The sequence below is a fragment of the Maritimimonas sp. 2205BS37-2 genome, assembly GCF_056591755.1.
The window spans coordinates 461371-519041 of the sequence record NZ_JBWQOI010000001.1 but is presented as its reverse complement, the minus strand read 5'-3'; the positions used below and the strand labels follow the sequence as shown (position 1 = coordinate 519041).

Sequence of the window (57671 nt, the reverse complement as noted above, 5' to 3'; positions counted from 1 at the left end):
ATATGTTTCTGCCTCAAGTGTTACTTCTCCCCCTTCTAGCGTCTTTACTCTTTTTTCTAAGATCATTTTTAACAAATGACTTGTTAATTTTTCTTTATCGGTAATAACAGCATTTTCTAATTTTCTAGATACCAATGTTAAATCAGCATTATAATTTCTATCAGCAAAAGCTTCTACTTTAAATTTTAGTCCATTCGTGCTTGCCATTTTTTGGATTACTGAATTATAAGGAACATAAATTGATGCATTGGGGGCAGTATTTTTTACAGCTTTAATTATGGCCTCGGCATGCGAATCATCAATTGCCGCAATATTATACAAGGCTCCATGCGCCTTAACATGGTTTAAATCTGTATTCTTTTCTTGGCATACGGTAAGAACCAATTGAATTTGTTCTTCGATACATTCTTGAAGCTTTTTTAATGGCATTTCTAGGCGTATTCTGCCAAAATTAGCCATGTCTGGAAATGATGGATGCGCACCTATCTTTACTTGGTGTGCTAAAGCCATATCTACTACTTTTCTTACAGTCCGTTTACTTCCTGCATGTCCACCACAAGCTATGGAACAGGAAGATATATAAGGCATTAAATCTGATTCATTGTTTAAGCCTTCTCCTAAGTCACAATTAATGTCTATAAGCTGCATTAGAATAAGTTGAATACTTTAAAAACACTCTTTAACCCTAAAAATATTGCTATTCCTAAAATAATTAGACCAATAATATTTTGTCTCAAATTATTTTTATGACTTCCTAAAACAGATTCTTTATTCATAATCCAAAGTAAAAATCCGGCAATAACCGGTAGTAAAATCCCGTTTGCTACTTGCGCAAATTTGATTACCTCAATTGATTTAAATCCTGTTGAAGAGAATAGCACTCCCAAGATTAAAATAAACATCCAAACTGCTCTAATTTTTTTTGATTTTAACCCGGCTTCCCAGCCTAAGCACCCTTTAGCAACATAGGCGGCGGCTAAAGGAGCTGTAATTGCACTTGTTATACCAGCCGCGAATAACCCTATTGATAAAAAGTATTTTGCGAAATTACCAAAAAGAGGTTCTAAACCTTTCGCCAGATCAGCAGCATTACTTACCGTGGTAGATTGTATTGCAGCGGCCGAAATAATAATAGCCATAGAAACCATACCTCCAAGTACAACGGCCAAAATTGTATCTTTTCTTGCCAAATGCAAATCACTTTTATCTTTCCATTTCTCTTTTACCAATGAGGCATGGAGAAACAAGTTATACGGAACAACTGTTGTGCCTATTAAACCAATAATGGTAAGAATACTATCCTTAGGAAAAGAGGGTACCAAAAGCCCTTTAAAAACCGATGAAATATCTGGTTTAGTTAATATGGCAGTAATTATGAAGGCAATACTCATTAAAATTACCAGAGAAACCATTGCTTTTTCGAGTACTTTATAGTTACCTATGTATAGTAATATGAAGGCAATAAGACCTATTAAAAGGCTAATATAATTAATAGAGAGCACTCCTAATTCTAAAGTATAATGTCCAAAAACAGTTTCTAAACCGAGTACTCCACCACTAATGTTACCAGCTTCATATGCTGCATTTCCAATCACTATTGCAGAAAGAATTAGTAGTACAGAAAGTCCTCTTAAAATTGGGTGTTTAATCTCTTTTCTAATAATTTCTGAAAGTCCTTTTTGAGCAATGATCCCCAATCGTGCAGACATTTCTTGTAAAACAATAGTGGCAATTACAGATAATACCATTGCCCATAGTAGTGCGTGACCAAAATTAACACCAGCGAGAGTGCATAAGGTTACTGTACCCGGGCCGATAAATGCAGCTGCGACTAAAGGACCTGGACCAATATTTTTAAAGAATTTTTTAATCATTGGTAGTTGAATTTAAAGCGTAAATGGCAAAACTTCCTAACCAATGTCCTCCCTCATAGCTATCACCTACAATATTAGGTAATGAATAATTTATATGTTCGTTAGCCACATTCTTAAGATGTTTTAACTCGGGTAAACCTTTAGCTATTTCATTTAAGCTCCATGCTCTTGAAAAATTTACACCATCTAAATGAACAAGCTTACCATCTGTTCTATCTGACACCTTTCCTGTTTCTAAATTGAAATTTTCATCTTTCAACTGTGGTAAAAATTTAGTCAACCAATTACCAAATTCTTCTTTACTCAGAATTCTTTTCATTATAGCAGCTTCTTCAAGACATGGTGATAAAAAATCAAATCCACTTGGCTCCCAGTTTATCGGACAACCTTCATCATTAAGATAAAAATCTTTTGCTCTCTGTTCAATACTGTTTTTTAATTCTTGATTACCCAATGTAATTGCGTAATCATAGGCAAAGGAAAGTCCGAACGCTGTATTCGGGTGTTCACCTACTCTAATCGGATAATTTAGTTTTGGTAAAAACTCAAGATATTTTTCAACAATCAGATCTGTTAGTGGTTGAAGATTCTTTTCCAACTCTTTAGCTAAGGGATCATTCCAAGTATGTAGTTCTTCTGCCAATTTTAATAGCCAAGCCCAACCATATGTGCGTTCATAAGATTTATTATGTTTACCATGAAAATAGGCTACTTCTTGTACAATCTTGTCTTTAGAAATATTATTGAGCAATTTTTCTCTAATTGTCTTTGCATTTTCTAGGTTTGGAAATTGTTTTAGTAATGAAACTAAGCTCCAATGACCATGAACTGCAGAGTGCCAGTCAAAACATCCATAGAAAGTTGGATGCAGTTTTTTAGGTGGTAATAAATCTTCACTTCCTCCAATAGTTTGATTTAGTTTATTAGGATATTCCGTATTAATACAGTGTAATGGTAATTGAGCCAATCGATTCGCTTCAACAACATTTAACACTGGAGTTTCCACTAGTAGTTTAGTGCTAGATACTACACTCTTGTCTTCTTTTTTTTCTGAAGTATTACACCCTATTAAGACAATAAGGGATATCATTAAGATTTTTTTCACGAAGTAACTTTTATAGTTCACGTGACAAATTAGAGAATCTCCCTTTAATAACAAAAAATATTAATCTTCATCTCTGGCTACAATCTGTATCGCATGCACTGATGGTTTCACAAAAATATGCTTCTGGTTATCTTCTTGAAGCTTAAGTTTTTCTGTAATATGAACCAAATAGTTAGAAAGTTTCTCTAATACAGGATGTTGATCATTGGTGTTAATTTCTATTATTTTACCATTTCTAAGTTCAATAATGTAGTTATATCTAGGTGTGTCTGTGGGTTGTGACTGTTGCTCCCAATTTTCATTAACAGCAAGAATAAGGCTTCGATTTAGTATCCTATGCAATTCTATGCGTTCATCTTTTTCTAAAAAACCTTTAAAGTCTCCTGTAAATTCTTTTGTATATATTCTACCTTGATAAAAAACGTTACCACCTCGATTTATCTCTAATGAAAACGAAGGGCATGTGCCAAAACATGTAGATCCATGAAAAGTGATCTTCTTATAATCTACATAATTCATTTGGTCTTTACGATTGTAAAAAACAAACTCTTTTCTTTTAAAAAAAGGAGCATAATCTAGTTTGTAATGTATCTCTTGATCGAGATCTAACTTTTCATCTAAGGGATAAATAACTAACTTATCTTTTGATAAAGATTTTATTTTAAATGTTATTTTTTCCTCTCTGGATTCTGTACCCCCAACCATATACTTTTCTTTAAATGTAATCGTCTTAGTTCCAAGATCATAAAACATGGCATGTTTTTTCCCTCCAAGATTATAAACTACAGTATCACTCTGAAACTTTAAATAATCTAGATTCTTATTAATCCATTCTGTTTTAGTAAGTAACGAAATACTGCTCTTTGATTGACTAAAAGAAACAATAAACGAAGCTAGAAATAGTATTCTAATTAAGGATTTCATCTTAAAAGTTAATTATAGGGGTACTCAAAAGTAACAAAAAATACTTATTCATTGAAATTAGTTAATGATAATCAAAGCGTTAAATTAATTTAACCAACCTTCACGATCTAGGCTTCTATATTGAATTGCTTCAGAAATATGACTTGATTCAATATTGCATGCACTGTCTAAATCGGCTATAGTTCGTGCTACTTTAATTATACAATTTAATTATAAGTAGTTCAATATTCATTATCTTTATGAAAACAAATTTATATGAAGGCGGTGGTTTACGCAAGGGTTTCGTCAACGGATGAAACACAGTCTTATGAAAGGCAGTTAGATGATTTAAATCGATGGGCAGAGTATCTGCAACTTAGAATTGTAAAAACGTTTGCCGAGAAAATTTCAGGTTTTCAAAAAGGTCTTGATGAAAGGATGGAATTCAATAATATGCTTGATTATATCGAAAAGAAAAAGATCAAACACATTATGGTTTCTGAACTGAGTCGATTATCCCGGAGAAATAATGACGTTGTTAATTTTATATATGATTGTACTCAAAAAGGAATTTCCATTCACATTCAAAAGGAGGGTTTATCAACTTTAAAGCCTGACGGAACTGAAACTCCTGTAGTTAAATTACTTACTGGAATACTATCTAATTTGGCTGAAGAAGAGTCTAAAACACTTTCATACAGAATAAAATCAGGGAAACAATTTTCAGCTTCAAAAGGTGGTGGCTTCAACCAAAAAATATATGGCTATGACAAAGGAGAAGATGGAAAACCAATTATTAATGAAGAACAAGCTGTATTAGTCAGAAAAATGTTTGAAATGCTTCTCAATGGTGAAGGTATAAGAACCATTGCTAATTATTTGAACGAAAATTTTGATACAAAAGAGTGGAAAACTGCTTCAGTTCATTCAATAGTTAGAAATTCATTCTATTGTGGAAAAAGGAAGTACAATGATTTGATTATTGAAGTGCCGGCAATTGTGAGTGAAGAAACATTTAATCAGGCGCAAGAATTTATAAATAAAAGAAAAAGATTTGTTGGAGGGGTTGGAACAAATGTAAATCCTTTTGCTTCATTTATTAAGTGTCAATGTGGTGCAACAATGAATCAGATAGTGCTTAAATCAAAAAATATTAACTTGTATAGATGCGCAAATAAATGCGGTGTAAAATCGGTTAATCGCCCATACTTGATAAAAGAAGTAAAAAAGATAGTTGAGGAGAATGCTAAATTAACTCAGGATGAAGTTGTCAGAGGTCAACTAAAAGATAGGATTAAAGGGGATTATGCAAACATATCGGTATATGAAAGAGAGATTCGTTCAACTAAACTTAAGTCTGATAAAAATTATGAAAGATTATTGGCAGGTACAACAGATGAAAAGAAATATGATGAATTTGAAAGGAAATTTCAGAGGAAAATAGAAAAGCTAACTTCGGATATAAATATTTTAAAAGAATCTATCAGAGCTACTGAAACAGCTTTAAAAGGAGAGATATTTCACTATAGCGATAATCTAAGTGTATTCAAAAAACAACTATTAAAAAAAATAGAGTGGATTGAAATTAAAGATGAAATCGCTGTTGTAAAGATAAAGGGATGGGCAAAAGCTGTAATAACATTGAAAAGAGGTACCGAGTTATTTTTATATAATCGGAATAAAACTTCATTTTATAATAAGAAATAGTAATAGGTTTATAATCTTTTATCATAATTAGGAAATCTACGGAGCTAAATCAGAATATGAATAATCTAATAACTTATTTCTAAGGTAATTTTTCCAATTATCAATCAAACTTAATCCCTCCAAATCTTCTTTTTTAAATGAAGAAGCAAAATTTTTACTTTCAATTGTTGTATCAGTCAAAAATGAAATATAAGCATCAAATACATGAATGGTTTTACTTAATCTTTCAATCACAGTTTGTAGATCAAAATATTCAGAATGATTATTCTTAATCACCTCGATTAAAGTAAGATAATACTGTTTTTGCCTGAATGTTTGATTAGTATAAGTTTTCTTTTCGTTTCTTAAAAAATCAAATCCATCAATTTCTAAAATCCAAATAGAGCTCATGGCTCCTATTAGCATATCACAAAGAACCTGATACTTATCTTCATAAAACTTACGATAACTTTTATGGACAAGGCTAGGATTCTTTATATAACCAATCATGTATTTAAAATATCTGGCGATAGCGGTACAATGAGCGTCAAATTCAAGCGTTTTCAAGTCAATTTCTGAAATATTTTCATTTATATACGAAGTTGCCTCATCAAAAGAATCAATACCGATAGAATCCTTCAAAAAATCCACATGCCCAAAAATAATATGAGAGAAACTTTTATTAAATAAGAAACCCATTGCATGGCGGAGTAGATTTAAGGAATAATAATATCTTGTATTATCTATTGGTTTGTTTTTATTTAGAGCTTCTTCATCATTCAAATTGAGTAACTCTTTTATTTCTAAAAAGTAGTTTTCTTTTTTCCAGCCATTTGCGACTTCCTTATTTGGATCTCCAATATCAAGGAATAATTTTGGGTGAGAAAGCATTCTATTAAATAGATCTGCCAGAACATTCATAACACCCTTAGTTATTCCTATAAAATACTTTTCTTCCTCCTTTTTTAAAATTACATTTAAGTTAGATGAATCTATAAAATCTATAATAACGCCGTTAAATGGTCTAATAAACTTTTTACTTTTAATATAGTGATCTAAGTATTCATAGCAGTTTTCTTTAAAATTAACATGAATACCAGTTTGATTGATTAATCTGCCTCCAATCGACTTAGTAGCTTCATTAAATAAATGATTTTGCATTAACCAATTTGTATTCTTATTTGACCAACTTATTAATTTCCCTTCCCTATTATCCCCAATATACATACCTGTTTCATCATGAACAACACTAGTAAAGGGAGTTAATAGCTCAATCCGATTATTCCTATAAGTAACTAAATTTGTCTCTTTTAGACTGTTGATAATATTGACAAAATTGCGATCTTCATTTGTAAAATGACTACTCCAATTAGGAAATAAACCAGTTATGAATAATTTATAATTTTCAACTTCTTTCCTTAAAGAAGTGATAAAATCATTCTCGCTTGGCACTTCAATAAATTCTTTTTTGGAAGCGATCATGTTGGACACTATGACAAATGTTGAAGGTTTAATTTTTTTTGATACCAATGGAATTTTGATACTAATTTCTTCTACCTCATCCTTATCATATTCATGAAAATAAAAACCTGGTATTTTTTTCCCTTCAACCTCTGTAACTCCTACCGAAAGAAACTTATGATATGTGTAACTTCGACCATCTGATAGTAAATCAAATCTTTTATTAAATCTCTTACATAAGTGATACCAAATAATATTTAAAAAATTATAAATTGAATTTCCTTTTTGAGAGATTGCTAAAGTCCAATAATGAATATTGGGATCGAATGTTTCAGCAAAAGGTTGTCCATTGTATTTAACAATAGACATATCCCCACATATAATAAGGCTTGGAAAATACGATGGTAAATCTAATGGGTGTATCTTTGAATTAGCAGAATAATTCCGAATCGCATTTCTTAATCCTTCAATAGTTTTATATCCACCATAACTATAGATAACTCGAAGTGGTAGCAAGGTGTCACTATATAAGTAGGTGTTTAAAAGATTCAAATTATTTAATTCACTACCTTCTAGAACAGGGTCTTTTATGCCTGTAATAGCGCGAAATGAGTCTTTTAAAATACTTGCCCGAAAGTTATCATATTTACCTATTGGTTTTTTAAATTCATCGTAAACTAAGTTTATTGCAGAAATATGATTATCAAAAGCATCTTTAATCTTTTGTGGGTTAAGAGTTTTCTTAACTTCTATGATCATTATAACATTTTCAATCTTATGAATAAATTTATCAGTCCTTGGAATTTGCTTCCCTTCTCCGATTGTCAGCATACGGTCAATCTCATTACTAAATATGCCATTAATATCTTGAACAAAGCCTTTAGATACATGTAGGTTTAATCCGTCGAATAGGGCATTTTTCAATAATTCTTGAGTTAAACCCTCATACATATCCCCAATTGTTGGGTTGTGAGGTATATCCTTAAAATGTTCAATTTCTTTAATCCCTTTAAATTGTAATTTAACCAGTAAATCCTCAACAGTTTTTAACATAGTTTCAAGTTGCTACAATTAAAATTTGCTTTGAATCAAATTTAACTTATTTTAGAGCAAGTCGAGTAAATTCTAATATGAAAAATGGTGCGTAAAAAAGATAAACGATATAACGACTACTTCGATAACTATACAGAAAAATATAAAGGGACTTTTATATTAGGTTTAGTTTATATCGTGATTGGAGTTATTGTTTACTTCATCTATGAATGGTTTTTCAAATAAGAAAGGGTAACAAATTAATGCTACCCTTAAATCAACTCTGAATTATTCAATTGACTTTCTTAAATTCAAAATCAAATTCTCTTGGGTACTTTATGAAATCTGGAACTTCTCCATTAATTTCAAGAACTTGAGAAAATTTTCCATCTACAAATAATGCTATGACCTCTTCATTTGGATCATTACAAAGCTCCTTTCTCTTTTCAAATACTCTTCCTTTTGAATCAATACCCCACTCTATAGCGTCTGAATAAAACTTTGGATTACGAGGACAATAGCCTATGTGGCTTATTATAGTCTTCTTAGTTTTATACATTGTCTTACAATGTGGACATTTGAAAACCTCAATTTTTTCAGGCTTATCACTAATTTTGACACTTTCAAAACCCTTAAAAAGAATGTGATTCTTGATTTTACTATTTAAAATCATATAACAATATAAAATAGTTAGACCTGATAATACTTAAATACACGTGACTATCATAACGCGATGAAATAGAAAAACAAGATCGATTCTTCCTATTTCAGGTTTACAGTAAAAAGTTTTTGGATTAACAGATAACCGATGCATGATTACCATAACTCTTTAACGAAAAACTCCTGAGAAAATTGCAAAAAAAAGGGACTACGAAATTAATCGTAGTCCCTTCAAACTAACTATTTATTATGAACAAATGATTTTACTTATTCTTTGTTGCTACAGGCGATCTAAAGCCACGCATTGGCATGTCCAGATCGACTTCAAACTCCTCTTTAGGGAGTAATTCACCTGTCTGTGCACATTTCAACATATTCCTTTTCTGATAGTTCTTCATGACGAAGCTTATGTAGTTACCATCAGTTGTTTTTTTTTGTTTAAAACGTTTCTTTTGCTCCTCAACCCAGTCTAGAGATATGGTATTGAAGAATTTCTCTTGTGTGTCTTCTGAATATTCAACCTTATCTTTCTTTGGTTTCGGTGGAATTGGACGTTTGATTTTTCCTTTCAATTTCTCCATCCTATCCTGTTTTTTTATTTGCTTGGCTAAAGCTATCGAGATTGCTCGATCTCTTTTCTTGCCCTCATTGAATAAGGCCCTTACAGCCTCTATTGTGGAGTTATAAGCTTTACCGTTATTACTAAATACCTTCATATAGTTATATTTTACTGATTATTCCTGTGAGTACGAGGATGACCTAGGAAGACTTATATATAATATTAAATATCATGTCAGATCAACTGTCCGTAAGGGGTCTGTTTGATAGGAAAAGGAGGAGGAAAAAAGATAATGTCATTACAACCTCTCTCCTAACCTACCACTTTGGCACCAACGTTTAAGGTTTACCTTAAATCTTTAGCTGAATGAAGAAGAAATATTCTTTATAATCCCTTTGACAATACGGATTTCAAGTTTATACGTTTTAGTACCCTAAATGTTTGATTAGGTATTATCTTACTTAACAAAACTTATTACGGTCAAGTCATTTTTAATTACATCCTCTTCCGAAATTTCCTCTCTAGTTGAGAGGTTTTTATAATACTTCCCGTCAATCTTGAATATTATACTATCCAAATCACCTGATGTCGGTTTATCCTTGTGTACTCTGACAGAATCCGTCCCTGTTCTTTTTTGTAATTCACGTCTCAATCTTAGATGTGTCTTTAAACGTTGGTTAGAATCGGGTAAACTCATGTCATGTATATAGTCTTCTGAGTTGAAATACTTCTCCAACTGCTTCCTAAGTTTTTTATTTATTTCTTCTTCTACAGTCCCTTTGCGAGGTCTACCTCGTTTTCCTTTTACTCTCATAAATTTTATCTTTAATTACCGAATTTTTCTTATTGAATGTCTCTATATCACTCGATGAAGAACATAGAGAAATTCAATTTGGTTTCCAGCGGTTTTGCAAAGGGGAACGCCGTAAAATCCTCTCTCTTAATGTTTTTATTTGTACCCTTTTGAGAAACATTTGATTAAAAAATAAAGAGAGAGAAAATAGGAACTCCTCTCCCTTCCTGCCTTATACGACCCTCTATATCAAAAGGTGGCTATTTTCGTATGATTTCTTCCGCTTTTTCTCTGACTGAATGAACTGAATAGCCTCTCAACAGAATACGCTCATTGTCCACAGCACTTTTTACCAAATGCTTATTCATACTTAAATGACTGCAAGCCTCTTCTAAACTCATCGTGAATCTTCTTTCTTTCTTCTCTAGCCTTACCTTCATTTTTTCTTGATCTAAACTGCTGTATTAATTGCTACTGCTAATTCTCCTAATGAACTTTCTCTAATTACAGCAATGTCAGGCGTTGCAATTGTTACGGTGTAGAAATTGCTGTTTTGTGCACCTACATAAGCACGCTCAACTCCGCTCAACTTTAATCCTTGATCCATTCCGAAGAGTTCATACAAGCCTGTCGATCTGTCTCTAGCAATTGCTATCACACGAGAGTTACCTAAATCCTCTAATGTCTTTCTATCTTTAGCATCTTTTGAATAAACAGTAAAAGCGATTGAATGAATGTACCATGTATTTCCATCCTCTTTCACTTCTGCTGTTACGTTTGGAATAACCGAGTAATCTGTTCCCTCGAATATATGTTGAGTTGCTCCAGTTTTGAGTTCAATATTGGTTAATCCGCCTTGATTATTGTTTGTATCATCAGCCTCTCGGTTTGATGATAATAAAGTTGCCGCTTTATCAAAATCAGCATAATTTACCAAAATTAGGTCCTTATCGACTCCTACTGAGGCGGTTATTGAATCGCAATCAAGTCCGATACCTGATGTGATTAATGAATTGCAATCTGCCATGTTCTATAAATGTTTTTAATTAATTGATTCCTCTTATAGAGAGGAATCATCTTTAGTATCTTTTTATCATTTCATAATTGACCTCTCCTGTATCAATGTTGATGACCGAACTAGCCATCAGCTCATAATGCATGGTCGAGATCAATTCTGTTTTTAACCCTAGCTTCACAATTTCACTTATCTTTTCTGCGAACTCTTTCAAGAGCAATTGCCTTGTATTTTGACAATATGTAGTACAAGCATTCCTAATCCTTGATGTTACCTTACTGTTCATTAAGAACTCATCGTTTAGGATGAAATTTTCAAGCATTAGACTACCTCTACCGTATTGGTTTATTTTATTTAGCTTATTTATTATTTCAGAATTTAAAGCTTCTAGACCGCTTGTTATCTTTTTATCAGCCTCCTTTACAAACATATCAAGCACCCTAGCTTTTTCGAGATTTGGAAACTGTTCGATCATTTTTTCAATATCTTCTTTGTACTTCATGAGAAGTAGATCTTCTTGCTCCACTCCTTTCTCTAAAATTCCAACCACTTCTTGTGGATTAATTTCATTATTGATATTCAGTTTGTAGCTTTCCTGGAATTTTAAAATATTATCTAGAATTAATTGAGCTTCTAAATTCAGTTGCTCTCTCTGTTTTTCATCTATATATAATACCTCGTATCGTCTACTCTCTGGTGATGTTGCTTTCATATTTTCTTTTTTATTTATTTAGATTCCGCTTCTTACATATTTATTTTCCAAGTAGATATCATTGATTTGTAAAACAAAAAAGAGTGGCTAATTAAAGCCACTCTCAAACCAAAGTCTAACTAAAAAAATGAAATATGAAAAACGAATTATATGTTTTAATATTCTTCTTTTAATGCATCGTAATTATCCTCATCATTGACGTATTCATTATAAATTTTTACAATCTTTTTGTACTCATCTCTAGTTAGTTTTCCGTTAAATTTTTCCTTGCAGTTTAAATAAGATGGAATTGCATTATTTCCATTTGATAGGACAATTCCACGTAAACGGCGTATATAATTTTTGACATCATATTTTAATCCATTCAAGTAGTCCAATCTTAACGGTAAATAATGATCTCCTCGTTCGGTTAAATCATATACACCGAAGCTACTTTCATAACGACTTCTATGAACTTCAATTAATCCTTTTTGCTCTAACTTCTTTATTATTGGCGGTTGATTACCTTGTTTAATTCCACATGCTTTAGTAATCTGCTTTGATGAAACTTTCGTGATTGAATCAAGAATTACAAATCTTGAAATTGATAAGTAAACAGCCAAATCATTAAAGAAAAGTTCAGGGTCTAAAATTGTTTTATATGGTACTCTAATAAATATGTGTTGATCGAACAGCTCTTGACGCTCTTTTCTTAGTTTCGTCAATAATTCATCGCTAAACTCTTTTTTCTTTCTTGATTGAATTCTTCTTATTCGTTTGGTTAGTTTTTGAATGTCGTCTTTATACCTATCCGAATCAATTATGCCATCTTCACCGTATATATGTTGGAACAGATATGACATTTTCCATTCCTCTTCTTCATCGAATTTTTTATTGTAATCTAAAGTTTGATACATAGCTATTTGCTTTTTCAGTTGCCGTTGAGCATTCTGATTCATTAATTAGTACCTTTTGTACTATGTTATACTGGAGCATCAATTTGAAATGATGTCTTTTCATTTTTCCATTCCCGATTGACTGCATGCAATCTTTCATGTTCTCATATCTCACTCCATTAAAAATATAGTAGTGTGATTTCGTTTTATTCATTTTTTCAGTGTTTTAAATAATTAGTCTATTTGTTCAATTGTGTACAGATTATCATTTAACTAAGTACAGATTATCATTTAACTGGTACAGATTATCATTTAACTGGTACAGATTATCATTTAACCTTTATATTAGGTATTATTAATAGTTATTATTAGAGAGGAGAATAGAAGGTGTAACTTCGTTCCACTCTGTTGCTTTTTTAATGCTTTATGAGAAACTTTGATTTAATCCTCAATCGAACATTTTCATAAAGTCTAATTTTATAATGGATAGATCGCTTAGGCGACGATTAGGAGATTTTCAATTAAACGATTTTCAAAAAAATAAATTGTGAAATGTCATTGGGCGTGAATTCGTAGATTTTAAGTATCTTTTTCATAGAGATATATACTTATATAACTTTTTGATAAAAGTCTCTTGAATCCGTGGATTCACATTTAAAAAACGGCAACCATCGCTTGACTCAAATTGGATGGCTGCCTTCACATAGAAAACTATTTTAGAATTGGAATCTGTAAGACTTGTTTAACTCCTTCTTCATAAAGTTTTTCTCTATGAAGAGTTTGCAAGACTTCAATAGTCTGCTTATTCCAAGTCCGATTACCTTTCTGCGTCAGAGTAATATTATAATAATCATTAACAAAAGTTCCTAAGTCTGGAATTACTTTGCGATTGGCAGTATAGACACCTAAAAGTGCTTTTGCTTTTTTCTCTACTCGTCTTTTATTGATTAGTATTTTCGATGCCATTTTTAAATGATTTTTTTATTAACTGTTTATCGCGTCTTCCCTCATTAACACTAGACTTACAATTAAAGGGCTTAATTTCTAACGCTTTATAAAAAATGATTTTTAGCTGTTTTTTCGTAGAAAAATAGAAGAAAAAACTACTAATATAAATTAGTAGATGTAATGGCTTTTTATTCTAATTCAATAGTCTTATATCAAAACATAATTATCATCCTTAAAAACTACGGATTCATCGTTTATTTTGATGGTTTACTTCCTTTCTTAGGTTTAGATTTTTTAGAGAGGATTGATTCTTTACTTCTTCTCATAACCCGAACGATTTTATCCTTTAATTTAACCTTGAAAATTTTGTTCGTGATTTTCTTGTTTTCATCTTCAAAAGAACATTCATAGATGAAAATAACTCTACCGTTTTTAATGAGTTCGCGGTTTGTTTCTTTTCCTAGTTCAGTTAATGTTTTGATTTTCTTGTCAAGTAATTTTTCAGCTTCTTTGCTCATAATTTCTAATTTTAATTATACTCTCTCATAAAGTTAAATTGAACTAAAACTGAAACCAAGCTAAAGGTGGAGAAAAGGCAATCAACAATTGCCTTTCATTTAGAATTAAGCTACTAATAATCGCTTTGCTTCTACTCTTTTTACCGTGATAAAAGCCTTTCCTGTAAGTTTAGATACTTTATTAATTGATAGACCATCTTTTAATAGTGATACCACATCCTTATGACGCTTCAAGTATTTTTCATCATTCATAGTAGCACCAAGTTTTCTACCCTTGTAAACTCCTTTTGCTTTGGCTATTGCTATACCTTGTCGCTGACGTTCTTTAATGGCTTCTATTTCTAATCCTGCAACTGAACCTAGTAGGTCAATTATCATTTTAGCTATTCCATTCATAGTACCATCTTCATTAAGTAAATACATTCCAATATTTTCTGCATAGATTTGAATTTTTCTTTCTATGAACCAGTTCAATTGTTTCTGCATTTGAGTAACATTTCTACCTAAACGGTCAACTGAATGAATATGTACGCAATTGATTTTACCTGCTTCAACATCTTTAATTAATCTTTTGCCTGCTGGTCTTTCATGAAAAGGAATTAATCCTGAAACCTTATCTTCATAAAGAATAAGGTCTGATGTATTTTCTTTTTGTCTACCAGTGTTTTGATTGAGTGTCGATACTCTAATATACTTTGCTGTTTTTCCTTCTTGTCTCATCTGGTCTGTAGTTTTATTTTTAATCTTCTCAATGATTCTAATTTCTCATTGTATTCTGCTAGCTTCTGAATATTGGTTGTGCCAGAAATACTCAATGTAAGTAGCCATATTTTACTATCAATTAATCTTCTCAAAGTAATATCTTCATTTTTCATGGCTTAGAAATTTTATATGTTACACCATGAATTTGAACTACTTGTTTTCTTACAAAAAGTAATGAATGGATAGTTCTAAGAATCTTAATAACCAGCATTAAGAATCCAGTTATAAAAATGCATAACAAGACAAATAAAACTGCAATAAAATTTTTGAGATAAAATAAACCTTTAATAATAGGTTTTAATGAGGCGATGATTAACAAAAATACTAAACCTGCTAATACTAATTTGATCATAATTTATGAAGTTTAATGTATTAGATTCATTTCTAATACCTTCATAAATTAAAGACGTTAAGCTACACTAACCAACACGTTTCCAAGGTTTAGCGCATGATTATTTTTATTAAATCAGCTTGAAATTAAGAATAAGTTTGAATTTGATTTTTCATATATTTGATTTACGTGATTTGCGAAATCTATGAGTTAGAAAATAACGTTAAAAAATTCGACAATGGATAATGATTTTATGATAAAGTTAGGTGCTGGAATTGCACTTTTCGGTGGTATTTTAGTTACCCTAGGGGTTTGGACATTTCGACATTATTCTGGGAAAAAAAGTTCTGTTCAACACGGTGAGATAAAAGCAAATATCGAACAAGTAGATTCTACAATTAATAAAGGTATTGAGGGAATTGATAAGGAGTTCAAAAATACCATTCAAGAAATCCAAAATCAAAAAAAAATAATTTCAACTAAAATTGAAAATGAAACCAAATCCGTCATTAGTGAACTTAAGCTAAAATCAGATGATGCAAATAAATCTTTGGAAGAACTGAAAAAACAATCTGATGAGGCTTCAAAGGAAATCTCAAATGATGTTAACAAATTGCAGGAGTTTACAAAAAGTAGTATATCAAAATTATCTTTCCCACTACCAAATAAGTTAATTCCTTCACAACTAAGTATTACTGTTAATTCAGATGGAATTAAGAAATTCCTTCCTGAACTTCGCAATCTGGCTCCAAAAATCGATAAATCTAAAGTTGAAAAATATTATAAGGAGAACAACTTCCCTTATGAACCAGAAAAGCTTTCTTCTACTATGGGCTTAGGTTATGGATTTGCGAGCGATGAATTAATGAATTTGTTTGAAGGTAAAACAATCACGATCATTGTCGAAATATTGAATAATGACATACTCAAATTAGGAAATAAAGAATTTGTTTGGCAGTTTGATGTAAAAGTGTCTTTTAAAAAAAACGAGAATCATCGATTATCTTTTAACCGAAAATATGTGATGGGAACAGAAAGTATTTTGCTAAACCTGTTTCAATTAGATAAATCTGAACCAAAAAGTGTTATAAGATCATTTGATGGAATATCTTCGGCATTGGATTTATGTAACAGAAAAGTTTGGATATCGATTTCTTTGGATGGAAGAGGTGTAGAAATTCCAATTTATTCATTAGGAACCTTATCATTTAAAGATAATAATAATAGATATTATAAAATCTCAATTACAGGAACAGACGTATTGCGTCACAAGATCCCTGCATTTGGTAAAAAGCCGGCCCAAGCTATTGAAATAACTTATTTGACTGGTATTATTAATTGCTTGAGTTTTTAATTTGCGATTAACAAAGAAATTCGGTGGTAAAAGGAACTAATACTACTTATAATTAAATAATTTATTATTTAAAATACGATCATATGCTCTCGCCGAAAGATTTAATTGCTCCATAGCAATTTTGAGTAGATTCTTAGAACCTTCATTCAAAGCACAGTGCTTTCTTATTTGTTTTACAGACATTTGCGCATTGTAATGCGTAGTTTCATCATTATTAAAACGTTCTATTTGAATCTCTCGAGCTTCTGTAACTCGTTTTCGAATTTCTTTACTTGCTTCTCCCTTTCTTTCTTCTGATAATTTCTCAAATGGTACTGGTTGAACTTCAATATGGATATCAATTCGGTCTAGTAAAGGTCCTGAAATTTTACTTAAATAACGTTGCATTTCGGCCGGACTTGAATTCACATGCCCGTCGGTATCATTAAAATAACCACTAGGGCTGGGATTCATACTAGCAACCAACATAAATGAAGACGGATATGTTACTGTGAACTTTGCCCTTGAGATTGTTACTTCTCGATCTTCTAAAGGCTGACGCATCACCTCCAAAACTGTTCTTTTAAATTCTGGTAATTCATCAAGAAATAAAACACCGTTATGAGATAATGATATTTCCCCGGGTTGCGGATAGGCTCCTCCACCCACAAGTGCCACATCAGATATTGTATGGTGTGGCGAGCGAAACGGGCGCAAACTCATTAATCCTGAATTTTCCTTAATCCGTCCCACTACAGAATGAATCTTTGTCGTTTCAAGTGCTTCATATAAGGTCATCGGTGGTAAAATACTTGGTGGTCGCTTTGCTAACATGGTTTTACCAGAACCAGGTGGTCCAATAAGTATAATATTGTGTCCTCCCGCCGCAGCAATTTCCATACAACGCTTTATAGATTCTTGTCCTTTTACATCTGAAAAGTCAAATTCGGGATTATCCAAATTCTCATAAAACTCTTTTCGCGTATCTATCGTTAAAGGTTGTAATTGAGAATTTCCTTCAAAGAAGTCTATTACTTCTTTAATAGTTTCAACACCATAAACATCTAAGTCATTTACAATAGCCGCCTCTTTAACATTTTGCTTTGGTAAAATAAAGCCTTTAAAGCCTTCTTCTCGAGCTTTAATTGCAATTGGCAAGGCTCCTTTAATAAGTTGCAAGCTTCCATCAAGTGAAAGCTCTCCCATAATTAAATAATCTTCTATTGCTTCTCCTTTTATTTGATGAGATGCGTGTAGTATTCCAATGGCCAAAGTAAGATCATAGGCAGATCCTTCTTTACGTAGATCTGCGGGAGCCATGTTGATGGTGATTTTTTTACCGGGAATTTTATATCCGTTATTTTGTAATGCAGCCGCAATTCTATAATTACTTTCTTTAATCGCATTATCTGGTAATCCAACTAAATGATAGCCTATACCTTTATCGACATTTACTTCTACGGTAATAGTAGTGGCTTCAACACCAAAAACGGCGCTGCCATAAACTTTTACAAGCATTTGTGGAACTTCTAATTTGGCTTTTTAAAGCAATTTTTTGTTTACAATCGGATTCACGTACATTTTTAGCAATCGAAGTTGGATTCTCTTGTCGTCACTACTAGATCTTATATATTCTCTGAATGATGCTTTATCTTCTTTTGAATAGAGTTTTTTAAAGCTTTTTGTGTTAAACAACAAGTCGTGAGCTATATAATTGGTTTTAAAAAGTTTATAATTTTTGTAAACAATCCTATCAATTTCATTAGCAATAGCCTTAATTGTTTCCTTTCTATTTCCTGAAAAATCTATATTATCAACATCTAGTTTTTCTAAATGCAAACTCACATCACCTTTGTATTCTTCAATTCCTTTGACAATACTATAAATATTTTCGTATTCTTTCTTCTTATATATACCAGTTTCTTCTCTAGTTTGCATTTCCACAACTTTTTCGAGAGCACAAGGTTCGTATTCAAATGAAATTGACGACACTACAATATTTAATGCTCTCAACGATTTTTTTAAATCAGTATCTCCACTCATCATCAACATATTAATTAGACCCGGAAATGTTTTATCATTTCCGTCTTTCGTTCTTCCATTACCTTGTGCAATCCATAAAGAAACTTTCTTTTCTGTTATGGCATGTCTTAAATATGCTGATAAATTTTTTGCATTTTGCAAAAGTTGAAGTTTGGTGCCTGTTCTAAAAACAGTAAACATATTATTAAGTTTTGCAACACGCTCCATTACATCATTAACAATCAAGTTATCTCCTAATGAGATTTCGGTAAAATCAAAACCACTATGATACAGCGTATATTGTAAAATGCCCGAATCTAAAAATATATCTCTATGGTTAGAAATACATAAATAATTTTCATCTTTCCCAATAGTTTCCAGACCATTAACTACCAGTTGATCTATTGACTTATTAATTAAATCTTTAATCATAGGTTCAATAAATTTGACCTGAAAATCTGCACAGCTCGTACAAGAATTTAATTTATCAGCGATCTCCTTTTCTGACCAAGTAGGGTGAAAATATTGAACTCCTTTTAAAAATTGTGAATTATTTGACAACCATATAAGCGAATTTTCAATTTGTTCTTGGTTATATGGTGCTATTTTTTCAAACAAGTTAGATCTATTATCTGTGATTATCATTAACTTAAAAATATGCTATACATTTTTTATTTCCAAAATTATCTTTTGTCAAAAAATAGTACAGGTTTACGGCTCATTTTTGGGAATTGTAATTTTTGTATCTCTTTTACATTGCTAAATTCAATTTTTGGCAATACTCTCAACTTCGCTCTAAAGTGATCTTTAACCTTATTTAATAGTTCTTCAGAATTTGTTTTGCAACCAATTTTTATAAGAATTTCATCGGTACCAATAGAATTATGCGAAATTTCAATAATATAATTCTCTATAGAATCGAAATCATTTAGTAAATCATACATCGCCGGTGGATACAGGGTAGTACCCTTATATTTTACCATTTGTTTTTTTCTTCCAACTACAGGGCTCAAGCGCAATGAATTTCTACCACAGTCGCATGATTCGTGATATGCCCTAACAATATCTCCGGTTTTAAAGCGCAATAAAGGCATTGCCTCTACTCCTAAAGTAGTAATAGTTAATTCACCATATTCGCCATTTTTAACTGGATTATTCTCGTCATCTAAAATTTCAACAATTATTAGTTCAGGGTGGTGGTGGCCTCCTTTCTTATGATGGCATTCTGTGAATGCTGTACTCATCTCTGTAGAAGCATAGGTAGAATATAATTCGATGTTCCATTTAGATTTAATCTTTTGAGACAATAAGTTTAACGAAAAGTCTTGATTTTGAAGTGGCTCTCCAATACATATCGCACCCTTTATACCTGAAGCATTATAATCAATATCGTTTGCTTCTGCATAGCCGATTAGTTTTAACAAAAATGATGGAACTGCAATGATGTAAGTTGGTTTAAATTTTAGGATTGAATCCCATTGTAACTCAGGAATACCGGCTCCTACCCTGATTATTCCAGCCCCCAACTTTCTAATTCCCAAAAAATATGCAAGTCCGGCCATAAAGCGCCTATCCATGGTTGTCATAAGTTGTACCACATCATTTTCAGTTACTCCGGCACAAGCAAAGGAAATAGCTTCGTTATAGGCTAAACGATCTAGATCAGCATCAGTTAATGCAAAAGTTACCGGACTACCTAACGTACCAGATGTGGTAACATAGTCGACTATTTTATGCCTCGAAACACAAATAAAATCATCATTATTTAGCTGCAAGTCATCTTTAGTTGTTACCGGAATTTTTTGTAAGTCTTCTAATTTTTTAATAGCGGTAATATCGACATTATTCTTAGCAAATACCTTTTGATAAAATGAAGAATTTTCCTGAAGATATTTCATCAACACTACCAATTTCTCTTCTTGAAAGCTTTTTATTAACGCTTTCGTTTGTTTCTCAATTTCAGGAATCATTTAGTTTTACGTGCTATTTTTTTTATATATTTTTCGATGCGCTCTTTATCTTGAAATGTAGTTATTTCTTTAGACAGTGCTTTATTAAACTCTAATAAAGCAGCTTTATAATAACCTTTATTATAATAATAGTTGCCAACCAAATAATACACTTCCCAATAATTGGGGTTTAATGATTTTATTTTTGTTAGCATCTCAGATTTAGTTGTTTCCTTTTTCTCAATTATCTCGAGTAAGTCACTTCTCAAAACGCGATAATTCTCATAATCTTTGAATGCCTTTGTGTTTACAAACTCATCTCTTGAAATTAATAAATCTGGCTCAGAAACCACAACCTTAAAGTCTTGATTTCCAAAATTTTTAAACACATTATTTAAATCATAACCTATAAATGAACCAAGTTGATAAGGACTCGTTGAAACCCAAACTTTTAAATCTTTAGGCTTAAAAACAATGGCATGATGTGCTAATAACTGATTTAATGACTTTTCATTACCATATCCTATTTCTTTATCATTTAATCCCTTAGTGTTTCTTAAAATACCTACTGCCGTTTTTGACGAAATTTTCAAGTTTTCATCTAGCAACTCATTCATTCTGTCATAGCGGTACTGCGAATGACTTTCTTTAATATGTTTGGCATTTTTTTTATCTTCTGCATAGGCATTACTTTGAAAATGATTGGAGCAAATCAGTTTGCTTGAATTTTGTACTTGGTACACCCCAAAGTTATTAGGTGAAACCTCAATACTTACTGCTTTATGATCTTTAGCGCTACCAACGAGAATTGCCTCAGAGACAAAAACCTTACGTTTTTTGGCTATTGCAATAGCCTCTTCTATATTCGATGCATATTGCAATATCTCTCTTGTTAATATTGAAATTGGCGTTTTAGCTACCTTAGGGATATCTGACCTTCCTGCATTAATGGTTACTGTTAAACCTTGGTCGTTCATACCTGACACAACTCCAATCATGCCGCCCCAAGTTACTGACATGAATTTATATCCTTTATCTGGATTAACAAAAGACACAATCTTTTCTTTAGCAAAATCGTCACCTGCATAAAAATCAAAATTTCTGCCGATAATTAAATCCCCATCAACAGTATTTTCATCCCATACGGCGAAAGAGGTACATCCTACTAATGCCAGGTCTTTTAATGCATGTCCAATATCGTGGGCTCCATGAAGGTATAAACTACGCAAATAATCTTTTGCTATATAATCATAGGCATCAGCGGCATATCTTGAAACCCCATAAATTTCGGCTTTATATTCATTATTGATATGCAAATAGGCTTTTCGGTTAAACCAAGCCAAAAACTTACGAAGTAAATACTGTTTTAGTTTTGACGGAACAAATTCTTCTACTTTAGAGAAAAAAATGGCTTCTTGTTTTTGTAATAATTCTCTGGTTAAACTACCATTTGCTAAACCTCTTTCAAGCGGGTCTCCTTCAAGGTACATTTCCCAAAGACCATATTTGTTTTTTCTGAGTTGATTTTTACCAAGTGTAAATATAGTATCGGCAACTTGTACTCTCTCAGGAATTTCACTGTTGTAAGCACTTAAATCTGGTACATCTTTTAATGATTTTGATACACCACAAGAAGTTACTAGTAACTGTACACTTAACAATAAACCTACATAAAACAGTATGTTTCTCTTAAATATCACTTATTCTTGACTCGCTTTTACAATTTTATCTAATAAATACTCTTTCCCTAAAATTTCTGAACATGTAAGTACAGCACTAATAGTAACCCCCAACACCCCATGCATATTGAGACTTTGCCCTGTAAAAAACAGGTTCTTTAACCTTGTTTTTGGCGATAAAAAAGATTTCATCGGATTCTCAGCATCTTTAACATAACCATACATCGACCCTCTGTTAACTCCAATATAATCTCTATAAGATAGTGGTGTTGAAGCATAAACCGAATGAATACATTCTCGAATATCAGGAAACTTCTTCTCTACCTCATTCAACATAACTTCAATCTTATGTTTCTTGAAATTTTCATAACTTTCTCCTCTTTCATTCTCATTAGCAACGGTATTAAAGGTGTTTTCCCATTGGAGTACCTCGTCGTAATTCATGTATGTAATAGCGGTCATATTTTCCGCCCATTCACTACCATTATTCTTAGCTCCCATAGATATCATATATCCTTCTGGCCAACTCTTTTCATTATATTCTTTAGCAGACCATACATTTTTATAATCTTTAAAATGGTAGTAATTATAATTTAAATATTTAAAAGTTTCTGGTTTAAATACTATGTAAATACTGAAGGCTGAAATCACACTTTCAATATTCTCTATACGGTTCGTATATGATTTCCTTAGCCTATTTTCGCCCAACATACGATTTGTATGTTTTGGTTCTATATTTGAAATAAAAAGATCAGCTTTAACTTCTACGCCATCTTTGGTAATTACAGAGACCAACTTTTTTTCTTCAAAACCAAATTCAACTACTTCTTTATACTTATAAGCTTCTCCACCTTGTTCCTTTAATCTTCTTATTAATAATTTTGCAATTTGCCCACCACCATTAACACATCTATAAGAACTTTGTATGTATGAATTCACAGAAAGTGCATGCACATAAAAAGGCGTTTTATCATTATCTCCTGCATACAAAAAGTTAGAGCCAGCTAATACCGCTTTGAGCTTTTCATTTTCTGTAATTTCATTAAAATAGTCACTTGCTTTTAAAGTTAAAAGCCCTGTATTGTCAAAATAAGCACTGCCCGGTTTAAGATTATACAAAGGAAAACTATTACAGGTTTCCTGCATTTTTTTACAGTACGCATGAATTGCATCTGCTTCTTCAGGAAAACATTCAATTAATTTTTCTTTAAAATTAGCATAGCCCTGGGCATGTGGATATTCATGGGGGTCGTTATCAAAAGTGATAACATCATATTTATTTTCGTCTAATTTTTTAAGTTTTAACTCATCAGCAATGCCTAAGTATTTAAAATACCTATATAGATTTTGTCCCTTGTCTAAACCTCCAATGTAATGGACTCCGGTATCAAAAATACTTTTATCTCTTACAAAAATCTGAAGGTTTCCCCCATATTGATTGTTCTTTTCGAGCACACAAACACTTTTACCTTCTCTGGCTAAAATATTTGCAGATACCAATCCTCCTAAACCACTACCAATAATAACTACATCATATTTTTTCTTCACTCAATCTTTTTTAAATGACTAATTTGTTGTTGTGCATTAATTTCTTTAAACCCTTTTTTCACCAATAGGTTTTTTATTTGTGAATTTTTTAGGAGCAGCACATCGCTAAACTGTAAAAATAAAGATTCTTCAATTGAAGTCAATGTATTTTTTAGTTCAGCAGAAACAATTAAGATTTGATTTTTTGAAGCATCCAGATCTCCAATATCTCTAGTATAGGTAACTTTTCTATATATGGAGGTATAACAATTAGATGCTATTCTGTTTTTCGTTTCGTCTTCAATAAAAGTTGTAATCTTTCTATCTATTGATCGAGCTACTAATAATATATCTAGTTGCCCATAATTATCTGCTATATGTGCAATGCGAGTTCTTAGAGGTAGAAGGTCGGCTATGGTTTTGTAAACCAATTTGTTTTCTTCAAAATCTTTTTTAATCACATTATAGAGCTCATGGCTCTTATATTGATAATTACTTAACAGAATTCCTTTAAAATAACCCGGCTTTTCAATTTCATTTCTAAAATCATTAAACTGTTCTTTATAAAATGCTCCTATTTTTTTAGTACGCTCCCTATCTGTGCTACCAAAGGAAAGGTCATCATACTTGATTCTTTCTCCTACTTTAACAATTAAGCTTCCATCATAAATTATGAAATCGCCCTTGGGTAATACTTCAGAATTACCATGTAGATACAATGGTAAAATATCTAGTTTAAGCTCATTGGCTAAAAAGAAAGCTCCTTTATGGAATCTTCCTATCTTATTTGTAAATGACCGTCTAGCTTCTGGAAAAACCACTAAGCAATACCCTTGACGTATCTTTTCTTTTAAATGATCTAATCCACCATCTACTCCACTTGAAACCGGATAGAATCCTACCACTTTAGCCAATAGGCCAAAAACGGGTGATTTATACACCCAATCATTTACCAAATAGATCACATTTGGAGTTACCATACCTATAGTAAGTGTATCTAAAAATGAGGCATGATTAGAAATAATAATTGCCTGTTCTTTAAAAGTTTCATCGGTTGGATTAATAACTTTCTTCTTCACCAAAGGGTTACCATAAAGAACAGCAGTAACCATTTTTGCCATTGTAGTATGCAACCACTTCATTTTTTTCTTTTTTGAAATAGGTATCAATGGTAAGATGGCTATACTAAATAGTGATAATAACATTCCTCCTACTCCATAAAAGGCAAATAGTACCATAGCATGTAAGAATGTACGAACCTTAATAGGTGCTAATCCTTTTTTTGCTCTAGAGCTTACAAAAAGTTTAAAAAGCAGCGGTTGAATAGTAAAAGCGATTAAAACTGCAGATAAAATACCAACAATAGAGACCGCCGATATCGATCTTAATGCCGGATGCTTCGCAAAAATCAAAGCACCAACTCCTAAAATAGTTGTAATAACTGATAATAAAATAGATGTTTTATAGGTCTTCAATTCTTTAATCCCATAGGTATATTCTTTTATCAATCCATTTGTTATAAAGATGCTGTAATCAACACCCAAACCAAAAATAAAAGTTGAAATAATAACATTAAAAATGTTAAATGGAATACCAATCAATCCCATTAAGCCGATTGTTAACAGCCAGGTTAGAGCAATTGGAATTATAGTAATTAATGTTAATTCAATATTTCTAAAAAAGACTAGTAGAATTAGTACTACCGCGATAAGTGAATAGGCTATTAATTTATTGAAATCGTCCTTAAGATAGCCCAAGAAGGTTTCGTTTATATGCTGTCTATCAATAACAACAGTACTAGGCAAGGCATCAAACTTCTTAACAACATCTCTCAATTTTTCGTCGCTTACTTTTACCATTGAAACTGCTGTGCTAAAATCTTTTTCTTTAGTGGTAATAAACTCATCAACGAAAAGCATTTTCAATTTTCTATAATCTTCAAGGCCGATTTCAGAAAAATCTGTATTCAAATATTGGTAGAAATTTTGAAATGTATTTGGTTTAAATCCAACCCCTTCTCCACTTTTAACAAGATGATTTCTTATACTATCCTTCTTTTCAGAAGACCAAAACGTATTCCATTTTTCAATTTTCGTCTGTTGCTCGTTTTTGGATAGTACAATAGAACCGATAGAGCTAAAACTTAAAATATCATTCTTGTTTTTTAATGCACCTAATACTTTTATTACAGAATCATTCGCTTGTAATGTTTTCTCAACAGTAGCACCATGTGCGGTTACATAAATAGATTTTGATGCAGTATTTGTTAATTTATCTAGTTTACGCTCTGTTTCTTTTAAAGCTTTAGTTTGAAAGTTCATTTTAGAAATGTCTTTATCAAAAATCACTTTTCCAGAAGTAAATAGACTCACGAATAACAATAGTATTAAGCTTATAACTATATACTTATTAACACTAAATCTATAAGATGCTATATGATCTATAAATGTTTTTGATTGAACGGTTTTATTGTTCTTGGCATTATAAACGTGAGGAATAAAGATTAAAGCAAAAATCGAAGAACTAATAACACTTACCGCGGCAAATATTCCTAAATCTTGTAATGCCTCTGATTTTAAAAATAGTAAACATAAAAATGCTACAGCCGTTGTTATACTACTCATTAAAATTGGCTTTGCAACATCTTTATATAGAGCCTTTATGTTAGCATTGGTTTTAAAGTGTGTTAAGATGTGTAAAGAATAATCTAAAGTGATTCCTAATAAAACAGAGCCTATTCCTAATGAGATTGCAGATATCTTCCCTTTTAATAAAAACAAAACTGCAATTGCAATTAATCCCCCAAAAGCGGTAGGTGTAAAAAGTATAATAGGTATTAACAATTTTCTATAAAAGAAGATTAGAATAAGCAATAGAATTGTTAAAGCTATGCTAATGGTAAGTTGAATATCATGTTTAATCTGATTAGCGTTTGCAACCGAAACAACGGTAGAGCCATAGTATTCTCCCGAAACCTTATTGGTAAATGTTTCATTTAAATTACTTTGAATTCTATATAAATTTTCAACAAAAATGGTGTTATCTGCGGTTTCATTCGCAGCGAGTTTCGGTAGAACAAACAACAATAGATTTTTATGATCTTTAGTAATTAAGAAACCATTGTGAAGCTCAAAATTATCGTCAGTTTTTAATTGTTGTAGTTTTTTTAACCCTAAAAATGTAAAGCCGAGAGGATCATTTAAAATTGATTTCCTTGCTACAATTCCGGTAGGTGAAATCAACGTTTTATAATTTGTTCTGGTACGTTGCTCTACACTATCCTTATTTATTCTGCCCTTTATTATCTCATAATCTGAATCATTCAAGAAAAGTGGTAAATTTTTTGAAACGAAGTTTAGTGTTTCATCAATCTGATCGGTCTCTACCTTACCTTGAATTTCTTTAATGAATGGGCTACACTGCGTTCTTAAGCTATCAATAAAATTATTAGCATATGTAATAAGATCATCTTCATTACCAAGATCTTTTGCTTCAAGATAAACTACAATTTTATCAGCAAAATTTACATGTTTTAAGACCTTGTTAGTAATGGTAGATTTTTCTGAACTCGGTATTAGTTTTGTAATATCTTCTTCAAATTGAAGCTTTGTAGCTATATAAATTAATGAAAAAAATACAATAAGCAACACACCTAGAGATACCCCTTTACTTTTTCTAAGAGCATTGTATATATTCAAGAAAATCTTATCCATGAGTAGTTTGTGCCTTATTTTTATTGACGATAGTCAAAATTAAATACCCAAGCAATCCAAACAAAATAGATAAGCAGAATGCTAATGCTAAACTTCCAATAATATATTGCAATAAATGTGAAGTAAAATCAAAATCTGAGTTGATTTGATCGATTTGTAAGTTGGTATCGACTCCTAAGATAAAGCCTCCAAATTTTAAACTTCCATAAATAATAAAAGGTATAAATATTGGTAAGCTTATATTAGAAAATCCAAAACTTATAGCTTTGTTAAGCTTTAAAACGGCGGCTAAGAATATGGCCAATAATGAATGAAATCCCCAGAAAGGTGATAAACCAATGAAGATACCTAAAGCAATTGAAAATGCCTTTTTCTCATTAGAATCATTGCTACCTAATACATCTTCGTAAAAAAAACGCTTAAACCCCTTTTGTTTAAATTTTCTAATAAAGTCGCGTGGTTTTATATAGAAAAGAGCAACCAAAACAAGCCAAGTATTCAATAAGCTTATTCTCACAAAATCTTTAAATGGTCTATAATGGGATACTCTTTCCGATTCGTCATAAAGAACTCTAATTGGTATGTTCTTTACTTCGATTCCTTTCCATGAAGCTTTGACTATTACTTCAACCTCAAATTCAAATTTTGTTGTAAAGAATTTAATTTCATTTATTTCTTTAACCGGATAAGCTCTAAAACCAGATTGTGTATCTTCAAGCTTCCTCCCAGTTTCGGCCCAATACCAAAAGTTTGAAAATTTATTTGCAAATGTATTTTTACGAGGCATACCCTTTGCATTTAAATTTCTAGAACCGACTAATAAAACAGGCGAGTCTTTTTTCTTAGAAAGCTCTTCAATAAATAATGGGATATCATCAGGATAATGTTGACCATCAGAATCAATAGAAATCGCATAATCAAAATCAAGGTCTTTTGCTTTTTTAAGACCGATACGTAATGCATTTCCCTTTCCCTTATTTTGTTCTAAATGAACCTGAACTAATTGGGAGTAATCAGTTAAAATAGACGACGTATTATCCGTAGAACCATCATTAATTATGATTATATTTTTAGTATAATGCAAAACACCATCTATAACACGTTTTAATGTTTTATCATTATTAAATGTTGGTATTAAAACGCAACATTTTAAATCATTTAATCTTTGGATTATTTCAGACGGGTAATTCACGAAACTTTAATAGCTTTTAAAGCTCCGAAAATACATTTTTTTCAGCGGTTGAAAAAGATTTAGACTTTGAAACATAGGCTTTAATAATTGCCTTTAAGTCTTTGTCATTAGTATTTGACGTATTAGTAATCAAAAAAGTCTTATCGGTTTCAATATTCTTTTTATAACCAACAATTTTGGGAGAATTTTCCTGAATGGTAAGTCTTATAAAACGTAGTTCAAGATTCTTGGGATGTTTACTTATAAGACTCTCTAATAACGCAGCGCCATCTTTAAAGTATTTTTTCTTATTCTTAATTCCTTTAATGTATTTAGCTTTTAAAGTATAGGCTGCTGCTTTGTACGCAATTAAAATGTAGTTATCTTGATTCGTAATATTCTCAAGCTCATTGAACATTTTTTGTGTGGCCGTTTCAGAAACGGAAGCTTCTTTATATAGTTTTCTGATTTCTGAAATTGAAGGATTCAAATTCAGCAACATAAAAAAAGATATGATAGCTATTAATTTCATTTAACAATTGAATAGGTTCCACTAAACTTTAATGCTAAGGTATCATCAAATTTTGTCACATTTTTAACCTTAACCATATCTCCATCTTGAGTAATTTTAAGTTCCAAATCCAGATTAGGGTTCTTTTCAGGGTTAATTAGCGCCATAAACTTGATATTAGTAGCTTTATCCATGAATAATTCAACATTTAAAGCCTGTTGCGTAAGTTCTTTAATTATCTGAATCATGCATACTCCCGGCATCACAGGGTTATTCGGAAAATGTCCTTTAAAAATATCATGAGTTTTATCTAAAAAAATAGATGCTTCAACTGAAGATTCATTACTTTTAAAAGAAGTGATTTTATAAAGGTCTTTTATTAACATAGGGTTTTAAACTATCTATTAAATGGTAGGTCGTACCAAATTGTATTACTTTGTTAGCCAATAATTCATCTAAAACAACATTTTTGTTGCTATTTTCACACCAATCTCTTCATTAGGCCAATTTTCTAACTTAAGAAAGGCAAAAATAGAATTTCTTTCTGTAACTACTAATACTTATTGGCCTATATACTTTAGTTCTATTTTTAATTTAATATTTTTATGTTGTACTGTTATTTTATTAGCAATTTTACCATCATTACTTTCAAAATTGACAATTATTTTTTCTTTCTTTTTTGAGGTATGAATCAGCTTCTCAAAAAAATTACTATCTCGATTCTGGAAATAAAAATTATACCTATTTTTTTTCTTTGCCTTATACACAACGAACGCGTTGTTTTGATATTTAGCTATATTATTAATTTTTTCTTGCAATAGTAACTGAAAGTCCTTTTTAAGAGTATTTATAAGAAGTTTTTTGTTTAACTCGTCTAATATATAGTTGATCTTAAAATCATCATTGATAAACTCAAAATCAAATACTTTACTTCCAAATTCAGTTGTAAATACAACTCTATGGTGGCTTTTTTCAAGCTTTTTAATGATCATGATTCCTCCGAAATGACGACCATATACGTCGATACTACTTTTATAAATATAATCTTTAGATGCGTTTGAGAAATAAAGATTTTGAAATAGCTCATTCGTATCAGGCAACTTATTATAATTGGTAATGGTGTTTAATTTACAAGAAGCCAGACCAAAAAAAAGTAAACTAATTAGTAAAAACCTCATCACTTATTGTTAGGTTTTCTTTTCTATTGCTAAAGACAATACGCGTATAATCATCTGTAGGCTCAATCATTTTTACTTCGGTTACACTAAAGTCATTTTTATTAAAGTGTAATACAAATTGTTTAATGTATTTATGAAGCTCTTTATCTCTAGAATTAAAGAAGATGACATAACTATCAGAAGTCTTTGTGTATGAAATTGTAAACTGTTCATCATCAAACATATCTCCACTTACACTACTTACTATTAACTTATTTAATTGTTTAAATAGTTTACTAGATCCAATCTTTATATCACTTTTTTTACCATCATCGTCAATAAGTAATTTATCTGCTTTAAAGATTACACTGTATTTATATGGGTTTACGTATTGCCATTTTACCAAATTTGGCGCTCTAAATGTCATTTTACCAAAAGTTTTAATGTCATTAGATAAAAAGTCTAAGTGCTTAAACTGAGTAAAATCGCTTGTAATTGTTTTTGTTTTCTTAGCTTTAAGTTTAACCTGCTCTTTAAAAGAAACTATTTCTGAATCAGACATTTTTAATTGCTGAGCGTTAATGCCCGAAGTTATTGCCGATGTTAAAAAGAAAAAAAGAAGTATTGTTTTACGCATACGCTTCTATATTAAATAATTCATCAACAGTAACTGTTTTGAATTGATTCTCTTGCAAAAATAACAATAACTGTTCCAAAACTAGTACGGTTTTTTCACTCGTGTCATGAAGCAAGACCACATCTCCTTTTTTTATTTTTCTGGTGATTCTTTTTAATATTCGTTGCGGGTCTTCTATAACTGTATCAAGTGACCGCACATTCCAACCAATAATAGAATGTCGAGTCTTTTTTATGGCTTTACCTATTGATGGATTTGTTACTCCAAAAGGAGGTCTAAATAAATTTGAATTCAAGTTTAAATACTTAAAGATCAAGTCGTTACATTTATCAACATCATCTACTACTTTATCGCTATAAAAAAATCCGAATTTATTAGAATGCGAGTAAGAATGATTTCCAATTATATGTCCGTCAGCTATAATTTGTTCTGCAATTTCATGATGCTCTTCTATATTCTTACCTATGCAAAAGAAAGTAGCCTTTACGTTGTGTTTTTTTAATAGTGCTAATATTTTGGGGGTAACTTCAGGGTGTGGACCATCATCAAAAGTAATTGCGATTTTTTTTCCTAAAACTTTAGAATTAGAATTAAAAGCATTTATATGATAATTCCATAAGATATTAAATGAGCCTATCGTTGTTATTGTAAGCCAAATGAGAAATGCCACTACATAATTATAAAACGAAAGATCATAAAAACTATTGATAGCCAAAAGAATAACAATAACTATTAAAAAAATAACATTTATTGTTTTAAATTTTAGCATGATCTTAATAAAACTAAGCTATGATCTTTACCTCTATATTGGTTATATAGCAATACGTTTTTTAATGATGTATCATTAACAGTATTCAACTTCAAAACAGCGGGGATCGATTGTGTTTTCAGTAATTTTGAGGCAACCCAAAACCCAAATGCAGAGGCTGTATTGTATTCACCAGATAAATGCTTGTAATGTAATTGTAATGCATTTTTAAAAATACCTTCTTGCAGCTTCGTATAATGGGCATCAAACTCATTATCGCCGTTTTTCCCTAATACCACAGCATCAATATCTGCGATAGACATTTTATTATCAGATAAGAAATTACGAACTCTATCTTCTAATGAATTTATAGGTATCTCACTAAAAACATCTAAAGCAACTAACTGAGCATAAGTACTCTCTTGTTTTTTATCTGATAATACAAAGAAAGAAGCGCCTTCACCAAAAACGGATCCATTAGTGGAAGATTCGTTAAGGTTTAATGTTTCTATTTCTTCTTCCTTAATGTGTTTAATGAGCTTGTAGAATTTAACAGTAGAGTCGCCCAGCTCATCGATACCTCCTACTAATATATTTGAAGCTTCGTCTTCATTTAATAATAATTGTGCATCGGTCAAGGAAGATTCAAAAGATATCGATTCGTGCACATAAGTAAAGTTATAAGCTTTACATTTTAACCCTAAAGCTACCTGAGCTCCAACAGTATTATGAGTCGATTGGATAAAGGAAGTAGGTGTTAAGAATTCTTCATTATTATCTATAATAGCGCTAACAAATTTCTCTGAATCTACTACACAACCCAAACCAGTACCTGTAATAATAGCATCTGGCAATTCAATATTAGCTTCATTTAGGGCTACTTTAGAGGCTACCACACCCATTTTTACTCCCTTAGCCATTCTCCTTGCTGCTGCCCGAGGTATAAAATCTTTATAATTAGGAGCAATTACGGGCATAACATTAGTCTTGTAGGCAACTACATCATTCAAAAAATCTTCTGACAGTGTATGCTGAGCTGAGATACAACTAACGCTATTTATATAACAAGACTTCATTAATTTTTTGAGAATATTAAAGTAGAGCAGTTACCTCCGAACCCAAATGAATTCGAGAGTACATGTTTTATGTGTTTCTTTTTGACTGTGGTTACAGGAATAATTTTAGTTTCTTTAATTGCTGTCGTAAAGTTTAAGTTAGGAAAAACAACATCATTTTGTAACGCAAGTATTGAATAAACAGCTTCTATAGCTGCCGCCGCCGCTAAAGTATGACCCGTATAAGCTTTCGTTGAACTTAAGTCTGGTATATTATTTCCAAAGACACGTTGTATTGCTTTACTTTCTGAAAGATCATTATTTGGCGTTGCGGTGCCATGTGCATTGATATAATCGATTTGATTTGGTTGTAACCCACTAACTTTAAATGCTTTTTGCATTGCAAGCGTTGCTCCATCCCCATTTTCTGAAGATGCCGTTTGATGAAATGCATCGTTGGCATTACCATATCCCGAAATATAAGCTAGTACCTTCTTATTTTGCTTTGCGATCAATTCATCAGATTCTAATACTAAGAAAGCAGCTGCCTCACCCAGGTTAAGGCCTTTTCTGTTCTCATCAAAAGGTGTACAATTGGTATCAGAAAGTATCATTAATGTATTAAAGCCATTAATCGTAAACTTTGACAAGCAATCAGTTCCACCTACTATTACCCTGTCCAACTTCCCTGATTTTATTAAGCGAGCACCTAGCATAATCGCATTGGCTGATGATGAACAAGCCGTACTTATCGTAGTTACAAAACCGGTAATGCCTAACTGTGACGCAATTTTATACGTTGAGTCGCCTGCATTATGACTGTCTATATATTTACGATTTTCGTCACTTTCTAAATAATCGTAAAAATACTTTTCAGTTTTATCCATTCCACCAACGCTCGTAGCCGATATTAAACCGGTTCTGGCATCAGATATATCTTCAATATTGGCGTTTTTTACAGCTTGTTTGGCTGCAATTACCCCTAATAAGGCCGTTCTCGAATAATTATTTGACGCAGGTAGTTTTAATTGCTCTATCAACTCATCGTTAGAAAATGAAATTTCTCCAACTTTAATGGTGTCTTTATGACGTGTAGCAATTTTCGAAATTCTTGAGATGCCATCCCTTCCATTAATAAGTGACTGAAAATTTTCTTCAACTGTTGTTCCAATTGAAGATATAATTCCCATACCTGTTATAGCAACTCCTTTATTCATTATTTTGTTCGGTGCTCAGCAATATAATTACTCATGACTTCCACAGATTGGAATATTTTTTTTCCTTCTTTTGGGTCTGTCAATTTAATTCCATAATCTTTATCAAGCATTACGATTAATTCTAAAGCATCAATTGAATCTAAACCTAATCCATCTCCAAATAAAGGGTCATTGTCTTGTATTTCATCAATAGATACATCTTCTAAATTTAATTGTTCAATGATCTTTTCTTTTAATTCTAGCTTTAACGCTTCCATTGGTTTTATTTTTAGTTATAAATAATATAATCTTTTTAATTCTTTACTCGTATGATTTATGCTTCCGTTAGCAGACACCAAATATAAGAATGCCTTATAATTACTTCCATCAACATCAACCCAGCCACAAAGTACGTTATTTGCTTTCTTATTTTCAATCAAAATTGACGCGTAATTATGCAAAAAATCTGCATCAAAAGAATCGAACACAAAAAATGCATTTTCACTCTTAATTTTATGCCTAATACTTATTTCGCCAATTGCAATATTTGGTAAGGTATAAACAAATACAGCCGGGCTAGGATAGTAATCTTCTTTGTTATCAATAGAATTTTGATGCCTTCTGTCTGTATCTAAACTTGAAGCCTTGTTTGACAAAACAATGGCTGTATTATCATTTATTTCAACGTTGTCAATCTTTAAGATAAATTCAGCTCCTAAAAAAGCAAGCTTACATAGCTTATCCATTTTAAAGAATTTGGCATAAGAAATATTATTTTCTTTATAAGCGCTTTTAGAAAATTCAGAGAAAGACAATGTTTTATCTGTATCAAATATTAGATCTCCATCAATATAAACAGCGTTGTCTTTAATATGACAATAAGACGTTATGTGTAAGTTATTAGTCAAAATCTGTTATTTTTTCAAACAAAACGGCTGTATTACATCCTCCAAAACCTGAGGCAGTCTTTAAAAATATATTGAGCTTCTGTTTGTATGGTTTTTCAATCACATTTATCTTTTGACTCACACCAAGTTCATCAAAACCTAATGACGTATATAAGGTATTATTGTATAATGATTCCATACCAATAATAGCTTCTAGTAAACCTGAGGCTCCTAACGTATGTCCATAATATCCTTTTAAGCTATTCACAGGAATATCATTTAACTGCATTCTGGTTAGTGCAATGGCCTCCATTTCATCATTATAAGGCGTTGCCGTACCATGAGCAGAAATATAATCAATATGATCAATCGAAATTTGAGCTTCGTCTATTGCAGATTGTATGCTCTTAACTAAACCCTCACCTGTTCTCGAAGGGCCAGAAATATGATTTGCATCATTGCAAGATCCATCTCCTAATATCTGTACAGTCTTTTTGGAGATATAATTTCGATTGCTCGTTACAAGTACCGAAGCTGCTGCTTCACCAATGGTAATTCCAGTTCTATTTTTTGAGAATGGTTTACACGGCTTATTACTTATTGCTTGAAAAGAACTAAACCCAGATAGTACAAACTCAGAAACAATATCTCCACCAACAACTAAAACATTCTCATATTGATTGCCTTCTATTAGTCTTTTAGCTATTGCTATTGCCAAAATACCTGAAACACAAGCATTCGAAACAATTATGGGCTTGTTATCTAAATTAAAAAAGTCTTGAATAGATTTCCCAAGTACGGCCAGGTATGCACGTTCTTCAGGAAATTCTGACCTTTTTTCTAATACATCTACATTCCCCTTTGTGGTAGATATTAAAACCGTTGTATTTTTGTCTAATGGTACTTTTGATTTTTGAATAACATCGTTCAATGATAGAATCATCATTTTTTCTAACCGTGTATATTCATTGTTATTGGTTATTTCACTAAATGCCTCTTCTAATTGCTTATTATCTAGTAAAGAGGAATGAAATGGAGTATTTAACAATTCCTCATTTTCATATTCTTGAATGCCTGATATTTCATTCGATACATTTGCTACATTAGCTACAGTATTGAATCCTAATGGTGAAATTATATTTGTATGTGTAACAAAAATATTCTTCATATAGTTAAGTAAGTAAGCCTACCTTCTTTTTCCAGTCTTCAAAAAATTTAGGTGCGGTTAACGATAGCTCTCCATTATCATCAACAAATACTTGTACAGTTTCTCCAGTACAGACTACGTCTCCTTGGGGATTAAAAATCTTATATTGAAAGATCATTTTAGCTGCAGGAGAATCTACAAACGTAGTTTCAATTTTGGCAATTTCACCATATTTTAAAGGTAGTTTATGCTCGCAAACAGATTTTACAATAGGAGTGGCATACCCATTTGCTTTAACATCCAAATAAGAAATACCGTGTGCCCTTCCAAAAGCTTCTCTACCATCTTCAAAGTAGGTAATATAATTACCGTGCCAAACGATTCCTAATGGATCAGTTTCATTGAAACGTACTCGTATATCTGATTGAAATTCTAGTCTACTCATTCTTTAAACCGCTCTTTTCTTTTTATCATATAAAATTGATACCGTAACTGTAGCTAAAAAAAATAAAAGTAACAAACTCATCTCTGGAAGTATGTCAACAATATTTCCGCTACGTAAAAAAACATCATAAAAAGCACTTAAACCCCAATTCATTGGAGAAAAATTTGATAGTATTTGCATGAATTTGGGCATCATAAATACGGGCACCCATATGCCGCCAATGGCAGCAAGGATAACAACAGATGTTGCTCCAAACGGTGCAGATTGTTCTGGCGTGGTGGCTATCGTACCTAATAAAATACCAAATCCTATGGCAGCTAAGCCTGAAAATAAAGCTACCATTATTAAGGTCAAAAATCCAGAACCAATTTCTAAGGCTGGCAACCCTAAATAGGGTAATAAGTAAATACCAACAGCCAACATTAAGAAGAATTGAATCATACACACTGTCAAATAAACCAATACTTTTCCGCCAAGTACGATACTATAAGAAACAGGATTGGTTCTTAAACGCACAAAAGTACCTTGATTTTTTTCTTTAACGATATTAATTGATAATGGAATTACTATAAAAAATATGGCAAAAAGTGTCCAAGCAGGAACATTATGCTGAGTTGAGTTTGGGATAATTTCTTCCTTTCCTTCTTTAGGATTAATCTCCTTAAATGAGATAAGATTTTTTTCTTCAAAAACTGAATTTTCAGCACTATTATCTTCTCCTAAACCTTCTTGAAAGGCTTTATAAATAGATTTGGATTCTATTTTTGCAATCATTTTATCAACATTATTCAAGATTGCATTTTTAAATGTACTTTGAATCGCCGGATCAAAATAGAGCTTAATTTCTTTTTTAGGGATATCCTCTAACATCAAAGTATCACTTTCAACTCCAAATTCGGCAAGAATCTTTGATACATTTTGATCAATTTTTTTCTGGAGATCTCTACTGGTATTTTCGGGTAAAATAACCGCAAATTTATAAGCCCCCTTTAACACAGCTGTTTTCGCAGCTTCTTCTGTAAGTGTTTTGTTATTAACGCGAGTAACCAATTCAAAAGCATCACTATTATTTAAATTGTTATAGATGGTTTTTGATAAATCACCTCGATCATTATCAACAAAAAGGATTGGGATTTTAGTATTCTTTATTGCTTTAAACGAGCTATCCTGAATTAACGTAATAGTAATAATTAGAACTAAAGGCATAATAAAAAGAATGATCAAGCCTCCCAAATCTCGAGATAGCAGTAACATTTCTTTATATGTAGACCTTAATAATTTACGCATAGTCTCTTAATGCTGCTCCGGTTAAAGAGATAAATACATCTTCTAAGTTATAAGCATCTCTTGTACTTTCAATTAGATTTTTAGGAGTACCTGTAGATATGATAGATCCCTTATCAATAATGGATACATTCGTGCAAAAATCTTGCGCTTCTGTTAAATGATGAGATGTATAAATAATCGTTGTTCCATCATTATTTAATCGTTCTAGATGTTCAATAATAACATTTTTAGATTGCACATCTACTCCTACCGTTGGCTCATCGAGAAATAAAATTTTCGGATTATGCAATAAGCCAGCAATAAGATTTACTCTCCGTTTCATGCCTCCAGAAAAAGTCTTGATTTTTTTATTGGAGAAGTTTGCTAGTCCTAATTGTTCTAAACTTTGATTAACTACTTCTTTGAGTTTAGTTCCATTCAAATTATACATCCCTCCAAAATACATTAGGTTTTCGTAGGCTGTAAGTGTTGGGTACAAAGCATATTCTTGAGGTACAACTCCTATTGATTGCTTAATTGTTGTGCTTTGATTCTTAAACGACATTCCGTTGATTAAAATAGAACCCGAAGTTGGTTTAAGCAATCCACAGAGCATCGATATTAATGTTGTTTTACCAGCTCCATTTGGGCCCAGTAATCCATATATTTCTCCTTTACTTATGGTAAGATTTAGTTGATGAATAGAATACTCATTACTCCCTTTGTACTTTTTAGATAGATTTTCTATGTTGATAACAAAAGGGGTCATTAACTAAACTGTTTTCTTTAGCTTTTTAAAGAACTGCTCTTCTTTATCTGCAAGTACCGCCAGTTTGTCGGCAACTTTATTATAGGCATCTATTTGCGAACTTCTATTTTTATAAATTCTTGAAGCATCTATTGCAAAATCACGCCATAAATCACCAATTTGAGTAATTTCTATAGATAATTCTTTTAGCTCTGGTTTATTTAAGATGGTAGCTGCCTCTTGTAGAAAAGCTCCATAAATAAACCTAAAGCCACCACCACCAGTACCAATCTCCTCTTGCATTCTAACGATTTGGCCTAAATAGTGATTTGCAATCTTTGTTCCTTTTTTAATTGGCCATTTTCTAATTAGTCCTGCAACCAAACGAATTCCTTTAACTCCAACAAAAGGAACCGGTGCCAACATATCTCTACATGTTTGCTTTATACCTTTTACTATAGCTTTCTTTAAATCAATACTTTCTGGAAAATGTATCGGGTAATACATATGTCCTTTTGGTGCAAATGCTCCTTTGGCAAAACGTACTCTCTGCAATTCTTTTTCAGATAAGGAAGTAACTTCTTCCATCACAGGATCACTTATCAAATATCTATCGTCTTCCTTTCCATATACCACCATATTATGTGCATTGAAATGAAAGCGATATTCATCAGGGAAATAAGTGAGATTATAAACTCCAACTTGTAAACCAACAGGATTATTATTCTTTAATTCATTATCTAAAGCTAGCTGCGCCTTTTGCTCATTCTTAAACTTGTAGCGCTTTATTTTTATACTGGTTCTTTTAGTAAACCGCTTAAAGATAAATCCAGGCATCGGCCGAAAACTTATCGCAGGTGCGTGATTTACTTTTAAAAAAGGAATGTACACAAAAAATAAACCCGAACCAATTCCAAATACCAATGGTTCACTAATATCATGACCATTATGCTTTAATAAATTTGATACCGTACCATTCTCACAATGTGCAGACTGATGATGTTTGAAATCTATCTTCATTAATTATCCTCTAATTGTTTTAGTTGCTCAATAGAAATATCAAAAACATTGGCATATTTAATTAAAATCTTCTTGCTTAATCTCTTAAAAACTTTTGGTTTGAAGTGTCTTTTTACCCTCCATTTCCACATTCCAACATAACTCGCCAAGACTGTAAGATCCATACGATTCACCTCCATATAATACTCAATTGGACTAGTTTCTTTGTTTAGCACTCGCTGTTTTGCTATGGCAACTCTTTCATTTATATCTTCAAGTGCTTTTGTTAAAGCAATGGTTTTTGGTTCCCATCCAGTACTTAAGCCAGTGGTATAATTACCATTTTCATCAACAGCATAGCATAACTCCTTGATATTTTTAGATGCCAGTTTACTTTTATCTTGAGGTATATCTTTCTTTTTCATACTATGCTTCTTGAATAAACAAATTCATTTCACATGCTGCCAATAACTCAGCATTATTTTCTATAGTACATTTAATGGTACAAATACTATAAGATTCTGTATCGAATCTTGAAACTAAATTGGCTTTTGTATTTATTACCTGTCCTTCATGTGGCAACTTATGAATTTGAACAGACTTAATTGCACTAATAAAACCAACTAATTTATTTCTTTCTCCTTGAAGGTCATCTTCATCAAAATAACTTCTACCAACAATCGCTGAACACGTTTGGGCAGCATTTTCTATCAGCCCAGCTTCAGCAAGTTGATTATCTTCTTTTAAAAAAATGCAATCTGGCTTAATCTCAAATTCAGATTCAACTGAATCTAAGCATACATTAAACATAGCATCAACCATTAGCATCGGTGCACGATGTGGTAAAAAATTCTTGATATCTATGTAATCTATATCTTTCAATTATGCTGCTAGTACTGTTTTCAATTCACCATTGGCAATTTCTTTTCCGTTTAAAGCTACGGAAACTGTTACCAAAGTAACTCCCATTATTTCATGTAAAATAGAAGCTGTGGTTATTATTTCATCATTGAGTTTGGGAAGCTTGAATATTTCACATTTCTTGATGGATCCGATATACCCTGTCGGTGCTGGTTTGTTTTTTATAAAAAATTGACTTCCCGTATGTAAAGCTACCGTTTGAGCCATATGTTCAATAAGTCCCGGCTCCGTAAATTCTTTATCTTTTGTAAAAATATTTTCGGAAGTTATGGTAAGAGCTGCAACCATTTTACTTTCAGAAAAGTCAACCAATTTATCTACCATCACAAACGGCTCTTTCTGCGGAATTAGTTCCTTTATCTGTACTTCTCTAAGCTTCTCTATTTGTAAATTCATTTAGCAAACGGTCAAATAAGCATAGGCATACGAAAAACGAGCGCTCTCTGGAACCGAAAGTAATATCTTATCACCCTTTTTGAGTTTACCTGAATTCATTAATTCTTCTAACATTATATAAATCGAAGCTGCCCCAACATTGCCTACTTTATCTAAATTCATAAACCAATTATCCCATGAAATCTCCACATTTTGAGCTTTCATTTCGTCATATAGGCGCTCTTTGAAATAATAGGAAGATATATGTGGTAAATAGTACGTAATTTCGGAAGCATCTACACCATGCTTACTAATCGCTCTTTTCAAGCTATCAACTCCTTTTACTAAAATATGATCACCTAGTAGTTTAACATCTTGTTTCATGGCGAATAAAGACTGTTCACTCCAAACATGAGAAGGGTATTCACTCCAGGGTTTCAATTGTCCGTCTTCTAATTTTTCTCCTCCGGCGTACATACATGCTTCAATTTCATGTGCATACGAGAACCCTTCCATCCATTCAATTTTTAAAGGAAGATTTCCTTTTGGTTCATTTTCGAGAAGCATTGCTCCTGCTCCATCAGAGAGCATCCAGCGCAAGAATTCTTTATTAAACGCAATTATTGGTTGCTCATTAAGCTCTTTTAAATGATTTACTTCGTCTTCAAAAGTATTTGACATCATCCATGAAGAAGTACGTTCAGAACCTGTACAAACAGCATTTGATACTTGGTTAGCCTTTATTGCTAAATAACCATATTTAAGCGCATTCATTCCAGAGCAACAAGCACCAGATGGTGAATTAATCTCTACATTACCATTCTTTAAAAAACCATGAACCATTGCAGCATGCGAAGGTAAAATTTGATCAGGGCTAGAAGTACCACATGATAGTAATTCTATATTTTCTTTCGAAAAATTCGTATCTAGAAGTGACTCAATTGCCTCTTTAGCCAATTGGGCATTATTATGTGTTATTTTACCATTTTCATCAATGGCATAATATCTATTTTTAATCTGGTTATTGCGTAAAACAATTCTCCTGGCTTTCGAAGATTTTCCATCAACAAACCCTAATTTCTCTTCCATTTCATCATTTGAAACAGGATCATTGGGCAAAAATTTGGAAACTCTCGTTATATAAACGTCGCTCATCTTTGGTCTCTACTTCTTTTGGTTTATAGACGAATAATATTTTTTCTCTTTTTTAATCTTGCCAATCATAGGCAGATAAGTCAACAAAAATACGATAAAAACTATAGGAGCAATCATCCAAATAGCAAATAATAGATAATTCTTGAAAACTTTTATCCATCCTCTGCGCTTTTTATCTCCTGGGCCTCCTTTTTTAATAATGAAATTTGCCCATTTACTAAATAACACATTTGCTCTTTTATCAACTAAAACTAAGAAAGGTTTAATTTTTACAGCTCCGTTTTTCACCAAAGTAGATTGTAAATCTGTAAAGTTATTTTTCAGTAGGCTTTTTAGAATTGGGGCTCCGAATTTAGTCGATCCGTTAATATCTTTGTCTGAAACTCCTGGCTTCGGGAAAATACCAAGATAGCGTTCTTTTTTACCGCTAAACATCCATTTGGAAATTGTAATAACACTGATATGATTAATATGACGGTCTGCTAAAACAATGTTTCCAACCAATTTTGCACTATTATCATTCAACAAGCGCTTCATTTTTTCTTGTGCTTGTATCCACATATTTCTACAACCAATAACAGTTATTACAGGCGTGTCCTTTAAAACCTTCTTGGCGATATCAGATTTTAAAAAAGAATTGATAGGAATCGACGGGGTTAAATACCACACTTGATAAGCCATAATAATCAAATCATATTTCTTATCTAAAATATTGGTATTTGGCTCTTTAAGTTTGCATGGAATTTGCAGAAAAGATTCTGGAAAGCTATCAAAGAACTCTTCTCTTTTCCAAGGAAAATTAAAAGGCTTTAAAGGTTGTATTTGATAATAGGAAATTGAAACCTCATTGGATACTTCTAAAGCATTTGTTACATTTTTAGCAATCTCTAAAAGCTGGCCAGACTGTGTATAATAAACAACAAGAACGTTTTTCATTGTTTGGGATTTAATTCATCCCAAAAATCGAAATAATTAAACCATTGCAAAGGGTATTTCCGTAAAATTTTTTCAATACTCTCTGTATAGTTCTTTAACAAGCCTTTTTCATCTCTTTTTTTAACAGTTGCCATTCTGGTATACAGATGATAATGCTTACGGGTTTCTTTCATAACATATACAAATGCTACCGGAACTTTTAAACGGGAAGCTAATAAAAATGGTCCGGCTGGAAACTTAGCCTCTTTACCTAGTAGTTTTTCAGATAAGTAACGTGTTTCTTCAAAGTAGCGATCTCCTGTAAAGCAAATGAGTTCGTTATTACTTAATGCGGTATTAATCTCAAAAATATGTGACAGGTCTTCTTTAATAAAAATAGATTTTACAGTAGACCTATTGGTTACACTTTCTAGGTATTCTTTAATTTCGCTACGTTCGCCATCGGTAGTAACAATATTAATTTGAGAGTTAATATCAATTTCCTTGAAAAAGAATTCTGCTATTTCAAAATTCCCTACGTGGGCACTAATAAGAATTCCTCCTTGCCCATTCTTAAGCAATTCTTTCAGTTTCTCAATTCCATCAAACTCATAAGTGAATTTATTTCTTAGGCCTGAAGAAATAGCTACCTTATCTATAATCGTTTGGCCAAACTTATAATAGCTTTTATAAACTTTTAAATAGCTTTTTAAAGGTCCATATTTTAAGCGTTTATTGAAATAAGTAAAGGAAGCCTGAGTGCCTTCTCTTGAGAAGAATAAAAAGTAAAATGCTACAAAATATAAAATAAAATAAGCTGACCACAGGCCAACTTTTTTTATGCTGAAGACAAATATTCTATATCCTAAAACAGTACCTCTAGACTTTCCTTCCCATTGAGCCATTCGTTATACTGTATGTGCATCCAACTTATTTTCAATAAGGTCGTAAAAATTTTGTAGGGTTTTAATATTAATAAAATCTTCACCAGCTAGTTTAATACCAAAGTTAGAGTCTATGGCAACAACTAAATCAACAAAATCTAAGCTATCTAACTCTAAGGTTTCTTTTAAATCAGCTTCTGGTTTAATATCTTCTGCCTCTACTTCAAATTCATCAATTAAAAAATCATTAATTTTTTCGATGATCTCTTCTTTCTTCATATTCTTTAAATAATTATAACTTTTTTATGATTAACGCTGAATTTGTACCTCCAAATCCAAAAGAATTTGACAAAAATACATCAATTTTTTTATCTATAGTTTTTGTAGCAATATTTAATTTAGATGATGCCTCATCACATTTTTTTAAATTTATATTAGGTGCTATAAATGAGTGTTGCATCATAAGCATCGAATAGATCACTTCACTGGCACCGGCCATCCAACATTCATGACCAGTCATAGATTTTGTTGAGCTCACAAAGGGGCCATTTTCTCCAAAAACATTAAATATAGCCCGTGCTTCATTGGCATCTCCTACTGGAGTTGAAGTAGCATGTGCATTAACATAATCGATATCTGAAACATTGACCTTAGCTTCGGCCACTGCTTTCAACATTGCTTTTGTTGGTCCTTCTGCTGTTGGAGTAGAAATATGATCTCCATTTGATGAAAATCCATAACCAATAATTTCTCCAAGAATTGGCGCACCACGATTAACAGCAGATTCATAGCTTTCTAAAACTAAAGTCGCTCCACCTCCACTTGGTACAAGTCCGTCTCTACGCTCATCGAATGGGCATGAAGCTTTGGTAGGTGAATCTTCTTTAGCTGAAAATACACCTAAACCATCAAAACTACCCATAGCCTCTTTATTAATTTCTTGCGCCCCACCGCAAATAATCATTTCTTGCAGGCCACTTTTAATTAAATGATAGGCCATTCCTATAGAATGAGAGCCACTCGCACATGCAGCACTTATTGTAAAATTAACACCCGTAAGTTTAAAAATCGTAGAAAGATTCATCGTTACAGTAGAGTTCATCGCTTTAAATATAGCTCCAGACCCAACCATAGTTGTATCTTTCTTTTCTCTCACCTTATCTACAGATTCCATTACAGATTGAGCAGTACTATCATTACCATAGATAATACCAACTTCATTATTTTCTAAAAACTCTTGATCTATAGCTGCATTTTTTAGCGCCTCAATAGTGGCCACATAAGCATATTGCGTTTCCTGCCCCATACTTACTCGCTGTCTTCTCGAAAGCTCTTTCTTTAAATTTGGTTCTTCGACCATTCCTGTTAAAGCAGAACGGTATCCAAACTCTTTTCGGTCTTCATCGAAAACAATACCAGATTTACCCTTGTATAAAGAATCTTTAACTTCTTCAAGATTCTTACCAATGCAAGAGTAAATACCCATTCCTGTAATTACTACTCTTTTCATGCTCAAATTAATGATCTATGAGTAAATACCTCCATTTATATTAATTACTTCACCTGTTATGTACGAAGCCTTCTTAGAAGCTAAAAACGAAACAAGATCGGCCACTTCATCTGCATCACCAAATCTATTAACAGGTATCATTTTCTTCAATTCCTTTTCATCAAGGTCATTCGTCATATCAGTTTTTATAAAACCAGGTGCAACGGCATTTACTGTAATCTTTCGCTTTGCTACTTCTTGTGCCAATGCTTTTGTTGCAGCAACAATGGCTCCTTTGGCTGCAGAATAGTTTGTTTGTCCCGGAGTTCCTTTTACTCCAGAAACTGAGACCATATTTATAATTCTACCGTACCTATTACTAAGCATTTTTTGAATTAAATGGTTCGTTACATTGAAAAAACCATTTAAACTGGTGTTTATTACATTATGCCAATCTTCAGCCGGCATCCACATAAATAAGCCGTCTTTAGTAATACCGGCATTATTAACTATTACCTCAATTAAGGCATTTTCGTTTGCCTTCATCCATTTATCCAAAGCCGCTCTAACACTGTTAGCATTTACCACATTGAACTGAATAATTTCAGCACTCCCTCCTTTTTCATCAACCAGCTTTAATGTTTCTTCTGCCGCCGCCTTATTAGAATTATAATTGATTAAAATATGATAATCTGAGTCTTCTGCTAACTTTACACAAACCGCTCTACCAATCCCTCTTGAGCCACCGGTTACTAACGCACACTTCATTCAGTACTTATTTTATATTTACAAATGGCTCTGCATTCTGGAACCATGTATTTCCTAATAGATTCCCTTTAGTATCTATAAAGCCCCATTTTTTATCAAGGCTCACTCTGGCTAATCCATTAATAAATCCTTTTTGATTATTTTTTTTAAACAGCGAACCAAAGTCCCCAGCTGTAATTTTATACTTGTCTTCTATAACCTGTTCACCTTTAGTATTGATAAAACCCCAATATTTAGAAACTCTAACCGGCGCTAAGCCATCTGCACTAAATAATTCTGCATCTTTATATTGTTCTGGGATCACCATATCTCCTTGAGTATTTATATAACCCCAAGATTTTCCATTGGTAGAAACCGGCGCTAAACCTTGCGAAAAAGCTCTTGCTTTTTTGTATTTAGGTTGAATTACCCACTCACCTTTTCTATTGATAAACCCTGCTTTTTTACTTTCATCATTGGCGTATGTTAATTCTTGTCCATCTCGAAAATCCCAAATTCGCATTGCGCTCTCGACTGGTTTAAATTCTCCATTGATAATTAGCCCATGTGTTTCCCCTTTTTTTGCTCTAATGACACCTTGAGACAAATCACCCAATTCGGTATATACAGGATCAATAATCAACTTACCATTTGTATCTATTAATCCCCAAGATTCATCCTTTTTAACCTTAGCATAGCCATTTCTAAATTTTAAAATTTTGATGTAAGTAGGTTCTAAAACTATTTCACCTTTGGCATTAATTAAACCAATAAGGTCATTCACTCTAAGATAAGCTAATCCATCATGAAAATCAAAAACCCTTTGGCTATCAGGCATTTTAATCTCTTCTCCTTTTTTATTGATATAGAACCATCTCTTATCAATTAAAACTACGGCGATACCGCTGTCAAATCTCTTAGCTCTATCATATTGAGGTGAAATTACAATTTGACCTGTGGCATCAATAAATCCCCATTTATTGCCATCAAAAAAAGCTGCCATTCCATCAGAAAAGTTTGACGCTTTCTCATAAACAGGTTTGATATGCCAAGATCCATCGTCTTTGATATACCCAAACTTTTTATCTTGTCTTACTAAAGCAATATTTTGTGACATCAAAGGTTGCAATAGCATAATAGTTACCAGAAATAACAATATCTTTTTCATAATATATAAGGAGTTTAATTAGACTCGGTACTCATTAAATACGATTTAACCGCATTTACATATGGATACATCACTACATCTTCCTTAAACGCAGGTACTATATTTCTAATAGCATCAAACATAGTTTTGGTCTTTGAAGATACCTTGTCTTGAAATCCTAAATATTCGATAGCCTGAATTACCGTAATCATTTCTATAGCAACTACCTCGTACGAATTTTCGATAACTTTTTTTGTAAGCAATGCCGCATTCGTTCCCATGCTTACAATATCTTGATTATCATTATTATTTGGTATACTATGCACATACATAGGATTAGATAAGGTCTGATTTTCAGCTGTTGTAGAAGTTGCTGTAAACTGAACCCCCTGCATTCCAAAATTAAGTCCTAATGTGCCTAAATTTACAAATGGAGGTAAAATATCATTAAGCTTTGAATTCAATAAATAATTCAATTGACGTTCAGCTAACATAGACATCTTAGTAACAACAATCTTTAATTTATCCATTTCTAAAGATACGTAATCTCCATGAAAATTACCACCGTGATACACATGTTGTTTATCAACATTTACAATAGGATTATCATTCGCAGAATTTACTTCTTCTATTAAGATTCTATCAATAGTATTTAAGGTGTCAAGAACCGGTCCTAAGATTTGAGGAACACATCTTAACGAATAATATTCTTGAACTTTTTCTTTAAATACAGGGCTATTAGCATTACCGTTATATAGGTATTGCTCTCTAGAGCGAACGAGCGTACTATCGTTAAGATGTTCCCTCATTTGCTTCGCTATTTGTTGCTGGCCAATGTGCCTTTTAGCATGATTCAATTCATAAGATAAATGATCATCATAAGCTTGAACGATTTCATTTATTGCTGCAGAGCAACTTATAACCCAGTTCAATAAACGTCTTGTGTATATTGCATTAACAATACCAATTCCTGTCATTACAGACGTTCCGTTCATCAATGCCAGTCCCTCTCTCAATTCAACACTTATTGGCTTTAAGCCTTCAAGCTCAAACACGTCTTTTGTAGCTCGTCTTTCTCCTTTATAAAACACCTCACCTTCACCAATTAGAACCAAAGCCAAGTGCGCCAATTGAACTAAATCGCCACTAGCACCAACGCCACCATGCTCGTAAATCAATGGAAAAATATCTTTGTTTATAAGTGTTGTCATAAGCTCAATTACCGACCTATGTACACCTGAATTCCCTAAACTTAAAGTATTTAATCGAGCTAACATTGCAGATTTCACATAAGCTGGAGGCAAAGGATTACCAGAGCCTGAGGCATGACTTCTTATTAAATTATATTGTAATTTAATTCGATCATCATCTTTAATTTTGTATTGAGCCATTGGCCCAAAACCTGTATTAACCCCGTATATAATTTTATTTTCAGAGAAACCCTTTAAAAAATCGAAGCTATTTTCAACTCTCTTGAGTAAATCATCATCTAGAGTTACTTGATTCTTTTTAAAAATTACCTCATAAAAATCTTGCAAATTTAACTCTCCGTTCAGTTTGAGCATTTTTTTATCACTTTTATAGCCTAAAGTTTTAATAAATAATTTGATTTTAGTTATTTTGAGCCCGCAAATTTAACGTTTTTTGCCTTAACTTTCGCAACAAATTATGACTAGGAAAAATATCGATGTTTTAGTAATTGGCGCTGGACCCTCTGGTTGTGTTGCTGCTGCTTATTTACATAAACAAGGATTTTCTGTTCAAGTTGTTGAAAAATCTAAATTTCCTCGTTTTGTTATCGGCGAAAGTTTATTACCTAAATCCATGGAACATTTCCAGGAGGTTGATCTTGTTGATTGTTTAAATAAACAGGGTTTTGAGAAAAAGCACGGCGCACGATTCCTAAGAAAGGACCAGGTCTGTAATTTCGAATTTGATAAAAAGTTTACTGAAGGCTGGAATTGGACTTGGCAGGTTCCTAGAGCAGATTTTGATAAAACATTAGCTGATGAGATTGAACGAAGAGGCGTCAATATTGCTTTTGAGTGGGAAGTTATAGATGTCACTTTTGAAGGCACAACGTCAAAAACAACGGTAAAGAATAAGGCAGGCAAGGAAGAAGTTTTAGATGCCAAGTTCATTATTGATTCTAGCGGTTATGGGCGTGTTTTACCCAGACTACTTGGGTTAGATAAACCCTCTGAATTGCCGAAGCATTCGTCAATATTCACACACGTAGAAGATAGCAACAGACCTCAAGGAAAAGAAGGAACCATTATTACTTTCGATATTGTTAAAACCAAAGTCTGGTTATGGGTTATTCCTTTCTCAAATGGTAAGACTAGTTTAGGCTTTGTAGGTCCAACAGATTTCATTGAATCTTTTGAAGGAGATACTACAAAGGTTTTTTCTGAACTTTTAAAACTTTCTGATTATTATTATGAACGTTTTAAAAATACAGAGCCTCTCTTTGAACCTATTAAAATCAAAAACTTTTCTAAATCTGTTAAACAACTCTATGGTCCGGGCTATGCTTTAACTGGAAATAGTTCAGAGTTTTTAGATCCAGTTTTTTCATCGGGCGTTGCCTTTGCCACTGAATCTGGTTTATTAGCGGCTAAGCTTGCTGCTAGACAACTAAATGGAGAAGCTATTGACTGGGAAACCGATTACACCAAGCATATCAAAAAAGGAGTATGTGTTTTTGGCTCTTATGTGAAAGAATGGTACACTGGTAATCTTCATAAATTATTCTTTCACCAACCAGAGAATCCCGAAATTAAAGAGAAAATTTGTGCTGTATTGGCCGGATATGTTTGGGATGATAACAATCCATTTGTTAGAAAACACCATAGAGCCATTGCTTCCATGGCGCATTTAATCGATCTTGAAATTGAACAACAAAAAAAAGCTGCTAAATAAATAATTAACAGCTTTTCCTAAGTTTATTAGATTTAGAATTAAAATGCCTTTTTTAAGATAATTTTGGCTAGCGTTTTTCCGGTTTTTGCATACCCTTCACCTAAGCGACTTTCATTGCTATAATTATTACCCCATTGATCTCCTGGTGCATTTTTACTAGTTATTTCAACTAACACATTGTCTCTATTCGCCGTTTCTACAAATTTAAGATTTGTCGTTACTTTAGCTGGTTGCTTCATAATGCCCGCATCCCATCCTGGGTAAAGCCATACTGTTTCAACTATAAGCGTGTACTTAGCATCTTTCAAGTTTTCGGCAAAATAAATCTCTCCTTTTTTTGCTATATATTTATTAACTAATTCTAAAAATTTTGGATGCCATATAAATTCCTTACTCGAATTCCATTTTTTCTTCCAAGCTTCTCCTTTACCCCTAGATTTTTTCTCCAGATCATTAAAACGTTTTTCTACATATTCATCATTCGACATCTTTTCCTTCATCAATTTCATATTGTCGTATACAAATTCTACATTGATCTCTTTTTGATCCTTAATAAAATCAAAATCCCCTTCAACAATCTTTATTTTTTGAGAATATCCTAATGTTACCGATAATATAAGAATAAATACTAATGACGCTCTTTTCATATATTGATTTTTAGATTAATAGTTTAATTCAAATATAAATATAAAATTTATGAGTTTGTTTAAATGAATTATTTTCTTAATAATTTTATTCTAGCGTAAGTTACTTCTTTTTTAAAGTTTTCTTTTTTAAGAATTTCGCAAAAGCTTTCGCCAAAACTCCATAGCTATTCGCGATACGCACACCTCCGTTAAAATCACTTTTCCCTTGATATACTTTGATTAGTTGTGTTGAAAATATTACGTTTTCGGGGTTTTTCGTTTCATAAATTTCAATAATAGCATGTAGCTTTGACTCTTCCCACCACACTCCAATATTATATCCTGGGTAAATCATCTTGCTATGAACCTTCATAGTATACTTAGCACTTGTATTATTTTTATATACTTTAATCTTACGCTTCATAATAAAGTAACCATTAAAATGATCTACAAAATAAGGTTCATATAAATCTTTACGGTCTTTAAACCAGCTTTCTTTAAAACGCTTCCCTAATCCAGGCTCTTTAGCTTCTCTTTTCTTCATTTTATCTTCTAAAAAAGCATTCTCTGAGTCATAACCTGGTATTTCTAAGTTCGAATAATCAAATACTATATTATAATTACTAATGCCGTTAAGGACCGTTAGGTCACCCTCAAATATTTTTATTTTTTGAGCTTGGGATAGTATTGATACTAAAATAAAGCCAAGTAATAATACCTTCTTCATTCTTTAAATGGTTGTTTTATCATTCTTAATACAAACATCATCAAAATATTTATAAATATCATGTCTATAATTCCTAAATTTGTGAATCTAGTAAAACTTTTATGACACAAATTTCTACCGTGTTTGAAACCGGCCTTGCCTTTGCAGAAGAATTAGATGCTCAAGACCCACTAAAAGAGTATCGTGATCAATTTCACATACCAAAAGATGCTAATGGTGAAGATTGGCTTTATTTTACAGGAAATTCACTCGGACTTCAACCTAAAACAACACAAGCCTATATTCAACAAGAATTAGATGATTGGGCAAAATTTGGTGTTGAAGGGCATTTTGAAGCAAAGAATCCCTGGATGCCCTATCATGAGTTTCTTACCAATAGCATGGCTAAGATAGTAGGAGCTAAACCTATTGAAGTGGTTATTATGAATACCCTAACCACAAACCTGCACCTCTTAATGGTCTCTTTTTATCAACCAACACCAACAAAGTACAAGATCGTTATTGAGAGTGATGCTTTTCCTTCTGATCGTTATGCGGTGGAGTCTCAATTGCAATATCATGGATTTGATCCCAATGATGGACTGATTGAATGGAAGCCACGAGCCGGTGAAGAGTTGTTACATATTGAAGACTTAGAAGAAATTTTAGAGCAACAAGGCGATGAAATTGCTTTGTTACTTATTGGCGGTGTCAATTATTATACAGGGCAATATTTCGATCTTAATCGAATTGCTGAGATAGGCCACTCGAAAAATTGTATGGTGGGTATTGACCTCGCTCATGGCGCCGGGAATATTCAACCAAATTTACATGATTCTAATGTTGACTTTGCCGCTTGGTGTACTTATAAATACCTAAATTCTGGCCCTGGTAGCTTGGCAGGATTGTTTGTGCATGAAAAACATGCGCATACTAAAGATCTGCCTCGTTTTTCAGGATGGTGGAATCACAATAAGGAAACACGTTTTAATATGCGCCAACCTTTTGATGTGATGCCCGGAGCTGAAGGATGGCAATTAAGCAATCCTCCAATTTTATCTATGGCTGCTATAAGAGCTTCTTTAGACTTATTTAATAAGGTGGGTATGGAAGCACTTCGTAAAAAATCATTGTTACTAACAGGATATTTTGAATTTTTAATAAATCAAGTTGATACGGCAAGTATAAAAATTATTACACCATCGAATCCTGAAGAACGTGGTTGTCAACTCTCTATTCAGGTGCAGAATGCCGATAAAACCTTACATAATAAGCTAATGGAAGCGCATGTAATTACAGACTGGCGAGAACCAGATGTTATTCGTTGTGCTCCAGTTCCACTATATAATTCGTTTACAGATGTTTATAAAATGGTGGAGATATTAAAGTCTATGCTATAATGTATATCCCAAAACATTATCACAACGAAAATTTGTCTGACATAAAAGAATTTATTCAGCATAATAGTTTTGGAATTCTTATTAGTCACAATGATGGTAAACCATTGGCAACACATATCCCTTTAGAACTTTCTACCAATACTTCGGGAAAAGATATTCTACAAGGACATGTTTCGAAGGGTAACCCACATTGGAAGCATTTTAATGAAAATACTGAAGTTTTATGCATATTTAATGGCCCGCATAGTTATATATCTTCCTCTTGGTATGATTTTGAAGAAGTTCCAACATGGAATTATGTAGCCGTTCATGTGTATGGAAAGATTAAAATTATTGAAGGTGAAGCTCTATATGATTCATTAAAACATCTTATGGATAAGTATGAACAATTATCTGAAAATCCAATAAAAATTGAAAACCTTTCTAAAAGGACAATGAATCAAATTAGAGGAATTGTTGGTTTTGAAATTGAAATAAGCGATATTCAGGCCGCATATAAACTATCGCAAACACATACTGATAAAAATTATAAAAATATCATTTCAGAGCTAGAAAAAAGCAATAACCCCGGAGCAGCTTCGATAGCTAAAGAAATGAAAAAACAAAGGTCTTAATAATGACTTCTAAAAAAGAAAATATCTTAATTATAGGAGCCGGATTATGTGGTTCTCTCCTCGCATTACGGTTAGCTCAACGCGGTTATAGTGTAAACGTCTATGAAAGTAGGCCAGACTTACGAATCACCGATATATCAGCTGGCAGGTCTATTAATTTAGCTTTATCTGATAGAGGGTTCAAAGCGTTACGACTAGCAGGCGTTGAAGACCAAGCCCGTGATATTTGTATACCCATGGTTGGGCGCTTGATACATGATATCGAAGGGAATACCTTCCCTTCAAACTATTCTGGTAGAAGCGGAGAACATATTAATTCAATTTCTAGAGGAGATCTTAATGGATTACTACTTACTGAAGCTGATCGATTTGATAACTTAACCATTCATTTTAATTCAGAATGTAAAAATGTAGATCTAGATTCAAACACAGCCACTTTTTTTGACCATACAAAAAAAGAGCAATTTAATGTTACTGCCGATGTAATTTTTGGAACAGATGGTGCAGGTTCGGCACTTCGAAAGAGTTATTATTTAGAACGTAAATTCTTATTCAGTTTTTCTCAGAATTTCTTGACTCATGGTTATAAAGAATTGGAAATTCCTGCTTCCAAAGAAGGCAGACATTTAATTAGCAAAGATCACTTACATATTTGGCCAAGAGGTGATTATATGCTGATAGCTTTAGCAAACCTTGATGGTAGTTTTACCGTTACACTGTTTTTAAGTTATGATGAAGGCGAGTACAATTTTAATAATTTAAGAACTCCAGAAAGAGTGAAAGAGTTCTTTGAAACACAATTTCCAGATGCTGTGGCATTAATACCGGATATTGCCTCAGAATTCTTTAATAATCCAACAGGTGCTCTAGGTACCGTAAAATGTTCTCCTTGGTATTATAAAAATCAAACTTTATTAATGGGTGATGCCGCGCATGCCATAGTTCCATTTTATGGTCAAGGAATGAACGCCTCCTTTGAGGACGTAACTGTTTTTGATACCATTCTTGACAAACATGAGGGCGATTGGGAAACTGTATTTAAAATTTTTGAAAAGCAACGCAAAGTAGATACCGATGCTATTGCAGATCTCGCTATTGACAATTATTTTGAAATGCGAGATCATGTAGCGAATCCTTTATTTAAAGAAAAACGTAAATTAGAAATGGCATTTGAAGAGCATTTTCCTGATGACTATTTTTCAAAATATTCTATGGTAACCTTTAATGAAGAATTGCCTTATTATCAAGCAATGATCAAAGGGAGAGCACAAGATAAAGCTATCTTAAATATGATAGCTGACAACGAAATTAATATTAATGACGATTTAAGTGAATTATTAAAAAAAGTGCAAGAAGAGACGAACGAACTTTTAGAAGAGGATAAGATTGCAGGTTTAAAATAAAATTATGAGTGAAAAAGTAACACCTAGAGGAGCCTACCCACACACCAAACGAGTTGGAGATTTTATATTTGTTTCAGGTACAAGTTCACGAAAACCAGACAATAGTATTGCAGGAGTAGATATTATTGATGAAATGGGCACCAAACGATTAAATATTGAGGTGCAAACGCGTGAAGTATTACGAAATATTGAAAGGAATTTAGCTAAAGAAGGTGCTTCGCTTAAAGATGTTGTAGACGTTACTTCGTTTTTAGTAAACATGAACGACTTTGCCGGATATAACAAAGCATATGCGGAATTTTTTGACAAAGAAACCGGGCCAACACGAACAACTGTTGCAGTACACCAATTACCGCACCCAGATTTGGTAGTGGAAATTAAAGTAATGGCTTATAAAAAAGTATGAAGATCCAAAACTATATAAACGGTCAATTTGCCCCTCCCATCGCTAATGAGTGGATAGACAATTATTGCCCGGCCGATGGAGAAATCTATGGGCAAATACCTAATTCATCCAAAGATGATGTAGAAGTAGCATACATCGCTGCTAAAATGGCTTTTGAGTCATGGTCAAACACTTCTTTTGAAAAGCGAAGTAGAATTATGCTCAAAATTTCAGAGCTTATCGAACAAAATCTCGATAGGCTTGCAGAAGCCGAAAGTAAAGACAATGGTAAGCCTATCTGGTTAGCAAAGGCTGTTGACATACCAAGAGCATCGAGTAACTTTCGATTTTTTGCCAATGCTATAACACAATTTGCTAGTGAAAGTCATGAAAGTGTTGGTCACGATGCCATGAATTATACACTTAGGCAACCTATTGGAGTCGTTGGTTGTATTTCACCTTGGAATCTCCCACTCTATCTCTTTACATGGAAGATAGCACCAGCTATAGCAGCTGGTAATTGTGTGGTTGCAAAGCCTAGTGAAGTAACACCTATGACAGCTTACTTATTAGGTGAGATATGTACCGAAGCTGGTTTACCAAATGGTGTTCTAAATATTGTACATGGATTTGGAACTACTGCAGGGCAAGCCATTGTAGAACATCCAGATATTAAAGCCATTTCATTTACCGGTGGTACTACCACAGGTGCCCATATAGCAAAAGTAGCAGTGCCTATGTTCAAAAAATTGTCTTTAGAGTTGGGCGGGAAAAATCCAAATATCATATTTGCTGATTGCGATTATCAAGATATGCTGACTACTACCATAAGATCTTCTTTTGGAAATCAAGGCCAAATCTGTCTATGCGGAAGTAGAATTTTCGTTGAAGAATCTATTTATGAACAATTTAAAAAGGACTTTGTAGAAGTTGTATCTAAAAATAAAGTTGGCCATCCGGCGAGCCCAGATACAAAGTTCGGCGCATTAGTATCTAAACAACATTTAGAAAAGGTATTGAACTATGTAGATATTGCTAAAGAAGAAGGTGGCAAGGTATTATATGGAGGAAGTCAATTAACTATAGATGGTTATGAAAATGGATATTATATGGAACCGACCATAATTGAAGTTAAAACCGACGAATGCCGCATCAATCAAGAGGAAGTTTTTGGTCCGGTGGTTACCATTATGCCATTTAAAAAAGAGGAGGAAGTACTAGGTATGGCCAATAAAGTAAATTATGGGCTTTCAGCTACTTTATGGACAAGCGATTTAAAACGTACCATGCGAATGACAAAAGAATTACATGCAGGGATTGTTTGGGTAAACACTTGGCTCATGCGTGACTTGCGTACGCCATTTGGTGGTGTTAAAGATTCTGGCGTTGGTCGTGAAGGTGGTTTTGAGGCATTGCGCTTTTTTACAGAACCTAAAAATGTGTGTATAAAGTATTAAATATCTTGATAGAAATACAAAAAGACATATTTTTCTCTTCTAATTATGAAGACATGGATTTAAAAAAGATCTTTGATTTTGTAAAGAATTCATATTGGGGAGTAACACGCACTTTTGATGAGCAAAAATTAGCAATGGAAAACTCTATCAACTTCGGGTTATTTTATAAAGATCAACAAATAGCCTATAGTAGAGTAATGACTGATAAAGTTTTCTTTGCTTATTTATTAGATGTATTTGTAATCGAGTCATTTCAAGGCAGAGGCCTTGGGAAGTTATTAATGGAAAAAATATTAAATTTTGACTCTTTAAAAAATGTGGATAAATGGATGCTTGCAACCAGAGATGCGCATGGATTATATCGTCAATTTGGATTTGAACCTGTAAAAGATCCAACAAAATTAATGGATAAAATGAGCCCTAGAGCTAAAAAAATATATGAATAAATGAACCTAAATCTAACTAAAAAAAATGCTTTGGTGTGCGGTAGCACGCAAGGAATTGGTAAAGCTTCAGCTATTGCTTTAGCCGATCTCGGAGCGAACGTTACACTCATTGCCCGCAACGAAGAAAAACTAAAAGAAGTAGTTTCTGAGTTACCAAACAAATATCAAGATCATAATTATATTGTGGCTGATTTTACTAATCCTGAAGAAGTTGGGAAAAAAGTAGCTGAAGACCTTAAACGTGTTGGTACATATCATATTTTAATTAATAATACAGGCGGACCAGCTGGTGGGCCGGTTTTTTCTGCAGCCGTTGATTCATTTGAAAAAGCATTCACGCAGCATCTAAAATGTAATCATATTCTTACTCAAACAGTTGTTCCAGGTATGAAAGAAGCAGATTATGGGCGCATCATCAATATTATTTCTACCTCGGTTAAACAACCCCTAGATGGTCTCGGAGTTAGTAATACAATTCGTGGAGCCGTAGCTAATTGGAGTAAAACACTGGCGAATGAACTTGGTGAGTTTGGAATCACGGTGAATAATGTATTACCAGGCGCTACTTCCACCGAACGTTTAAGCGAGATTATAAAAAACAAAGCAGCTAAAACAGGAAAATCTACAGATGAGATTTCAAGAGCAATGAAAAACG

56 protein-coding genes and 3 pseudogenes (2 of these 59 only partly in view) are annotated in these 57671 nt (G+C 32.5%); 10 read left to right on the top strand and 49 right to left on the bottom strand.

Annotation, left to right across the window (positions count from 1 at the left end; all coding sequences use genetic code 11):
* The 5 genes and pseudogenes from pxpA to AC1EUU_RS02320 form a co-directional block, all read right to left on the bottom strand.
* On the bottom strand, positions 1–648 hold the 5' portion of the coding sequence (gene pxpA / locus AC1EUU_RS02340; RefSeq protein WP_480199769.1) for a 5-oxoprolinase subunit PxpA. 87 nt of this gene lie to the left of the window's left edge; the window shows 648 of its 735 coding nt (coding positions 1–648); it begins with the start codon at positions 646–648; its stop codon lies beyond the left edge, outside the window.
* Complete coding sequence (locus tag AC1EUU_RS02335) at positions 648–1874, bottom strand: Nramp family divalent metal transporter (RefSeq protein ID WP_480199768.1); 1227 nt, start codon at positions 1872–1874, stop codon at positions 648–650. The genes pxpA and AC1EUU_RS02335 overlap by 1 nt, the downstream gene beginning before the upstream one ends.
* Positions 1867–2964, bottom strand: coding sequence for a DUF2891 domain-containing protein (locus AC1EUU_RS02330; protein ID WP_480200752.1), 1098 nt, complete (start codon positions 2962–2964; stop codon positions 1867–1869). Before AC1EUU_RS02330 ends, AC1EUU_RS02335 begins: the two co-directional genes overlap by 8 nt.
* Positions 2965–3039: 75 nt before the next feature.
* Positions 3040–3903 carry a DUF6438 domain-containing protein gene (locus AC1EUU_RS02325; RefSeq protein ID WP_480199767.1) on the bottom strand — a complete coding sequence of 288 codons (864 nt, stop codon included), beginning with the start codon at positions 3901–3903 and terminating at the stop codon, positions 3040–3042.
* Between the two features lie 84 nt (positions 3904–3987).
* Positions 3988–4104: pseudogene (locus AC1EUU_RS02320) on the bottom strand (magnesium chelatase subunit ChlI family protein); the annotation flags it as partial.
* A 54-nt stretch (positions 4105–4158) separates the two neighbouring features.
* Here AC1EUU_RS02320 and AC1EUU_RS02315 point away from each other — a divergent pair.
* On the top strand, positions 4159–5589 hold the full coding sequence (locus AC1EUU_RS02315) for a recombinase family protein (RefSeq protein WP_480199766.1): 1431 nt from the start codon (positions 4159–4161) through the stop codon (positions 5587–5589).
* 36 nt (positions 5590–5625) lie between these two features.
* Here AC1EUU_RS02315 and AC1EUU_RS02310 read toward each other — a convergent pair whose 3' ends face one another.
* The 10 genes from AC1EUU_RS02310 to AC1EUU_RS02265 form a co-directional block, all read right to left on the bottom strand.
* Positions 5626–8082: a DUF6602 domain-containing protein gene (locus tag AC1EUU_RS02310; RefSeq protein WP_480199765.1), complete on the bottom strand. Its 2457-nt coding sequence runs from the start codon at positions 8080–8082 to the stop codon at positions 5626–5628.
* Between the two features lie 271 nt (positions 8083–8353).
* Positions 8354–8734, bottom strand: coding sequence for a hypothetical protein (locus AC1EUU_RS02305; RefSeq protein WP_480199764.1), 381 nt, complete (start codon positions 8732–8734; stop codon positions 8354–8356).
* A gap of 250 nt (positions 8735–8984) precedes the next feature.
* Positions 8985–9302 carry a hypothetical protein gene (locus AC1EUU_RS02300; protein ID WP_480199763.1) on the bottom strand — a complete coding sequence of 106 codons (318 nt, stop codon included), beginning with the start codon at positions 9300–9302 and terminating at the stop codon, positions 8985–8987.
* A 435-nt stretch (positions 9303–9737) separates the two neighbouring features.
* The gene (locus tag AC1EUU_RS02295) at positions 9738–10094 is read right to left on the bottom strand and encodes a hypothetical protein (RefSeq protein ID WP_480199762.1); all 357 of its coding nucleotides are present in this window, start codon (positions 10092–10094) and stop codon (positions 9738–9740) included.
* A 430-nt stretch (positions 10095–10524) separates the two neighbouring features.
* On the bottom strand, positions 10525–11100 hold the full coding sequence (locus tag AC1EUU_RS02290; RefSeq protein ID WP_480199761.1) for a hypothetical protein: 576 nt from the start codon (positions 11098–11100) through the stop codon (positions 10525–10527).
* Positions 11101–11152: 52 nt separating this feature from the next.
* Positions 11153–11800 carry a hypothetical protein gene (locus AC1EUU_RS02285; RefSeq protein ID WP_480199760.1) on the bottom strand — a complete coding sequence of 216 codons (648 nt, stop codon included), beginning with the start codon at positions 11798–11800 and terminating at the stop codon, positions 11153–11155.
* A gap of 155 nt (positions 11801–11955) precedes the next feature.
* Positions 11956–12738, bottom strand: a complete 783-nt coding sequence (locus AC1EUU_RS02280; protein ID WP_480199759.1) for a hypothetical protein — start codon at positions 12736–12738, stop codon at positions 11956–11958.
* A 648-nt stretch (positions 12739–13386) separates the two neighbouring features.
* Complete coding sequence (locus AC1EUU_RS02275) at positions 13387–13641, bottom strand: hypothetical protein (RefSeq protein ID WP_480199758.1); 255 nt, start codon at positions 13639–13641, stop codon at positions 13387–13389.
* 236 nt (positions 13642–13877) lie between these two features.
* Entirely contained in the window at positions 13878–14141 is a 264-nt protein-coding gene (locus tag AC1EUU_RS02270) for a hypothetical protein (RefSeq protein WP_480199757.1), read from the bottom strand.
* A 105-nt stretch (positions 14142–14246) separates the two neighbouring features.
* Complete coding sequence (locus AC1EUU_RS02265; RefSeq protein WP_480199756.1) at positions 14247–14861, bottom strand: recombinase family protein; 615 nt, start codon at positions 14859–14861, stop codon at positions 14247–14249.
* 611 nt (positions 14862–15472) lie between these two features.
* Here AC1EUU_RS02265 and AC1EUU_RS02260 point away from each other — a divergent pair.
* Positions 15473–16588, top strand: coding sequence for a hypothetical protein (locus AC1EUU_RS02260; protein ID WP_480199755.1), 1116 nt, complete (start codon positions 15473–15475; stop codon positions 16586–16588).
* Positions 16589–16657: 69 nt separating this feature from the next.
* On the opposite strand, the pseudogene AC1EUU_RS02255 reads toward AC1EUU_RS02260, so the two are convergent.
* The 32 genes and pseudogenes from AC1EUU_RS02255 to flxA all read right to left on the bottom strand — a co-directional run.
* Positions 16658–18085: pseudogene (locus tag AC1EUU_RS02255) on the bottom strand (YifB family Mg chelatase-like AAA ATPase); the annotation flags it as partial.
* A 24-nt stretch (positions 18086–18109) separates the two neighbouring features.
* Positions 18110–19234: a 1-acyl-sn-glycerol-3-phosphate acyltransferase gene (locus AC1EUU_RS02250; RefSeq protein WP_480199754.1), complete on the bottom strand. Its 1125-nt coding sequence runs from the start codon at positions 19232–19234 to the stop codon at positions 18110–18112.
* A 38-nt stretch (positions 19235–19272) separates the two neighbouring features.
* Positions 19273–20559 (bottom strand): flexirubin biosynthesis putative acyl-CoA ligase FlxY, encoded by a 1287-nt coding sequence (gene flxY / locus AC1EUU_RS02245; protein WP_480199753.1) that lies wholly within the window; start codon positions 20557–20559, stop codon positions 19273–19275.
* A complete protein-coding gene (locus tag AC1EUU_RS02240) occupies positions 20556–22238 on the bottom strand; it encodes a C45 family autoproteolytic acyltransferase/hydolase (protein ID WP_480199752.1) in 1683 nt (560 codons plus the stop codon). The genes flxY and AC1EUU_RS02240 overlap by 4 nt, the downstream gene beginning before the upstream one ends.
* Complete coding sequence (locus AC1EUU_RS02235; protein WP_480199751.1) at positions 22239–23765, bottom strand: phytoene desaturase family protein; 1527 nt, start codon at positions 23763–23765, stop codon at positions 22239–22241.
* Positions 23762–27457: an MMPL family transporter gene (locus AC1EUU_RS02230; protein ID WP_480199750.1), complete on the bottom strand. Its 3696-nt coding sequence runs from the start codon at positions 27455–27457 to the stop codon at positions 23762–23764. The genes AC1EUU_RS02235 and AC1EUU_RS02230 overlap by 4 nt, the downstream gene beginning before the upstream one ends.
* Positions 27450–28649 carry a DUF2062 domain-containing protein gene (locus AC1EUU_RS02225; protein WP_480199749.1) on the bottom strand — a complete coding sequence of 400 codons (1200 nt, stop codon included), beginning with the start codon at positions 28647–28649 and terminating at the stop codon, positions 27450–27452. Before AC1EUU_RS02225 ends, AC1EUU_RS02230 begins: the two co-directional genes overlap by 8 nt.
* 16 nt (positions 28650–28665) lie before the next feature.
* The gene (locus AC1EUU_RS02220) at positions 28666–29160 is read right to left on the bottom strand and encodes a hypothetical protein (protein ID WP_480199748.1); all 495 of its coding nucleotides are present in this window, start codon (positions 29158–29160) and stop codon (positions 28666–28668) included.
* Complete coding sequence (locus AC1EUU_RS02215) at positions 29157–29525, bottom strand: ApeI family dehydratase (RefSeq protein WP_480199747.1); 369 nt, start codon at positions 29523–29525, stop codon at positions 29157–29159. The genes AC1EUU_RS02220 and AC1EUU_RS02215 overlap by 4 nt, the downstream gene beginning before the upstream one ends.
* 174 nt (positions 29526–29699) lie before the next feature.
* The gene (lolB2, locus tag AC1EUU_RS02210; protein ID WP_480199746.1) at positions 29700–30317 is read right to left on the bottom strand and encodes a flexirubin biosynthesis protein LolB2; all 618 of its coding nucleotides are present in this window, start codon (positions 30315–30317) and stop codon (positions 29700–29702) included.
* Entirely contained in the window at positions 30298–30933 is a 636-nt protein-coding gene (lolA2, locus tag AC1EUU_RS02205; protein ID WP_480199745.1) for a flexirubin biosynthesis/transport protein LolA2, read from the bottom strand. The genes lolB2 and lolA2 overlap by 20 nt, the downstream gene beginning before the upstream one ends.
* Positions 30926–31702, bottom strand: coding sequence for a polysaccharide deacetylase family protein (locus AC1EUU_RS02200; protein WP_480199744.1), 777 nt, complete (start codon positions 31700–31702; stop codon positions 30926–30928). Before AC1EUU_RS02200 ends, lolA2 begins: the two co-directional genes overlap by 8 nt.
* Complete coding sequence (locus AC1EUU_RS02195; RefSeq protein WP_480199743.1) at positions 31696–32757, bottom strand: beta-ketoacyl synthase N-terminal-like domain-containing protein; 1062 nt, start codon at positions 32755–32757, stop codon at positions 31696–31698. The genes AC1EUU_RS02200 and AC1EUU_RS02195 overlap by 7 nt, the downstream gene beginning before the upstream one ends.
* Positions 32757–33953: a beta-ketoacyl-[acyl-carrier-protein] synthase family protein gene (locus tag AC1EUU_RS02190; RefSeq protein ID WP_480199742.1), complete on the bottom strand. Its 1197-nt coding sequence runs from the start codon at positions 33951–33953 to the stop codon at positions 32757–32759. Before AC1EUU_RS02190 ends, AC1EUU_RS02195 begins: the two co-directional genes overlap by 1 nt.
* A complete protein-coding gene (locus tag AC1EUU_RS02185; protein WP_480199741.1) occupies positions 33953–34210 on the bottom strand; it encodes a phosphopantetheine-binding protein in 258 nt (85 codons plus the stop codon). The genes AC1EUU_RS02190 and AC1EUU_RS02185 overlap by 1 nt, the downstream gene beginning before the upstream one ends.
* A gap of 15 nt (positions 34211–34225) precedes the next feature.
* Positions 34226–34840 carry a 3-oxoacyl-ACP synthase gene (locus AC1EUU_RS02180; RefSeq protein ID WP_480199740.1) on the bottom strand — a complete coding sequence of 205 codons (615 nt, stop codon included), beginning with the start codon at positions 34838–34840 and terminating at the stop codon, positions 34226–34228.
* Positions 34833–35987 (bottom strand): beta-ketoacyl-[acyl-carrier-protein] synthase family protein, encoded by a 1155-nt coding sequence (locus tag AC1EUU_RS02175; protein ID WP_480199739.1) that lies wholly within the window; start codon positions 35985–35987, stop codon positions 34833–34835. The genes AC1EUU_RS02180 and AC1EUU_RS02175 overlap by 8 nt, the downstream gene beginning before the upstream one ends.
* Before the next feature lie 4 nt (positions 35988–35991).
* Positions 35992–36440 (bottom strand): annotated as a pseudogene (locus AC1EUU_RS02170) (acyl-CoA thioesterase).
* Complete coding sequence (locus AC1EUU_RS02165; protein ID WP_480199738.1) at positions 36415–37698, bottom strand: ABC transporter permease; 1284 nt, start codon at positions 37696–37698, stop codon at positions 36415–36417. The pseudogene AC1EUU_RS02170 and the gene AC1EUU_RS02165 overlap by 26 nt, the downstream one beginning before the upstream one ends.
* Positions 37691–38446, bottom strand: coding sequence for an ABC transporter ATP-binding protein (locus tag AC1EUU_RS02160; protein ID WP_480199737.1), 756 nt, complete (start codon positions 38444–38446; stop codon positions 37691–37693). Before AC1EUU_RS02160 ends, AC1EUU_RS02165 begins: the two co-directional genes overlap by 8 nt.
* Before the next feature lie 3 nt (positions 38447–38449).
* Positions 38450–39445 carry a BtrH-related acyltransferase DarH gene (gene darH, locus AC1EUU_RS02155; RefSeq protein ID WP_480199736.1) on the bottom strand — a complete coding sequence of 332 codons (996 nt, stop codon included), beginning with the start codon at positions 39443–39445 and terminating at the stop codon, positions 38450–38452.
* Positions 39445–39849, bottom strand: coding sequence for a flexirubin biosynthesis protein DarG (gene DarG / locus AC1EUU_RS02150; RefSeq protein WP_480199735.1), 405 nt, complete (start codon positions 39847–39849; stop codon positions 39445–39447). Before DarG ends, darH begins: the two co-directional genes overlap by 1 nt.
* A gap of 1 nt (position 39850) precedes the next feature.
* Positions 39851–40306, bottom strand: coding sequence for a hotdog family protein (locus AC1EUU_RS02145; protein ID WP_480199734.1), 456 nt, complete (start codon positions 40304–40306; stop codon positions 39851–39853).
* A complete protein-coding gene (locus tag AC1EUU_RS02140; protein ID WP_480199733.1) occupies positions 40307–40741 on the bottom strand; it encodes a hotdog family protein in 435 nt (144 codons plus the stop codon).
* Positions 40742–41875 (bottom strand): dialkylresorcinol biosynthesis protein DarB, encoded by a 1134-nt coding sequence (darB, locus tag AC1EUU_RS02135; protein WP_480199732.1) that lies wholly within the window; start codon positions 41873–41875, stop codon positions 40742–40744.
* 9 nt (positions 41876–41884) lie between these two features.
* Positions 41885–42811: an NADPH-dependent FMN reductase family protein gene (locus AC1EUU_RS02130; RefSeq protein ID WP_480199731.1), complete on the bottom strand. Its 927-nt coding sequence runs from the start codon at positions 42809–42811 to the stop codon at positions 41885–41887.
* Positions 42808–43695, bottom strand: a complete 888-nt coding sequence (locus AC1EUU_RS02125) for an LpxL/LpxP family acyltransferase (RefSeq protein WP_480199730.1) — start codon at positions 43693–43695, stop codon at positions 42808–42810. Before AC1EUU_RS02125 ends, AC1EUU_RS02130 begins: the two co-directional genes overlap by 4 nt.
* 3 nt (positions 43696–43698) lie before the next feature.
* The gene (locus tag AC1EUU_RS02120; protein WP_480199729.1) at positions 43699–43953 is read right to left on the bottom strand and encodes an acyl carrier protein; all 255 of its coding nucleotides are present in this window, start codon (positions 43951–43953) and stop codon (positions 43699–43701) included.
* Between the two features lie 13 nt (positions 43954–43966).
* Complete coding sequence (locus AC1EUU_RS02115) at positions 43967–45184, bottom strand: beta-ketoacyl-[acyl-carrier-protein] synthase family protein (protein WP_480199728.1); 1218 nt, start codon at positions 45182–45184, stop codon at positions 43967–43969.
* A 15-nt stretch (positions 45185–45199) separates the two neighbouring features.
* Entirely contained in the window at positions 45200–45931 is a 732-nt protein-coding gene (gene flxB / locus AC1EUU_RS02110; RefSeq protein WP_480199727.1) for a flexirubin biosynthesis SDR family reductase FlxB, read from the bottom strand.
* A 7-nt stretch (positions 45932–45938) separates the two neighbouring features.
* A complete protein-coding gene (locus AC1EUU_RS02105) occupies positions 45939–47078 on the bottom strand; it encodes a WG repeat-containing protein (protein WP_480199726.1) in 1140 nt (379 codons plus the stop codon).
* 14 nt (positions 47079–47092) lie between these two features.
* The gene (flxA, locus tag AC1EUU_RS02100; protein ID WP_480199725.1) at positions 47093–48622 is read right to left on the bottom strand and encodes a flexirubin biosynthesis tyrosine ammonia-lyase FlxA; all 1530 of its coding nucleotides are present in this window, start codon (positions 48620–48622) and stop codon (positions 47093–47095) included.
* Between the two features lie 103 nt (positions 48623–48725).
* On the opposite strand from flxA, the gene AC1EUU_RS02095 reads away from it, so the two are divergent.
* On the top strand, positions 48726–49979 hold the full coding sequence (locus AC1EUU_RS02095; RefSeq protein WP_480199724.1) for an NAD(P)/FAD-dependent oxidoreductase: 1254 nt from the start codon (positions 48726–48728) through the stop codon (positions 49977–49979).
* Between the two features lie 38 nt (positions 49980–50017).
* Here the strand turns inward: AC1EUU_RS02095 and AC1EUU_RS02090 are convergent, their stop codons facing one another.
* Both AC1EUU_RS02090 and AC1EUU_RS02085 read right to left on the bottom strand, forming a co-directional pair.
* Positions 50018–50626, bottom strand: coding sequence for a hypothetical protein (locus tag AC1EUU_RS02090; protein ID WP_480199723.1), 609 nt, complete (start codon positions 50624–50626; stop codon positions 50018–50020).
* Between the two features lie 100 nt (positions 50627–50726).
* A complete protein-coding gene (locus AC1EUU_RS02085) occupies positions 50727–51332 on the bottom strand; it encodes a hypothetical protein (RefSeq protein ID WP_480199722.1) in 606 nt (201 codons plus the stop codon).
* A 101-nt stretch (positions 51333–51433) separates the two neighbouring features.
* Here AC1EUU_RS02085 and kynU point away from each other — a divergent pair, with 101 nt between their 5' ends.
* The 7 genes in view from kynU to AC1EUU_RS02050 are tightly spaced (at most 53 nt apart) and all read left to right on the top strand, a layout consistent with a single transcriptional unit that may run on beyond the window.
* On the top strand, positions 51434–52711 hold the full coding sequence (kynU, locus tag AC1EUU_RS02080) for a kynureninase (RefSeq protein WP_480199721.1): 1278 nt from the start codon (positions 51434–51436) through the stop codon (positions 52709–52711).
* Positions 52711–53325: an FMN-binding negative transcriptional regulator gene (locus AC1EUU_RS02075; RefSeq protein ID WP_480199720.1), complete on the top strand. Its 615-nt coding sequence runs from the start codon at positions 52711–52713 to the stop codon at positions 53323–53325. Before kynU ends, AC1EUU_RS02075 begins: the two co-directional genes overlap by 1 nt.
* 2 nt (positions 53326–53327) lie before the next feature.
* A complete protein-coding gene (locus tag AC1EUU_RS02070) occupies positions 53328–54728 on the top strand; it encodes an FAD-dependent oxidoreductase (protein WP_480199719.1) in 1401 nt (466 codons plus the stop codon).
* A 4-nt stretch (positions 54729–54732) separates the two neighbouring features.
* Positions 54733–55134, top strand: a complete 402-nt coding sequence (locus tag AC1EUU_RS02065; protein ID WP_480199718.1) for a RidA family protein — start codon at positions 54733–54735, stop codon at positions 55132–55134.
* A complete protein-coding gene (locus AC1EUU_RS02060; protein WP_480199717.1) occupies positions 55131–56570 on the top strand; it encodes an aldehyde dehydrogenase in 1440 nt (479 codons plus the stop codon). The genes AC1EUU_RS02065 and AC1EUU_RS02060 overlap by 4 nt, the downstream gene beginning before the upstream one ends.
* A 53-nt stretch (positions 56571–56623) precedes the next feature.
* Complete coding sequence (locus tag AC1EUU_RS02055; protein ID WP_480199716.1) at positions 56624–57016, top strand: GNAT family N-acetyltransferase; 393 nt, start codon at positions 56624–56626, stop codon at positions 57014–57016.
* Positions 57017–57671 carry the 5' portion of an SDR family oxidoreductase gene (locus tag AC1EUU_RS02050; RefSeq protein WP_480199715.1) on the top strand. Its footprint extends 131 nt past the window's final position, so the window shows 655 of its 786 coding nt (coding positions 1–655); the start codon lies at positions 57017–57019; its stop codon lies off the right edge, out of view. It begins immediately after the preceding gene.

Bases quoted from the DNA above. Each gene is read 5' to 3' on its own strand.
- darH (WP_480199736.1), bottom strand. From the start codon at position 39,445: ATGAAGATAGATTTCAAACATCATCAGTCTGCACATTGTGAGAATGGT.
- AC1EUU_RS02305 (WP_480199764.1), bottom strand. From the start codon at position 8,734: ATGATTTTAAATAGTAAAATCAAGAATCACATTCTTTTTAAGGGTTTT.
- AC1EUU_RS02115 (WP_480199728.1), bottom strand. From the start codon at position 45,184: ATGAAAAGAGTAGTAATTACAGGAATGGGTATTTACTCTTGCATTGGT.
- AC1EUU_RS02200 (WP_480199744.1), bottom strand. From the start codon at position 31,702: ATGCTAAAATTTAAAACAATAAATGTTATTTTTTTAATAGTTATTGTT.
- AC1EUU_RS02290 (WP_480199761.1), bottom strand. From the start codon at position 11,100: ATGGCAGATTGCAATTCATTAATCACATCAGGTATCGGACTTGATTGC.
- AC1EUU_RS02335 (WP_480199768.1), bottom strand. From the start codon at position 1,874: ATGATTAAAAAATTCTTTAAAAATATTGGTCCAGGTCCTTTAGTCGCA.
- flxA (WP_480199725.1), bottom strand. From the start codon at position 48,622: ATGCTCAAACTGAACGGAGAGTTAAATTTGCAAGATTTTTATGAGGTA.
- AC1EUU_RS02185 (WP_480199741.1), bottom strand. From the start codon at position 34,210: ATGGAAGCGTTAAAGCTAGAATTAAAAGAAAAGATCATTGAACAATTA.
- DarG (WP_480199735.1), bottom strand. From the start codon at position 39,849: ATGAAAAAGAAAGATATACCTCAAGATAAAAGTAAACTGGCATCTAAA.
- AC1EUU_RS02105 (WP_480199726.1), bottom strand. From the start codon at position 47,078: ATGAAAAAGATATTGTTATTTCTGGTAACTATTATGCTATTGCAACCT.
- AC1EUU_RS02190 (WP_480199742.1), bottom strand. From the start codon at position 33,953: ATGAATAAAGGAGTTGCTATAACAGGTATGGGAATTATATCTTCAATT.
- AC1EUU_RS02300 (WP_480199763.1), bottom strand. From the start codon at position 9,302: ATGGAGAAATTGAAAGGAAAAATCAAACGTCCAATTCCACCGAAACCA.
- AC1EUU_RS02330 (WP_480200752.1), bottom strand. From the start codon at position 2,964: ATGATATCCCTTATTGTCTTAATAGGGTGTAATACTTCAGAAAAAAAA.
- lolA2 (WP_480199745.1), bottom strand. From the start codon at position 30,933: ATGCGTAAAACAATACTTCTTTTTTTCTTTTTAACATCGGCAATAACT.
- AC1EUU_RS02295 (WP_480199762.1), bottom strand. From the start codon at position 10,094: ATGAGAGTAAAAGGAAAACGAGGTAGACCTCGCAAAGGGACTGTAGAA.
- AC1EUU_RS02230 (WP_480199750.1), bottom strand. From the start codon at position 27,457: ATGGATAAGATTTTCTTGAATATATACAATGCTCTTAGAAAAAGTAAA.
- AC1EUU_RS02055 (WP_480199716.1), top strand. From the start codon at position 56,624: ATGGATTTAAAAAAGATCTTTGATTTTGTAAAGAATTCATATTGGGGA.
- AC1EUU_RS02075 (WP_480199720.1), top strand. From the start codon at position 52,711: ATGTATATCCCAAAACATTATCACAACGAAAATTTGTCTGACATAAAA.
- AC1EUU_RS02215 (WP_480199747.1), bottom strand. From the start codon at position 29,525: ATGTTAATAAAAGACCTTTATAAAATCACTTCTTTTAAAAGTAATGAA.
- AC1EUU_RS02315 (WP_480199766.1), top strand. From the start codon at position 4,159: ATGAAGGCGGTGGTTTACGCAAGGGTTTCGTCAACGGATGAAACACAG.
- AC1EUU_RS02090 (WP_480199723.1), bottom strand. From the start codon at position 50,626: ATGAAAAGAGCGTCATTAGTATTTATTCTTATATTATCGGTAACATTA.
- AC1EUU_RS02195 (WP_480199743.1), bottom strand. From the start codon at position 32,757: ATGAAGTCTTGTTATATAAATAGCGTTAGTTGTATCTCAGCTCAGCAT.
- AC1EUU_RS02085 (WP_480199722.1), bottom strand. From the start codon at position 51,332: ATGAAGAAGGTATTATTACTTGGCTTTATTTTAGTATCAATACTATCC.
- AC1EUU_RS02310 (WP_480199765.1), bottom strand. From the start codon at position 8,082: ATGTTAAAAACTGTTGAGGATTTACTGGTTAAATTACAATTTAAAGGG.
- AC1EUU_RS02270 (WP_480199757.1), bottom strand. From the start codon at position 14,141: ATGAGCAAAGAAGCTGAAAAATTACTTGACAAGAAAATCAAAACATTA.
- AC1EUU_RS02125 (WP_480199730.1), bottom strand. From the start codon at position 43,695: ATGGCTCAATGGGAAGGAAAGTCTAGAGGTACTGTTTTAGGATATAGA.
- darB (WP_480199732.1), bottom strand. From the start codon at position 41,875: ATGAGCGACGTTTATATAACGAGAGTTTCCAAATTTTTGCCCAATGAT.
- AC1EUU_RS02130 (WP_480199731.1), bottom strand. From the start codon at position 42,811: ATGAAAAACGTTCTTGTTGTTTATTATACACAGTCTGGCCAGCTTTTA.
- flxB (WP_480199727.1), bottom strand. From the start codon at position 45,931: ATGAAGTGTGCGTTAGTAACCGGTGGCTCAAGAGGGATTGGTAGAGCG.
- AC1EUU_RS02275 (WP_480199758.1), bottom strand. From the start codon at position 13,641: ATGGCATCGAAAATACTAATCAATAAAAGACGAGTAGAGAAAAAAGCA.
- AC1EUU_RS02285 (WP_480199760.1), bottom strand. From the start codon at position 11,800: ATGAAAGCAACATCACCAGAGAGTAGACGATACGAGGTATTATATATA.
- AC1EUU_RS02265 (WP_480199756.1), bottom strand. From the start codon at position 14,861: ATGAGACAAGAAGGAAAAACAGCAAAGTATATTAGAGTATCGACACTC.
- AC1EUU_RS02060 (WP_480199717.1), top strand. From the start codon at position 55,131: ATGAAGATCCAAAACTATATAAACGGTCAATTTGCCCCTCCCATCGCT.
- AC1EUU_RS02325 (WP_480199767.1), bottom strand. From the start codon at position 3,903: ATGAAATCCTTAATTAGAATACTATTTCTAGCTTCGTTTATTGTTTCT.
- lolB2 (WP_480199746.1), bottom strand. From the start codon at position 30,317: ATGAGGTTTTTACTAATTAGTTTACTTTTTTTTGGTCTGGCTTCTTGT.
- AC1EUU_RS02065 (WP_480199718.1), top strand. From the start codon at position 54,733: ATGAGTGAAAAAGTAACACCTAGAGGAGCCTACCCACACACCAAACGA.
- AC1EUU_RS02160 (WP_480199737.1), bottom strand. From the start codon at position 38,446: ATGACCCCTTTTGTTATCAACATAGAAAATCTATCTAAAAAGTACAAA.
- AC1EUU_RS02260 (WP_480199755.1), top strand. From the start codon at position 15,473: ATGGATAATGATTTTATGATAAAGTTAGGTGCTGGAATTGCACTTTTC.
- AC1EUU_RS02250 (WP_480199754.1), bottom strand. From the start codon at position 19,234: ATGATAATCACAGATAATAGATCTAACTTGTTTGAAAAAATAGCACCA.
- AC1EUU_RS02140 (WP_480199733.1), bottom strand. From the start codon at position 40,741: ATGAATTTACAAATAGAGAAGCTTAGAGAAGTACAGATAAAGGAACTA.
- flxY (WP_480199753.1), bottom strand. From the start codon at position 20,559: ATGATTCCTGAAATTGAGAAACAAACGAAAGCGTTAATAAAAAGCTTT.
- AC1EUU_RS02120 (WP_480199729.1), bottom strand. From the start codon at position 43,953: ATGAAGAAAGAAGAGATCATCGAAAAAATTAATGATTTTTTAATTGAT.
- AC1EUU_RS02175 (WP_480199739.1), bottom strand. From the start codon at position 35,987: ATGAAGAATATTTTTGTTACACATACAAATATAATTTCACCATTAGGA.
- AC1EUU_RS02280 (WP_480199759.1), bottom strand. From the start codon at position 12,738: ATGAATCAGAATGCTCAACGGCAACTGAAAAAGCAAATAGCTATGTAT.
- AC1EUU_RS02095 (WP_480199724.1), top strand. From the start codon at position 48,726: ATGACTAGGAAAAATATCGATGTTTTAGTAATTGGCGCTGGACCCTCT.
- kynU (WP_480199721.1), top strand. From the start codon at position 51,434: ATGACACAAATTTCTACCGTGTTTGAAACCGGCCTTGCCTTTGCAGAA.
- AC1EUU_RS02165 (WP_480199738.1), bottom strand. From the start codon at position 37,698: ATGCGTAAATTATTAAGGTCTACATATAAAGAAATGTTACTGCTATCT.
- AC1EUU_RS02070 (WP_480199719.1), top strand. From the start codon at position 53,328: ATGACTTCTAAAAAAGAAAATATCTTAATTATAGGAGCCGGATTATGT.
- AC1EUU_RS02220 (WP_480199748.1), bottom strand. From the start codon at position 29,160: ATGAAATTAATAGCTATCATATCTTTTTTTATGTTGCTGAATTTGAAT.